This is a genomic window from Natronorubrum halalkaliphilum (genome assembly GCF_009834785.1).
In the GTDB taxonomy this organism is placed as follows: Archaea; Halobacteriota; Halobacteria; order Halobacteriales; family Natrialbaceae; genus Natronorubrum; species Natronorubrum halalkaliphilum.
Genome location: NZ_WUYX01000071.1, coordinates 1 through 56,122 on the forward strand (window position 1 = coordinate 1; position 56,122 = coordinate 56,122).

Annotated in this window: 57 protein-coding genes (1 of these 57 cut by a window edge); 24 read left to right on the top strand and 33 right to left on the bottom strand. The window is 57.7% G+C overall.

Annotated elements, in window-relative coordinates:
* Positions 1-188: 188 nt before the first annotated feature.
* Both GS429_RS22005 and GS429_RS20610 read right to left on the bottom strand, forming a co-directional pair.
* Entirely contained in the window at positions 189-896 is a 708-nt protein-coding gene (locus GS429_RS22005; RefSeq protein WP_201294062.1) for a DUF6884 domain-containing protein, read from the bottom strand.
* Positions 896-3,100, bottom strand: a complete 2,205-nt coding sequence (locus GS429_RS20610) for a queuine tRNA-ribosyltransferase tRNA-guanine transglycosylase (protein WP_201294063.1) — start codon at positions 3,098-3,100, stop codon at positions 896-898. Before GS429_RS20610 ends, GS429_RS22005 begins: the two co-directional genes overlap by 1 nt.
* Before the next feature lie 97 nt (positions 3,101-3,197).
* Here GS429_RS20610 and GS429_RS22735 point away from each other — a divergent pair, with 97 nt between their 5' ends.
* Entirely contained in the window at positions 3,198-3,908 is a 711-nt protein-coding gene (locus GS429_RS22735) for a GIY-YIG domain-containing protein (protein WP_160067745.1), read from the top strand.
* Positions 3,909-4,025: 117 nt separating this feature from the next.
* Here GS429_RS22735 and GS429_RS20620 read toward each other — a convergent pair whose 3' ends face one another.
* Together GS429_RS20620 and GS429_RS20625 are read right to left on the bottom strand one after the other, a co-directional pair.
* Entirely contained in the window at positions 4,026-5,753 is a 1,728-nt protein-coding gene (locus GS429_RS20620) for a pentapeptide repeat-containing protein (protein ID WP_160067747.1), read from the bottom strand.
* 11 nt (positions 5,754-5,764) lie between these two features.
* Positions 5,765-6,190, bottom strand: coding sequence for a hypothetical protein (locus GS429_RS20625; RefSeq protein WP_160067749.1), 426 nt, complete (start codon positions 6,188-6,190; stop codon positions 5,765-5,767).
* Positions 6,191-6,399: 209 nt separating this feature from the next.
* On the opposite strand from GS429_RS20625, the gene GS429_RS20630 reads away from it, so the two are divergent.
* From GS429_RS20630 to GS429_RS20660, 7 genes are all read left to right on the top strand, one after another.
* Complete coding sequence (locus GS429_RS20630) at positions 6,400-6,909, top strand: hypothetical protein (RefSeq protein ID WP_160067751.1); 510 nt, start codon at positions 6,400-6,402, stop codon at positions 6,907-6,909.
* A 1-nt stretch (position 6,910) separates the two neighbouring features.
* On the top strand, positions 6,911-7,846 hold the full coding sequence (locus GS429_RS20635) for a tyrosine-type recombinase/integrase (protein WP_160067753.1): 936 nt from the start codon (positions 6,911-6,913) through the stop codon (positions 7,844-7,846).
* A 5-nt stretch (positions 7,847-7,851) separates the two neighbouring features.
* On the top strand, positions 7,852-8,100 hold the full coding sequence (locus GS429_RS20640) for a hypothetical protein (RefSeq protein ID WP_160067755.1): 249 nt from the start codon (positions 7,852-7,854) through the stop codon (positions 8,098-8,100).
* A 4-nt stretch (positions 8,101-8,104) separates the two neighbouring features.
* Positions 8,105-8,419 (top strand): hypothetical protein, encoded by a 315-nt coding sequence (locus GS429_RS20645; protein WP_160067757.1) that lies wholly within the window; start codon positions 8,105-8,107, stop codon positions 8,417-8,419.
* 392 nt (positions 8,420-8,811) lie between these two features.
* On the top strand, positions 8,812-9,027 hold the full coding sequence (locus GS429_RS20650) for a hypothetical protein (protein WP_160068103.1): 216 nt from the start codon (positions 8,812-8,814) through the stop codon (positions 9,025-9,027).
* Positions 9,024-9,233, top strand: a complete 210-nt coding sequence (locus tag GS429_RS20655; protein ID WP_160067759.1) for a hypothetical protein — start codon at positions 9,024-9,026, stop codon at positions 9,231-9,233. The genes GS429_RS20650 and GS429_RS20655 overlap by 4 nt, the downstream gene beginning before the upstream one ends.
* Before the next feature lie 217 nt (positions 9,234-9,450).
* The gene (locus GS429_RS20660) at positions 9,451-11,862 is read left to right on the top strand and encodes a helix-turn-helix domain-containing protein (protein ID WP_160067761.1); all 2,412 of its coding nucleotides are present in this window, start codon (positions 9,451-9,453) and stop codon (positions 11,860-11,862) included.
* Positions 11,863-12,138: 276 nt separating this feature from the next.
* Here GS429_RS20660 and GS429_RS20665 read toward each other — a convergent pair whose 3' ends face one another.
* The 8 genes from GS429_RS20665 to dndC are packed head-to-tail and all read right to left on the bottom strand — an operon-like array spanning position 12,139 to position 22,234.
* Positions 12,139-12,642: a hypothetical protein gene (locus GS429_RS20665; RefSeq protein WP_160067763.1), complete on the bottom strand. Its 504-nt coding sequence runs from the start codon at positions 12,640-12,642 to the stop codon at positions 12,139-12,141.
* Entirely contained in the window at positions 12,639-14,732 is a 2,094-nt protein-coding gene (locus GS429_RS20670; RefSeq protein ID WP_160067765.1) for an AAA family ATPase, read from the bottom strand. The genes GS429_RS20665 and GS429_RS20670 overlap by 4 nt, the downstream gene beginning before the upstream one ends.
* A 2-nt stretch (positions 14,733-14,734) precedes the next feature.
* On the bottom strand, positions 14,735-14,941 hold the full coding sequence (locus GS429_RS20675) for a hypothetical protein (protein WP_160067767.1): 207 nt from the start codon (positions 14,939-14,941) through the stop codon (positions 14,735-14,737).
* Entirely contained in the window at positions 14,938-17,097 is a 2,160-nt protein-coding gene (locus GS429_RS20680) for a DEAD/DEAH box helicase family protein (protein WP_160067769.1), read from the bottom strand. Before GS429_RS20680 ends, GS429_RS20675 begins: the two co-directional genes overlap by 4 nt.
* A gap of 25 nt (positions 17,098-17,122) precedes the next feature.
* Entirely contained in the window at positions 17,123-18,304 is a 1,182-nt protein-coding gene (locus GS429_RS20685) for a cysteine desulfurase family protein (protein WP_160067771.1), read from the bottom strand.
* On the bottom strand, positions 18,301-18,714 hold the full coding sequence (dndE, locus tag GS429_RS20690; RefSeq protein ID WP_160067773.1) for a DNA sulfur modification protein DndE: 414 nt from the start codon (positions 18,712-18,714) through the stop codon (positions 18,301-18,303). The genes GS429_RS20685 and dndE overlap by 4 nt, the downstream gene beginning before the upstream one ends.
* On the bottom strand, positions 18,711-20,738 hold the full coding sequence (gene dndD, locus GS429_RS20695) for a DNA sulfur modification protein DndD (RefSeq protein WP_160067775.1): 2,028 nt from the start codon (positions 20,736-20,738) through the stop codon (positions 18,711-18,713). Before dndD ends, dndE begins: the two co-directional genes overlap by 4 nt.
* A 14-nt stretch (positions 20,739-20,752) precedes the next feature.
* Positions 20,753-22,234 (bottom strand): DNA phosphorothioation system sulfurtransferase DndC, encoded by a 1,482-nt coding sequence (dndC, locus tag GS429_RS20700; protein WP_160067777.1) that lies wholly within the window; start codon positions 22,232-22,234, stop codon positions 20,753-20,755.
* Between the two features lie 707 nt (positions 22,235-22,941).
* Here dndC and GS429_RS20705 point away from each other — a divergent pair.
* From GS429_RS20705 to GS429_RS20715, 3 genes are all read left to right on the top strand, one after another.
* On the top strand, positions 22,942-23,148 hold the full coding sequence (locus GS429_RS20705; RefSeq protein ID WP_160067779.1) for a hypothetical protein: 207 nt from the start codon (positions 22,942-22,944) through the stop codon (positions 23,146-23,148).
* Positions 23,149-23,862: 714 nt separating this feature from the next.
* Positions 23,863-24,240 carry a glycosyltransferase family 2 protein gene (locus GS429_RS20710; RefSeq protein ID WP_160067781.1) on the top strand — a complete coding sequence of 126 codons (378 nt, stop codon included), beginning with the start codon at positions 23,863-23,865 and terminating at the stop codon, positions 24,238-24,240.
* Between the two features lie 13 nt (positions 24,241-24,253).
* Complete coding sequence (locus tag GS429_RS20715; RefSeq protein WP_328821517.1) at positions 24,254-24,646, top strand: pyridoxamine 5'-phosphate oxidase family protein; 393 nt, start codon at positions 24,254-24,256, stop codon at positions 24,644-24,646.
* Positions 24,647-24,661: 15 nt separating this feature from the next.
* Here the strand turns inward: GS429_RS20715 and GS429_RS20720 are convergent, their stop codons facing one another.
* The 3 genes from GS429_RS20720 to GS429_RS20730 form a co-directional block, all read right to left on the bottom strand.
* A complete protein-coding gene (locus GS429_RS20720) occupies positions 24,662-25,264 on the bottom strand; it encodes an HAD family hydrolase (protein WP_328821518.1) in 603 nt (200 codons plus the stop codon).
* Positions 25,265-25,310: 46 nt separating this feature from the next.
* Complete coding sequence (locus GS429_RS20725; RefSeq protein ID WP_160067787.1) at positions 25,311-26,522, bottom strand: NAD(P)/FAD-dependent oxidoreductase; 1,212 nt, start codon at positions 26,520-26,522, stop codon at positions 25,311-25,313.
* Between the two features lie 161 nt (positions 26,523-26,683).
* The gene (locus GS429_RS20730; RefSeq protein ID WP_160067789.1) at positions 26,684-27,451 is read right to left on the bottom strand and encodes a Nif3-like dinuclear metal center hexameric protein; all 768 of its coding nucleotides are present in this window, start codon (positions 27,449-27,451) and stop codon (positions 26,684-26,686) included.
* Between the two features lie 186 nt (positions 27,452-27,637).
* Here GS429_RS20730 and GS429_RS20735 point away from each other — a divergent pair, with 186 nt between their 5' ends.
* Positions 27,638-28,549, top strand: a complete 912-nt coding sequence (locus tag GS429_RS20735) for an acetamidase/formamidase family protein (RefSeq protein ID WP_160067791.1) — start codon at positions 27,638-27,640, stop codon at positions 28,547-28,549.
* 76 nt (positions 28,550-28,625) lie between these two features.
* On the opposite strand, the gene GS429_RS20740 is transcribed toward GS429_RS20735, so the two are convergent.
* From GS429_RS20740 to GS429_RS20750, 3 genes are all read right to left on the bottom strand, one after another.
* A complete protein-coding gene (locus tag GS429_RS20740; protein ID WP_160067793.1) occupies positions 28,626-30,074 on the bottom strand; it encodes a PAS domain-containing sensor histidine kinase in 1,449 nt (482 codons plus the stop codon).
* 190 nt (positions 30,075-30,264) lie between these two features.
* Positions 30,265-31,170: an agmatinase gene (gene speB / locus GS429_RS20745; RefSeq protein ID WP_160067795.1), complete on the bottom strand. Its 906-nt coding sequence runs from the start codon at positions 31,168-31,170 to the stop codon at positions 30,265-30,267.
* The gene (locus tag GS429_RS20750) at positions 31,170-31,544 is read right to left on the bottom strand and encodes a translation initiation factor IF-5A (RefSeq protein WP_160067797.1); all 375 of its coding nucleotides are present in this window, start codon (positions 31,542-31,544) and stop codon (positions 31,170-31,172) included. The genes speB and GS429_RS20750 overlap by 1 nt, the downstream gene beginning before the upstream one ends.
* Before the next feature lie 360 nt (positions 31,545-31,904).
* On the opposite strand from GS429_RS20750, the gene GS429_RS20755 reads away from it, so the two are divergent.
* Positions 31,905-32,489, top strand: coding sequence for a hypothetical protein (locus GS429_RS20755; RefSeq protein WP_160067798.1), 585 nt, complete (start codon positions 31,905-31,907; stop codon positions 32,487-32,489).
* A gap of 231 nt (positions 32,490-32,720) precedes the next feature.
* Here the strand turns inward: GS429_RS20755 and GS429_RS20760 are convergent, their stop codons facing one another.
* From GS429_RS20760 to GS429_RS20770, 3 genes are all read right to left on the bottom strand, one after another.
* Complete coding sequence (locus GS429_RS20760; protein ID WP_160067799.1) at positions 32,721-33,794, bottom strand: enolase-like domain-containing protein; 1,074 nt, start codon at positions 33,792-33,794, stop codon at positions 32,721-32,723.
* A gap of 322 nt (positions 33,795-34,116) precedes the next feature.
* On the bottom strand, positions 34,117-35,769 hold the full coding sequence (locus GS429_RS20765; protein ID WP_160067800.1) for an ABC1 kinase family protein: 1,653 nt from the start codon (positions 35,767-35,769) through the stop codon (positions 34,117-34,119).
* A gap of 76 nt (positions 35,770-35,845) precedes the next feature.
* Positions 35,846-36,211 carry an Hsp20/alpha crystallin family protein gene (locus GS429_RS20770; RefSeq protein ID WP_160067801.1) on the bottom strand — a complete coding sequence of 122 codons (366 nt, stop codon included), beginning with the start codon at positions 36,209-36,211 and terminating at the stop codon, positions 35,846-35,848.
* A 286-nt stretch (positions 36,212-36,497) separates the two neighbouring features.
* Here GS429_RS20770 and GS429_RS20775 point away from each other — a divergent pair, with 286 nt between their 5' ends.
* On the top strand, positions 36,498-37,862 hold the full coding sequence (locus GS429_RS20775; protein WP_160067802.1) for a molybdopterin molybdotransferase MoeA: 1,365 nt from the start codon (positions 36,498-36,500) through the stop codon (positions 37,860-37,862).
* Positions 37,863-37,981: 119 nt separating this feature from the next.
* The gene (locus tag GS429_RS22010; protein WP_201294064.1) at positions 37,982-38,122 is read left to right on the top strand and encodes a hypothetical protein; all 141 of its coding nucleotides are present in this window, start codon (positions 37,982-37,984) and stop codon (positions 38,120-38,122) included.
* 61 nt (positions 38,123-38,183) lie between these two features.
* Here the strand turns inward: GS429_RS22010 and GS429_RS20780 are convergent, their stop codons facing one another.
* Both GS429_RS20780 and GS429_RS20785 read right to left on the bottom strand, forming a co-directional pair.
* The gene (locus GS429_RS20780) at positions 38,184-39,332 is read right to left on the bottom strand and encodes a serine hydrolase domain-containing protein (RefSeq protein WP_160067803.1); all 1,149 of its coding nucleotides are present in this window, start codon (positions 39,330-39,332) and stop codon (positions 38,184-38,186) included.
* A 200-nt stretch (positions 39,333-39,532) separates the two neighbouring features.
* Positions 39,533-41,011: an MATE family efflux transporter gene (locus tag GS429_RS20785; protein WP_328821519.1), complete on the bottom strand. Its 1,479-nt coding sequence runs from the start codon at positions 41,009-41,011 to the stop codon at positions 39,533-39,535.
* Positions 41,012-41,219: 208 nt separating this feature from the next.
* Between GS429_RS20785 and GS429_RS20790 the strand changes: the two genes are divergently transcribed.
* From GS429_RS20790 to GS429_RS20800, 3 genes are all read left to right on the top strand, one after another.
* Positions 41,220-43,082: a molybdopterin biosynthesis protein gene (locus GS429_RS20790; protein WP_160067805.1), complete on the top strand. Its 1,863-nt coding sequence runs from the start codon at positions 41,220-41,222 to the stop codon at positions 43,080-43,082.
* A gap of 169 nt (positions 43,083-43,251) precedes the next feature.
* Complete coding sequence (locus tag GS429_RS20795) at positions 43,252-43,905, top strand: helix-turn-helix domain-containing protein (protein WP_160067806.1); 654 nt, start codon at positions 43,252-43,254, stop codon at positions 43,903-43,905.
* Positions 43,906-43,967: 62 nt separating this feature from the next.
* Positions 43,968-44,231, top strand: a complete 264-nt coding sequence (locus GS429_RS20800) for a glutathione S-transferase N-terminal domain-containing protein (RefSeq protein WP_160067807.1) — start codon at positions 43,968-43,970, stop codon at positions 44,229-44,231.
* 26 nt (positions 44,232-44,257) lie between these two features.
* Here the strand turns inward: GS429_RS20800 and GS429_RS20805 are convergent, their stop codons facing one another.
* The 4 genes from GS429_RS20805 to GS429_RS20820 all read right to left on the bottom strand — a co-directional run bounded on the left by GS429_RS20805 (position 44,258) and on the right by GS429_RS20820 (position 46,000).
* A complete protein-coding gene (locus GS429_RS20805; RefSeq protein ID WP_160067808.1) occupies positions 44,258-44,470 on the bottom strand; it encodes a hypothetical protein in 213 nt (70 codons plus the stop codon).
* 150 nt (positions 44,471-44,620) lie between these two features.
* Positions 44,621-45,250, bottom strand: coding sequence for an HAD family hydrolase (locus tag GS429_RS20810; protein WP_160067809.1), 630 nt, complete (start codon positions 45,248-45,250; stop codon positions 44,621-44,623).
* 75 nt (positions 45,251-45,325) lie between these two features.
* Positions 45,326-45,709, bottom strand: a complete 384-nt coding sequence (gene lwrS, locus GS429_RS20815; protein WP_160067810.1) for an LWR-salt protein — start codon at positions 45,707-45,709, stop codon at positions 45,326-45,328.
* Between the two features lie 9 nt (positions 45,710-45,718).
* The gene (locus tag GS429_RS20820; protein WP_160067811.1) at positions 45,719-46,000 is read right to left on the bottom strand and encodes a 4a-hydroxytetrahydrobiopterin dehydratase; all 282 of its coding nucleotides are present in this window, start codon (positions 45,998-46,000) and stop codon (positions 45,719-45,721) included.
* Positions 46,001-46,190: 190 nt separating this feature from the next.
* On the opposite strand from GS429_RS20820, the gene GS429_RS20825 reads away from it, so the two are divergent.
* Positions 46,191-46,370, top strand: coding sequence for a hypothetical protein (locus GS429_RS20825; protein ID WP_160067812.1), 180 nt, complete (start codon positions 46,191-46,193; stop codon positions 46,368-46,370).
* A 227-nt stretch (positions 46,371-46,597) separates the two neighbouring features.
* Here the strand turns inward: GS429_RS20825 and hemA are convergent, their stop codons facing one another.
* Genes hemA through GS429_RS20840 form a run of 3 tightly spaced genes read right to left on the bottom strand, consistent with a single transcriptional unit; the run spans position 46,598 to position 49,104 of the window.
* The gene (hemA, locus tag GS429_RS20830; RefSeq protein WP_328821520.1) at positions 46,598-48,001 is read right to left on the bottom strand and encodes a glutamyl-tRNA reductase; all 1,404 of its coding nucleotides are present in this window, start codon (positions 47,999-48,001) and stop codon (positions 46,598-46,600) included.
* Positions 47,998-48,654, bottom strand: coding sequence for a precorrin-2 dehydrogenase/sirohydrochlorin ferrochelatase family protein (locus GS429_RS20835; protein WP_160067813.1), 657 nt, complete (start codon positions 48,652-48,654; stop codon positions 47,998-48,000). Before GS429_RS20835 ends, hemA begins: the two co-directional genes overlap by 4 nt.
* Before the next feature lie 45 nt (positions 48,655-48,699).
* Positions 48,700-49,104, bottom strand: a complete 405-nt coding sequence (locus GS429_RS20840) for a DUF5778 family protein (RefSeq protein ID WP_160067814.1) — start codon at positions 49,102-49,104, stop codon at positions 48,700-48,702.
* A gap of 127 nt (positions 49,105-49,231) precedes the next feature.
* Between GS429_RS20840 and uppS the strand changes: the two genes are divergently transcribed.
* The gene (gene uppS / locus GS429_RS20845; RefSeq protein ID WP_160067815.1) at positions 49,232-50,185 is read left to right on the top strand and encodes a polyprenyl diphosphate synthase; all 954 of its coding nucleotides are present in this window, start codon (positions 49,232-49,234) and stop codon (positions 50,183-50,185) included.
* Positions 50,186-50,296: 111 nt separating this feature from the next.
* On the top strand, positions 50,297-50,713 hold the full coding sequence (locus GS429_RS20850) for a DUF7344 domain-containing protein (RefSeq protein ID WP_160067816.1): 417 nt from the start codon (positions 50,297-50,299) through the stop codon (positions 50,711-50,713).
* A 1-nt stretch (position 50,714) separates the two neighbouring features.
* Here GS429_RS20850 and GS429_RS20855 read toward each other — a convergent pair whose 3' ends face one another.
* A complete protein-coding gene (locus GS429_RS20855) occupies positions 50,715-51,320 on the bottom strand; it encodes an undecaprenyl diphosphate synthase family protein (protein ID WP_328821521.1) in 606 nt (201 codons plus the stop codon).
* A gap of 207 nt (positions 51,321-51,527) precedes the next feature.
* Between GS429_RS20855 and GS429_RS20860 the strand changes: the two genes are divergently transcribed.
* Positions 51,528-52,874, top strand: coding sequence for a DUF92 domain-containing protein (locus GS429_RS20860; RefSeq protein ID WP_328821522.1), 1,347 nt, complete (start codon positions 51,528-51,530; stop codon positions 52,872-52,874).
* Positions 52,875-53,043: 169 nt separating this feature from the next.
* Here GS429_RS20860 and dnaG read toward each other — a convergent pair whose 3' ends face one another.
* The gene (gene dnaG, locus GS429_RS20865; protein ID WP_160067818.1) at positions 53,044-54,483 is read right to left on the bottom strand and encodes a DNA primase DnaG; all 1,440 of its coding nucleotides are present in this window, start codon (positions 54,481-54,483) and stop codon (positions 53,044-53,046) included.
* 114 nt (positions 54,484-54,597) lie between these two features.
* The gene (locus GS429_RS20870) at positions 54,598-55,437 is read right to left on the bottom strand and encodes an ArsR/SmtB family transcription factor (protein ID WP_160067820.1); all 840 of its coding nucleotides are present in this window, start codon (positions 55,435-55,437) and stop codon (positions 54,598-54,600) included.
* A 333-nt stretch (positions 55,438-55,770) separates the two neighbouring features.
* On the opposite strand from GS429_RS20870, the gene GS429_RS20875 reads away from it, so the two are divergent.
* Positions 55,771-56,034, top strand: a complete 264-nt coding sequence (locus GS429_RS20875; RefSeq protein WP_160067822.1) for a DUF3311 domain-containing protein — start codon at positions 55,771-55,773, stop codon at positions 56,032-56,034.
* Positions 56,031-56,122 carry the start of a sodium:solute symporter family protein gene (locus GS429_RS20880; protein ID WP_328821523.1) on the top strand. The gene runs 1,384 nt beyond the window's last position, so the window shows 92 of its 1,476 coding nt (coding positions 1-92); it begins with the start codon at positions 56,031-56,033; its stop codon lies beyond the right edge, outside the window. The genes GS429_RS20875 and GS429_RS20880 overlap by 4 nt, the downstream gene beginning before the upstream one ends.

Here is a 56,122-nt window from a genome sequence, read left to right on the forward strand (position 1 = left end):
TGACCCCTGCCGACAAAGCATATCTCCACCGTAGATCGCCCCCTACGAGATACTAACGAAATCAGCTGGGGCTAAACACGTACTTCTGGTTTATGTAACCAAAACCGCTCCAGCCACCATCCCTGATATAAATACTATTCTTGTCTATTAGTAAGATTTGGAAAATAAAGCGGACATAGGCCTTCTTCTCAAAGGAACTCTCCAAGATTTCTCTGGGTCGTAAGTTCTGTAGTACAGAAGCCGGCAATATCGTCTATCGATTCTATGCTCGTCTTATTTGCAACCTGACCAGCAAAATTCTCGAGATAGAGCCCTTTCAAAGCGACGACAATCGTTCCATGTTCCTTTGCCTGCTCAGTACGAGCTGGGATCGAAATGACGTTGGCGTACTGATCAGCGACTTCCTCTTGATTGAACGTCACACCGATCGTCTCTGTGGGGAGAACAGAGAGAGTTTCTGGGAGATCTATGGCTCGGTAGTAGTCGCTCCCAAGCGAGAAAAAGACGATATCGTACGACTCAGACGAAACCATGTTGCGAATTTGCTCTACTATCCCGAGAGACTCAGCTCGAGACTCGATTTCAGCTGCAGCCATATCCGCGAACGTAACGTTGTACGGCGGGAGTTCCTCGTTCTCTGCGACGAGACCGAATCCTGCGCTGATGAAGTGCCGATCCACACTATGTTCGTTGGCACGGAGTGAATCAACTGCGTTACTGACGTATTGCTGTTGTCGGCCAGCGTAGAGTTTGCGTGCTGGAACGCTAACTACATCTTCTCGACTTCGAAGCGCATCAAGGCTGGTATCATCGATCTCAGGTGCATCGAAAACGACGCTATCTCTGGGAGAGGATTTGCTGTTCGAACACTGGTCAATGATGAGCACCCTCATCATTAGAACTCCGACAGCCCCTTTTGAACCATGAACTTGGGCAAGAACTCGCTTTCATATCCGAGTCGCTCGAGAACGGCTGCTCGAAGCTCTGATGAATCCCGATACGATTCTATGGCACATCCTTTCTCTTCAACGGCTTCGATGATCTCCTGGTCAACGGTTCCATCAGGATCGTACAGGAACAGGTTTTGATAGCGCGTGCAGAATTCGCTAATAGATGTCGCCATCTCGTCTTCGTCGAGCGACACCGATGTTGGTGATTCGGACCACCACTCGTGCACGCCGTCAGCACTCACAGTGCCGATTTCTGCTACGGGTAGATCATGGACTTGCGACCAGAAGTCCGTCCGTTCCGTCAGGAGATATCCCTCCACAGTACTCCACGACTCGAGGGACTCAGAGTCTGGCGCAGCAACGAGCGTCTTCGGGAGTGCCTCTCGGAACTGATCGTAGAATCGTTTTGTGTTATGGAACCCGCGTCGCCGATTCCGGTTGTTCGCACGGAAGATTGCGACTTCGATTCCGTGCTCTTCGCAGATTCGACAGTCACACTCTCGCCACGGTTTCTCTCGAAGAAGCTTCCTGTACTCCTCGAGCAAGTTTTCGTCACCGATCCACGATGCATAATCTTCTACGAGGAGCCAGATCTGATTGAACGTAGCGACAGAACCTGACTCGTTCTCGAGCCGTTCGATCGATTCTGCCATTCTGGGGAACATCCCCTCGAAATGGTTGCAAGCAGTATCGATTAGCGATTGGTATTCATCAAAATCGAGCGGAGACTCGGGATCGTCGTCTCGAAGCAATTTGATTATTTTCTTTCGGAACGGGCGGCTGAAACTCGCCCGAAGTTCGCGACCGTGTTCGTAGTGATCTCGGAAATGTTCCTCGACGTCGCGTAGCAGATGGCGATTGTACTCTTCGTCGTGCCTGTGTTTTCTCAAATATGGAGCTAACTCATTGAGTGCTCGCTCCGCCTGAGCAGCCCACTCTCGAACCGCTTGTGAGATGGATTCACCCACATCGTATGCGCGAAGCGAGTGGAGGAGTTCTTGCCCACGAAGGGCAGTCTGGATCCGTTTCTCGAGTGGATCTCGATTAGATCCGAACCGAACACGAAGGGCATCATAGCGACGTTCACTATTGAGATGATAGTTGTCGCCGCCTGTCCAGGCTGATCGGAGCATACTCGCACTGTCGAAGCTTGTCATCCCTGTTCGGCCGACTGTTTCAAACGCATCAGTTTTTGCGAACCCGAAAACGTGGGTATCGACTCGCGTCTTGCAATCTCGTTCGTGTTCTTTTATGGAATTCCCGACGCCAGTGACGATATCTCGAATTCGGCTCGCATTGCTTCCGGCGACGCCACCGATCCCGACGTACTGGTATCCAAGGTCGAGCACCTGATTCGCTGCTCGAGCGTACGACATCGGATCCCACCCCTGGATCGCAGCCATCAGTCGGAAGGAGTAGTCGTTATCATCGTACAACTTCTTCATCTCCGTGGCATTGTCGAGAGTCAACTGATAACGGAACTCCGTATCGTCCTCTCGATAGACGGCTCGGGGATCGTCGCGGAGCCGCTCAATGATCGTTGCTGGCTTGCCTTCGAAGTCTTCCCGACTGAATGGTTCGACGGAAGAAATGTCGGTGATCGTCGAGTTGTAGTCCAAGACGTATTCCGGCCAGTCCGTTGGCCACTCATCAACCATGATATCGACATCGTCGGTTAACTCCTCAGGGAGGTCACTCGGTGTGAGCGGAGAGTCAGAGAACGCACGTTTATCGAGATAGAGGCGAGTTTCATGTCCGGATCCGAGGACGAGATGGTCGATTGTCACGCCGACGGAAACATCGAGGTCCTCGTAGAAAGCCAGCATCTCGTCGTTGTCATAGGGGGGAAATGGGAGTGATTTGTAGCCCCAGGCACCACAGTCACTGATCGTCGGGAGCCAGTTAGGAACGTCGAGCCCTGACTGTTCGCCGTACACACCGTAGGATGTGAGGCGATCAAACTTCGTTGGACTCTCTTCGACCTGTTCTCGAGAAATTAGGACACCGTCTATCGGTATCGTTTCGTAGTCGAAGATATCCCAGATATACTGTAGCTCACGCTCGTTTTTCCCGAGCTCGGAATGCTCGTCGTGCTCAAAATCATAGTGAGCGTCGACGTTGTCATCCCATTCAGGAACGTAGAATTTCATTCTAACACTTCAGGTATACTACTTCAGAGATGTATATCTATCCGAATACTGGCCGGAGGTTTTTATATCAAAATAGCACAAAGAGTAGACACCTCAAATGACTCGAAGTGAGGACATCAATCGATTCTATGGTCTGCTCGAGGACTTAGAACAGAACGTAGGAGGGAAACAGAAGCTCAAGGACTGCACTGGTTATATGGACTGGCCCGATCGTGGAGTCTACTTCTTTTTAGCTCCGAATGAAACCCGAGACTCGAGTGATCAGCGTCGAATTACCCGTATCGGAACTCACGCAGTCTCTGAGGGAAGCAAGGCATCACTCTGGAATCGGCTTCGAACACATCGAGGGGCAATGAGTGGGACGTACGAAGGGGGTGGAAATCATCGAGGCTCCGTCTTCCGAAAACGAGTTGGTGAGGCAATTATCGACCGCGATGGATATCAAGAGGAATATCCTGAATGGGGGAATGGCTCGAGCGCTGACCGAGAACTTCGACTCGAAGAACTCGAGATGGAACAGCAGGTAAGTGAGTATGTCCGAGAGCTGCCGTTTCTTTGGGTCAAGGTAGATGACGAGCCAGGTCCCGAGAGTGAACGAGTCTATCTCGAACGAAACGCGATCGCACTGCTCAGTAACTACCAGAAGACAGCGATCGACGCCCGTTCTGAGAGTTGGCTCGGAAAATACAGTCGAAGTGAGGAAATCCGTCGATCGGGACTCTGGAACATAAACCACGTTGAGGAGAACTATGATTCAGATTTCCTTGATCTATTTGAGCAGAAAATCGAAGAAACCAATTCTATCTAAGGCAATGGCCAAAGACCTCCCACTTGTTCTTCGAGGATTACGTAAACATAGGCCAACGATCTACCTGCAGCTGCTAAAAGTCAATCTTAGTTCCTAAATGATCGAGTCGGCTATAATCTAACGGTCAACATTTCTTCCAAGGGTGAAAATGAAGAGTGCAACAAGTAATGTGCCTAATAATGCCTGAAGACTTGCTAAATATTTCGGGTAGAGCCCAATTGCTGTGTAAGTGTTACTTCCTAATGTAGTGAAATTTGAAATACTGAAATATATGCTATGGAGAAATATTTCCAGTGTTTCTGGATCAAAACAGGTGCAGAACTGTAATTTATAGATATCTCCATCTTCACCCTCGATTCCGCCGGCAAAAGGATAAATAATCGCCCATCCGAGAATTACAATGGCAGAAGCTATGAGGATATTGCTCAGCCCTTCACCATGGCGAGTAAGCCACCTGTTTATTGTCGATATTATAAATTTTAAATGATTGTCGGCTTCTCTATAGTAGCTACGTTTAGACTCCTCCTTTCGTATATGATATTGGTGTGCCTGATCAGCTAGTGAGTTTGCCGAATAAAGGGATTCCAGTTGTCTATATGTCCAAGCAGCAGCTTGCAATCGATTAACATCTTCTTCGAAGTGTATCTTAGTATTCGGGTCGATTTCATATTTACATTTGAGACCAAAATTTGTTTCATTATTTATCCGTGAGTTGTCTAATATTACTTGATATAACAAAGAGAAACGTAAATTACTACCTCTAAGATCAGCCTGCCCTAAGTTCGCGTTCTCTAAATTCGCATTTTTAAATGTGGCATTTCTTGCATTGCATTTGGTTAAATTAGCAAATGGGAACTCTGCCTCCTCTAATTCGGCTGATTGGAGGTTTGCATTTTTGAGAACTGCTTCTTCAAAATCAACCCTTTGAAGTTTTGCTCGCTCAAAGCAGCATGCATCAAAAATAGTTCTTTTAAATGACGAATCATTTGCATTTACATCCTTCAAATTAGATCGGGTTGCGTCACCGTCCGTGAAACTAACGTTAGAAAGATCCGCATCTTCAAAATTTGTATCAACACAATTTGCTTTCGATAAAGTTGCCTCTGAGAAAGAAGCCTGTGTAACATCAGCATTATGTAAATTCGCATCCTCGAGATTAGAATGTGAAAGATTCGCTCCGGTTAGGTTAGTGTCAGTTAAATTCGTATATCGTAATTTGGCTCCAGAGAGATCTACCTCAGCCATATTATTCTTGGACAGGTTCCGATGAGTAAGACTCGAATTTGATAAATTCGCTTTTTCTAATCTAGCTCCAGAAAGATCTGTGTTTGATAGATTTAGACTAGATAAATTCGACCGTCTTAAATTAGAGTTAGAAATGTCTGCGTACTCAAGATTTCCACCTCTGAAATCAGTATCGTTTAATGTCGAATCAGATAGTTGTGATCTTGATAGGTTGGAATCTCTAAAATCTGCTTGGAGAAGATTCGCCGAAGAAAAATCAGATTCCTTTAAATTAGCATTACGGAAATCAACTCTTTGATGAACACTCTCAGAAAAAGTAGCTCCTACCGCTTGTGCATTTATAAAACTACAATCGGAGAATGAAATTTCATTTTCAAAATTCACTCCGTTTATGATTGCCCCATCAAGCCGTTCACCAGTTTCTGCTCGAGCATCTTTTAACTCATCAAGCGGCTTATCAGAAACGTCTGCATGCCAAATACAATATTCAGTCTCCTTCCATTCTGGTCTTTTACAATTGTATCCATCTACTTCTCCGGGTAGTTCTTCTTCTGTAATAGAATACGAACATTCATCGCAGCCGTTATTTTCTTCTAACATAGGGGAAAATCTTATTCTATGATTTCGAGGGTCTCCTTCACAGGTTTATGAAGATGATTTTCAATTATTACCTCAGCCACAATTTCGTTTGCCCGGGGATCATCTCGCTGGCGATTTTGTTCAATACCTTCTTCTAACTCATCTCTATCTAATAGAAGGACAATTTCAGTATGGTTTTTGGATATTATATACATTTGCCTTCTTAGTTCCTGATTGGCATTAGCTGGGGCGTGTATTGCTAACCGGTGGAATCGTTCTGCAAATTCAGGTGTTTTATTTTCTAGTCTAATATCGGTCATATCATCAAGGGTGTTTCTGTCATAAAACCCGTCTGCTTCTTCGATAGTTTGACTAACCTCTTGGTTCCAAGAATCCAAACTATAGTTAGGGCTATCCGATCTGTCTGTACTAACTATAGATTTTATTAGATCTTTCATTGTCACTCTATTTTTACCGGATCTGTGATAGAGGTTATGTTCCTGTATTTGGATATGTATCGTAGCTACAGAGACAGGTGCTAATCATCCGATTCGATTTTTGAATGTGATTTCCCATTTGGATGGGCTTAGTCCTACGGCCACAGACCCTAATGAATTACCAGTAGTTATAATATCAGGGCAACCATCTATCCTATTGGAGTTACACAATGAGTGACAAGTACGAAGAGGGCCGACAAGCCAGCCAAGAATGGGCGAGATTAGGCGAAGACACCGAGCGAGCGGACGTCTATTGCCACGAAGATCACAAAACAGAATGGAAGAAAGAAGCCAAACACGAGGGACAAAGCCTCAGTCGATACCTCTACGATCTCGTCCAAGAGGCTCGTGCTTATCGGGAAGGTGGTCTCCCTCTGATCGCATCAAAAGACGAGCGGGTCGAAGAACTGCAATCCCGCATCGAAGAGCTACAGGACGAACTCTCTCGAGCTCAAAAAGAACAATCCGGTGGAACACGGATCACAGTTGATGATCTCACAGAGGAAGTTCTAACCGACCAGTATCAAACACTCGACGAACTCCTAGAGGACGTCAAGGCAACTGAGGAGGTCTCTGATCACCTTCGTCGACGACTCGAGGAACGACTCTATTCTCTCGCAGAGGATGAGGAAGTCGAATTCCAGCGAGGACATGGCTGGCGGTTTTCAGAGGGTGAGTAAGATGTCTGCCGAACCCAACGAATCCAAGATCTACGAAAACAAGCATGGTGAGATCAACCGATTCATCAAACGAAAACGAGCCACCGGACGAAGCGAGAAAACGCTCAACTCGTATAGCCGCGTACTCCGTGAGTTCTTCCATGATCAATTTCCAGACCTCGAGCCCCAGGACGTCGAAGTTATTCATATTGAGGATTACGTCATGGCCCTCAATGAGCGTGACCTCACCCAGAACTCAGTAAAGAAATATCTCGAGGTCCTTTCGAGCTTCTACAGCTATGCGATGAAACGGCCGCACTTCGAGGGGATCACTGGTAACCCCGCTGCGGTGGTCATGGAAGAGATTCCACGAACATACCGCGACCGTCCCGACTGTGCGACGTGGCAGAGTGCCTGCAAAATCATCCAACATATGCCAGATCCTCGCGACAAGACCGTCGCGATCGTTCTTGCAAAGACTGGCTGTCGTCTTCTCGAAGGACTCTCGATTCGAGAAGAGGATCTGATGTTCGAAGAGGGGTTCATCAGGCTCCGGAATCGAAAAGGAGGGGGACAAACGGTAGTTCCCGTCGACGACGAGACGATCAACGCAATTAATCGGTACCAGTATATGATTCTCGATTCCGATTCTCCGTATCTTTTCACAAGCAACCAAGGGAATCGGATCTGCAAGGAGCGTATTCGTCGTGAGGTGAAACAAGCTGCAGACCGAGCTGGTGTGGCTCCTCTTGGGGAAACCAGATTTGAGAAGAAATTCACTCCACACACGTTCCGGACAGTATTCACGACCCTCATGCGGAACCAGGGGATGAAACAGCACATTCTAAAATACCTCCGAGGGGACGCCAAGACCGAGACAATGGACATCTATACCCGAGTCGATCGGGACCAGGCTCGAGAGGAATACATGAGCTGTATCAAGCGGATTGGGGTGTGAGATCTATGTCTGGAGCAGATAGCTTCCTCTCTTGGAGCTTCAGGATAATCGGTCAAGGAGTAAAAGCCGCTGTACTAGTCGTTGCACTGGTTGTTATCGGTATTCCCGTTCTGATGATAGCGGCACATACGATCATTCCCGTTCTCGTACTTCTCTTTCCAGTTTGGCTTGTCCGAAAGTATGGTCCCTTGCTAGTGATAAAATTTGTAAGAGTCTGTAGATCAATCACCCCAAATAGAGAGAATAGTGGGTGACAGAATGATTTCCGTTATCATTTACACTGATCCCTTTGATGGCCCTACCGAAGTTGCTCGAGTGACGATAGAAGGCGAGGTAATTAGAGATGGCCCAACTGCTGATAGAATACGAACTCGTCTCAAGGACGACTTAGACCCAATCAATAGGCATTGTACGGATGGACGAGATCTACTTCGGTACATCAAAGGCTCCTACTCAAGCGGCTACAAGATCGCACTCTACGATAGCGAGGACTCAGCAGAGATCATTGAGGGATTCTCTGATGAAGAGTACGAGGAATGGAACGAGTCAACTGAGTACGACACTTCCCTTTGAGATCTATAATTAGTAGCTGCTACTCCTCATTAGAACTCTAAGCGGGTTCTCGAGTTGATCGATTGATTGTATTCATCCATCTGGAAAAGCGTTCTCTGATTCAGTCAGTAGGACTCAACGGTAACTATTGATCCTCTCTTGCGGGAACTATGATTAAATCGAATACTCGAGCAGGATCAGACCGAGTTAGGGGGTTAACTCTCTGTTGTTACTGCCCGGAACTCTCACGCATTTTTAGATTTGAGATGATCCAATCTATTCGGCAAGCTTTCGGCTAACTCACTACGCCAAAGATTACGAGTGAGCCGTAACTGCGGACTCTTCGAGCCCAGGTCTGTTCCTCCTCGGGAGTATTATGATGGAATAGGCCAATTAGACAATTGGTGAGTCCGATGGCGCTCGTTTTCTTAGGACTGAACGATGAGCGGGAAGGATGGGAACGAATTGGTAAGGTCAACGACGGTGAGATAATTGAGGATCCTACTGGCGAACTCGAGGCAACTATCCAGGGTGTATACGATCTCGAGGACGAGGAGCGATTGAAGCGGATTTTCAATAACCACTACATCAATGCAGTCCCTGTCACTGAGGACGGTGGCAAAGAATGATCATTCTCTTCCAGATCTTTGATGGCGAGAACCGATATGATCTCGGAAAGATAGAAAATGGAAAAGTCACCGAAGAGATCGAAGACGGCTTCGAGGAATGGATTCGTTTTGAAACCAGCCTTCCTACTACACCAGATCTTGAAGACGAAGCGGGACTACTTCGAGCTTATGAAGGCCCTCATATTGTCGCTCAGATTGTAGACTAGAAGTGAGATCCAGTCTCCGATACAATAAATAATATAAATAAGGGGAATAGACAGCCGATAATTGAAGAATCACCTCACAAGCGTTCCTTTGTGTTCTCCCACCAATTTGAGATTTTGAAAGACTCTTAATCATCCACACCTACCGCCTATAAAAACAGATCACACACTCGTCATAGCCATAGAGACTATATTCAGAGTATTTGAATACTCATATCACATGAATCTTGATCACTACGACCAATACTGGAATGCGGTATCTTCCTCACCTAATAAGGAACGAGACCATCTAAAAAACAAGGGGTCAGGCGAGGCACTTGGGGCACAAACTGCGATGATCCAAAACAATCACTTAGGAAATCTGAAACGGTTATTTGATAAAGCAGGCGTTGATGATTGGACTGCCCATATTGATCATACCGCTACCTACAATTCTAATAAACAAAATATAATTGATACATATTCGGTTGACGGATTTGAAAAAGATAGGGAGAAGAAACTTGATCGCCTCGAAGCAGAGGAAGAGAAATTACGCGAAGAAGCACCTGACGACGTCCCAACAACATTAGATGAACAGCTCAGAAGAGGACAGAAAACCGAGATCAATGATGACGTTGAGGTGGAACATATTGGTAGTAGCATCAATAATAACTCAAATTCTAATGGTGAAGAAAAGAATGGTGTGTCAGTTGGCAATAATTATTCTGAGAAGGGAAACGATAAAATACAGTCTCAAGAAAACTCGAGTACTAAAGCTATCTCATTGTCAAAGGCCCGCTCTCGATGTCTCCAGGCGGTTGAAAAAGCGTATAACAGTGATCGTGTAATGCTGCTTGACGCCCTCCCTGGAATTGGTAAATCTTATTCAGCGATAGAAGCGGTATCAACAACCGATACGCCGATCACTATACTCACGTCTCGAGGCCGAAAGGGCAGATATGCTGAAATAAGATCTTGGTGTCAGAAGCATGGATTATCATCTAAAGTCCTACCCCGGGTTGACGACAAGTGTCCCTCATTCGCTGGAAAACATGGTCCCCCATTAGAACAGAAGCTTAAGGACTATCGGAATTTAGGGGTAACAGCATCAGACTTACACACTCATTGGGACCTTCCTTGCCAGAAGGGAAGCGGCTGTCCATACGAGTCCGAATGGGATTTCGAACCAGACGACTACGAAGTTATCATTGGACACTATACCCACGCATATGTCGAGATAATCGTCGAAAATAGAGTGGTTGTTATTGATGAAGCGCCATCAGACGCCTTCCTTACCGAATTTACAGACCCTCACACCACCATAACGAATTTTTTACAGCAAACAAGCAATATACCCTTCTCAAACTATCATAGACTACTTACCAACAGCGATAGCAAAAAGAAGGAATTAGCACTTAATTGGTTTAATCAAAAGGGTATAGGTCTGGGAAATTCTAAGCAAATTCTTGACAAAGACTCCGATAATTACCATATCCACACGCCACTACTGGTCTTAGGAACTCTCAAAGCTAATGATCTTGGTAATAACTGGAGTACCTCACCATTAGGGGGTGGGCAAGTGTTTTCCCACAACCAAAATTTAAATAAAATGTATGTTCTCGACCCACCTACTTTAGTTAATGCAAAAAACGTGGTCGCGCTGGATGGAGCACCTACACCACGTCTCTATGATCTAATGCTTGGGCTCAATTTTAATCATAAACAGCTACTCACGGATACTGAAAGAGAGAGATACATACGTCATACCCAAAATATAAAAATTATTCAGACAGAACTCAAAAGCATATACCCATATTCAAGTGGGAATCACGCTAATCTCGACCGTGATGAGGCACTTCTTCGAGAAGTAGCCAAAAGACACAGTTGCCAACCAGCTGTAATTACGTCGGACCGTGTTCTAAACAAGTTAAAAAGCAAAAATATCCCGATATCAGCGAACAGCACCTACTACGGAAATCTCAAAGGGTCGAATAAACTGGCTAACGAGGATGTCGGTGTGATTCTTGGTAGTCCTCACTATGGTGACCCATTTATCGAACGCTGGGCTGCTCTATTCGGTACAGAAGCTACGGGGAATGGTCAAGGCTTGACAAAATCATACGGAGCGTTTGGCGACGAAATCCTCCAACATATGCGAGAAAACGAGGTTCTGCAAGCAATCTTCCGGTTCGCTCGTGATGGCTCAGGATCCACTGTCTATGTGAATACTGCAGCAATTCCTTCTTGGCTTCCGAGAGAGATTGCTCTCGGTGTAGTACGAAAGCGGTCTACTATAGAACGAGACATCATTGAGGCGCTTTCAGATCTATGTGTTGCTTCTGGAGCAGATATCGCTAGGGAAACAGGACATAACAAGAATACTGTCCGATCTAATCTACGTAAGATCCAACAAGAAGGGCTAGTCCGTAAAACCGGGAAGAAGAAAGGGACTCAATGGCATGATGATGGCCTATCAGGTGCAAATACATGCGGTTTGGTCGACCTCAACAGCCTCACCGATCAGACCCATAATATATCTATAGGGGATATTGGCGATAAAATCGAGCATCAGCTAGAGCAGTACGGAGTTGACCAGCATGAACGAGACCGCCTATTAGGCGATGGAACGATGACCAACTGGCGAACTAATTGAAATTGATCCATCGAGAACCAATGAGAAGTATAGTGCTATGTCTCTATCATTCATCTTCTAATGCTGTTCTTGAGGCACATAACTGATCTACTCTTGGCTCGGGATCAAATCGATCTCTGTTCCGCTGATTACCATTTCCTCGTAATCGCTGCTCTCCGAAGAACTAAGCACTGATAGGGTCTCAAGATAGCTTCTTATTAGAACTGTGTATTTATTGACTGATAACTCATAGCTCAAGGTGATAGACAAATCCGTATTTGAAGAGCTCAAAGGAGATTACAGCGTATCGATCTCTGCTTCTTCGAGCTTTTCTTCCTGAAGCAGTTTCTCAAGCGTCTCATCCCACTCTCCCTCAAATATGCTCAGAAGCCCGATCATATCAAACTCACCACGGTACTCCATCTCCCGGTTGATCTTGTCTACACCGGCATCCGCGTACTGCCTGGCATACTCCCAAGCCTCAGTTTCGTCTACATCGTCGTGCCGGATCTTGACGAGTTCCCAGACGAAGTTGATCGCTTCCCTGTACTCGTCATTGCTGATGTTATCAATCTCGATGAAGTCCTGGCTGTAGTTACCCCGCGATTCCTCATTCCGGTTTTCATTTAGGAAACCGATGGCCAATCCTGCAGCGAAAAGCTCGTAGCCATCATCAAACGGGTATTCTGACTCAGGTCGATCAAGATCTTCATCATCATCAAGGGCCAGTCTCGCAGTACGCAGAACCAGATTCCGGTAGATGTTCTGCTTAGCGGTCTTGAAGGTTCGAGTAGTAGTCATTGTACCAACGCCTCCGGTTTATCCTCAATTTCAGGTTCAAACGGTTCCACGACTGAGGACTTGGGATCTCCCTCTCGCTGACGGATCCGCAGGTGTCGGCTTGTTTGGTCCTTCACCTTGTGCAGATCCTCTTTGTGGAACTCATCCGGCTGGTACAGCATAATCACCTGATCCTTGAACTCGGGAAGATAGTTGATCAGGTTGTCCTTGTGAGTCGGGTCAAGTCGGCCGACAGGCGTGTCTATGACAACTGGTGCGTTACGGGCAGTCCATCGGTTAAGACCTGCGATGAATGCGTAGGCAATGATCTGACGGGCACCTTGGCTGGGGTCCTGCTCCTCTAATGGTCGAGTACCTGAAGAGGTGACTACGTCAAGTTCGTAGTTCGCGCTGATTTCCAGACCTTTGTACACTCCTTCCTTGTTCGTCAATCTTCGGAGAACTTCCGTGGCGTAATCCTGCACGTCCTTCCGACGCGACTCTACGTATCCTTCCTTAATCTCCTGCCAGGCATCACGGGATTTGCGGCACAGATTCCGCAGTCGTCTGTACCGTTCTTCTTCCTTGGTAGCCCCACCCATAGAGTCGATTCTATCCTCTTTGCTGTTGATCGCAGATTCAAGCCTGTCGATTTCGTCCTCGATATTGCTTATTGTCGAGTTGGACTCACCGATCTCCTCCTTGATACGCGATTTCTCCTCCCGGAGATCTTCAACATCCGACTTCGACATCGCAGCTTCGTCGATCTCCCCCTCTAAATCAGCCTGCTCCTCTTCCAGGTCCTCAATTCGTTCCTCAAGATCCCGGACCTCGCTGTAGAGCCCGTGGTAATCGGTTTTCAGCTTATCAATCGTCCTCCCGTCACTGCTTTCTTTGAGATGATCTTGGTGTTTAGATGCTAACTGCCGCAGATCGTACTTTGCCTGTTTACTGTCGGACTGGAAACTTTCAAGAGACTGTTCCAAGATGTCCTCCTCTTCTTCCCCGATTTCATTACCGCAGAGACATTTTTCAACAGCTGGCTTCAACAGGTCGTTGATTACTCTCTCTTTTTCAGCCGTCTGTTCGACCTGGATCTTCTCCAAAACTTCGGATGTAGCGACACCTATCAGAATCGATCCGAAGTACGTGTGATAGTCCTGCAGCTCGTCCTTCTTCCTTTCGAGAATGTTGTAGAGGCCTTCTTCTTCCTCGTCAGTATCTGCTTCTTCCTCATCAACGCCGTTCAGCAGGTTATCTATATCGTCAATCCGGTCCTGCTTCTCGACTAACTCGACTGCATCAGCGATCTGGTTTTCGACTTTTTCAAGGGCCTTTTCCTTGTTCTCCAGAACTTGTTGCTCAGTATCCAGTTGCGTCTTCTGAGCACTCAATTCATCTTCCAGCTCACCTTTCTCATCTTTCAATGTGTCCAAGTCTTCTCTGTCAGATTCAGCTTCCAGATATTGCTCGTTGTAGTAACTCGCATTGTTATCCATATCGTCGATCGCTTTCTGGATTTGCTGAATCCCGAGGACAGTCTCGATAGCCTCTCGAATATCCTCTCGACTGTACTCTTCTTCCTCCTGAGTTCCGGCATACCGGTTCCCGACCTCCTCACCGTCGAAAAAGAAGAAGTTGGATGCGCTGGCAGGCAGGATGTTGTTCATGAACTGGTTGTATTCTTTCTCGCCATCCCGCTGAGCGATTATCGTCTCGTCCTCGCCTCCGTCTCCACCTGGAATGGTGACGGTTACTTCGGAGCGTTCAGGCTCTCTTTCGTCAGGGTCATCGACTTGCTCAAACTCGATGAATCGGGAGACACGGTAAACGGTATCGTTGTCGATGAACTCTACTGTGACACGGGTTTCGCCGTCCCCCTCAGTAGCAGCTCGTCGATTTATCGCTCTCCGCCACTTGGTGTTGATTTGTTGAAAGCTGCCGTCGTAACCGTAGAGACAGAACTTGAGGGCTTCTAAAAAAGCGGTCTTGCCTCGGTCATTCTTTCCGATTATGAAGATGAGAGGTTTGTCTTCTTCTATATTCAGAGGGACATTGACCTCATCGTAGAAGGGGCGAAAATTCTTGAGGGTTACTTCTAGTATACGCATTACTATTCATCAGCTCCTTTGACTTCGACGTAGTCTTCGAGGACCCGTCGCAGTCTGTCGTCTATTCCGTGTCGACGTTTCATTCCCACCATCTCGTCCTCGATGTTGTATACCTGTATTAGAAGGTCTTCATCTATGTTTTTGTCATCAGCTTGCTCAGCTATCAGCTCGAGGATTTTCGGATCTATGTCTGATGTGTCAGTACTCATGTTGAGACAAAGGCTAGGTGTCCAAATCCGTAGGGCTCTAGTTCCTCGTTAAGTTTCAACCGTATACTGTCTCTGTTTTCTGCAGCCTCCATAAATACCTTGGCTCGATTAAGCTCTTTCTCGATAAAGTTCCGGGCAGTGTCGTCTTGTTCGTTTGCGGAGAGCCCGGGCAGCGTGATCATATCGTAAACCATAGCTTTGTCTTTCTCTTCACTTTTTCGGAGTACTCGTCCTCTTCGTTGGATGAACTGCCGTTCGTTGCTTGTACTCGAAATAACAATACCGGTCGGGCAGTCAGGAACGTCCACACCTTCATCAAGACATTCAATTGCTAACAGATAATCGACATGTCCCTTATTAAATTGATAGAAAGCACTGCTCTTCTTTTCGGAGTCCATATCGCTGACGTACTCGGCAAACTGCTTATTCTGATTATTCAGTCGCTCCCGGATATCGTCGAGTTGCTCTGTATCCTCGCAGAAGATTATCGAAGGAGTGGGATGGTCAGATTTTAGGAACTCTTCGAAGCGGTCAGGCTTTGCTTCAGCTTTCTTTAATATTTTCGCTCGTTTTCGCTGCCAGTCTTCTTTCTTGTCTTCTAATTTGTTTCGTTCGGTGGGGTCGGCGTCCTCAAGTTGTTCAACAACCTGTGCAATCCACTTACTGTACTCCTTGTAGTCTTCGTACTCTTCTTCGTTCAGTTCACAAATCAGCGGATGGTATTCGTAGTCCGTCAGATATCCTTCTCGGACAGCTTCTTTCGTCCTATACTCGAAGATGATGTCTTCGAAATAGTCCTCTATCCTCTCGTTTCCTTTTTCATCTCGACGTTCAGGAGTCGCAGATAATCCGAGGCGTCGTCCAGCGTCATAGTCGAATAATTGGCTGAAGCTGTCCGCTCCGTACCTGTGGACTTCGTCAGCAACCAGCTGCAAGTGTTGCGGAGGAATGTCCTGGACGAAGGCTTTGAAAGCATCTCCAATAGCGGTGTGGACCGTGGTTACGATAAACTGCTTTGGCTGATCTTGAATTAGATCTGGTGAGGCGATTTTGTACGGGTTGACTACGCTGATAATTCGGTCGTCCCAGCTTGTATTAGAGCTGCAGATCATTACGTCAGCGTCCGGTATCAGGTTCTCAATACTGCTTTTCCATTGGGTGAGGAGAGCATCTTTTGGGACAGCGACAACGGTCAACCGGCTATTTGCGTCGAGGTTTGCAGCCTTGATCGCGGCTCTTGTTTTCCCGGTTCCTGTCGCCATTGCCAGGATGCCAGTGTAATCATTGGCTATCCAGGTATCGACCGCTTCTTTCTGGTGAGGCCAAAGGGAGATTCCATCATCAGATTTGTTTTCAACCTCAGTCTCACCACTGGAGTCGTCTTCGAACATTTCCAGGTCCGGACGCCCATCTACTGTGTCCGGGCTATGTTCTTTCAGGCCTTCTTCAACAGCGTCAGGAAGATCCTTGACGATCACTCGGGGGTCTTCATTGTTCCAGAGCTTCTTGAAATGGCTCTGCTTTTCTGACGCCAACATATCGAGGCCGGGAGTCCAGTTGGGATAGACGTTAAACGATTCGTAGTTATCGGTCCATCCGAGTTCTGTTTCGTTTATAGAGCCTGAAAAAGCAGCTTTGTTGCCGTATTCATCTGTGAAGACCCCGATTTTTTCGTGATAATGACTGAACGGATTGCTCTCGTCTGCATCCCGGAGATAAGCAATCTTGATCTCCAACAGATCCTCCTGGAGCATCCAAGCCATACACTTGAAACGGTCCTGCTTTAGGAAATCCGAGAACTGTTCAGCGGATAAGCCGCGGTGCAGAGCACCTTCGACAATTTCGCTTTCCTGGTCTTCGTCAGCCTCCCCTTCTGCTATTTTTTCTAGAACCTCGATATCGTTAGGGGATAGGCGTGGGGAAGCGATCAACCGCATCTTGCCCTCGTTGATAACGAGCTCTGAGACTCCCTGTGCGGCAATCGTCAGTGATTTGCTGTCGAAATAGCCCGCAGCCCGATCATATCTGTCAGCGTACTCCAAGCAAGGAATATAGAACTCATTCAGGAGGTCGTGTTCTCCAGAATTGTAGCTTACTTCTAGAGAAAGGGAATGGAGTCCTTTCGCCTCTTCTTCGTTTTCAATGCCTTCGGACATTATTGGATTGTACTAGTGATGTTTGTCAGCTTATTTGTAGTTTCCGTAGGCGGGAGACGCTTTGAATCACTTTGTCCGTAGCGGATTCGATCTCTTCCCGGGTATTGTCCTTCCCGAGTCCAAATCTTACTGCGGAGTGCCAGAGATCTTCGTTACCACCGAGTGCTTGAAGAACGTGCGAGGCTTCGACTTTGCCTGTTGTACAGGCAGATCCCGCTGAGACAGCTAGTTCTGGTTGAAGGTTTTGGACCAGAGCTTTGTTTTCAACTCCGAAGAAGCTGACGTTCAGGTTATTGGGAATCCGCTTTTCTGGATGGCCGTTGAGAACAACATCGTCAAGTTCGCTGTCAAAACGATCCCACATGTAGGATGTGAGTTCGTCGACGTGCTGACGACGTTCTTCCATCTCTTTGTCGGCTAATTGTACTGCCTTGCCCAGTCCGACGATGGAAGGTACGTTGAGGGTGCCGGAGCGCCATCCGCGTTCGTGGCCGCCTCCGTGGATGAGTGGATCGAGTTTGACTTTGGGGTTTCGTCGACGGACGTACAGTGCTCCGACACCTTTTGGTCCATAGATTTTGTGAGCAGAGATCGACATTAAGTCGATCCCCATTTCTTCGACGTCAATGGGAACATAGCCGATTGCTTGGACTGCGTCTGTGTGGAAGAAGACCTCGTTGTCTTTAGCGATTTCCCCAATTTCTTTAAGAGGTGCGATAGTGCCAATCTCGTTGTTGGCGGCCATTATGGAGATCAGAAGGGTATCGTCTCGAATGGCGTCTACAATATCGTCGGGGTCGATCAATCCGTTTTCGTCGACGGGGAGGTAGGTGATATCGAAGCCGCGTTCTTCTAACACCTCACAGGCCTCGAGGATAGCTTCGTGCTCTGTTTCCCCGGTGATGATATGATTGCCTTTGTCTTTTCTCTCAGCGTAGTCAGCTACGCCCTTGATTGCCAGATTGTCGGACTCTGTTGCACCACTTGTGAAGATAATCTCTTCCTTCCGGCAGTTGAGGGCCTCTGAGATCTTTTCTCTTGCCTCTTCTACACCTTCCTTTGCCTTGGCTCCGTAGAGATGGTCGTCGCTAGCCGGGTTTCCGAAGCTCTCAGTGAGGTACGGCTTCATGTCGTCGGCTACTCGTTCGTCGACCGGTGTGGTAGCATGATGATCGAGGTAGACCGCGTCGTCAAGACTTGGAGTCATGGTAATCCACTATCCGGTTCCACGTCTGTCTCTTCTTTCAAGCTATTGGGAACCAGCGCCTGGAAGTCGCTGAGGTCGCTGATGTTTCCGTGGACCCTGATTACTCCTCGGTTTAGATGAGCTACGAACTCATCGAATAGATCTTCTTCAGGGTCTTTGTCTTCCTGGATTAGCCGTTCCTTCAGCAAAGCCATGTAGAGGGCGTCGTGTTCTCCGAGCAAGGTGTACCGGTTGAACGTTTGACCTTCGTTATCGTATTCCTCCGGGTTTGGTGGCCGGGGTTCATTCAGTGAGTAGCATAGGCCGATCCTGCAGAGATAGTTCGGTGTGAGACCGGTATTCCCTTTCAGCATTCGTAGCCGGTTCGTAGCGTCTGTACCTATCTGTATCCGGTTGAACTCTTTGCTCATTGTGGAACACCTTCCAGATCGATTTCGTCTCCTTGGTCAGGATTTGACCAGAAGTAGCCTCGGGAAACCGAAGTGTAGCCTTCTTCCTGGTTGTAGTCCAAGTGGTATGCCTGTGTGACGTCGTCGTTCAGCTGGTCGTAGTACTCGTCGTCGATTTCGGTATCAGTGGAGAACACCAGAACTTGGTGTGCTGCTTCTGGGAAGAAGTTTGCGATGAGGTTCTCTCGGTGTGCTCTGTCGAGCCGGCCAAGCGGTGTATCAACGATGAAGGGGAGCGGTCTTCCGGATATCTCTGCCAATGCCCAAAGGAGGGCGGTTGCGAAGATCTGACGTTCACCAGCAGATAGTTCGGACTGTGGTTTGTGATTCCCGTGTTTGGTTTTGACCTGGATGTTCAGGGCGTCTTCGTCGACCTCAATACCTTCGTAGAAGTCGCTTTTGTTGGAGAGAGCGAGGTACCGTTCAGTAAGTGCGTCCTCGAGGTTTCGGAGTTTCTCCTTGGACAGTTCCTCACGGTATTCACTCAGAACGTTCTGGACATTGGATGCGAGGTCAGCCCGCTCTGATACGGTCTCTTCGTCTTCTTTCCGATCAAGTTTGTTGTCGATCTGGTTCTCGAGGCGGGAGGTTTGTGTTTCGAGTTTGCTCAGTTTCTCTTCAATCTCGTTGAGATCGGATTTGAGGGATTCTTTTTCCTCGATCAACCCGTTCAGGTCCTCTATGAGCGGTGAGATATCTTCTTCTTCCGGAGCACGTCCGAGTTGAGATTCGATATCCTGTAGCTCTCGAACCATGCTCTCCAGTTCATTGGACTTGGAGCCGAGGTTTTCAGGTACTTCATTCAGAGCTTTATCGACAACACCGTACATCTCACGGCGTTGGGATTCTGAGAACTGGTGGAGAAGTTTACTGTCCTCATCGTCGACTTGGAACCGATTCCTGATCTCTGACTGAAGCCGAGTTTTTATTTCCTCAGCTTGGTCTTCAGGGACATCAAGGCCGCTGAAGACTTCACCGTCTAAGGCATCGTCAAGCTCATTGTCGAGCCTTTCTTTGGCAGCAGCCGTCTCTTGCTTCTCGCTTTCTTCCTTAAGCCGGTTAACAACGCTCTGACAGAGTCCAGGTGCTAACGCGAAGGGGTATGCGTCGGTAGCGATCTCCCGGATATCTTCTTCGACATTCTCGATTTTAGCGTTGAGTTCTGCTCTTCGCTCTTTCAGGCCCTCACGTTTGTCGGCGTAGGCACCACCCTCTTGGGCGATGTCAGCTTCCTTGCTGTCAATCTCGGATTCTAGTTCAGCAAGTCGCTCCGCCTTGTCTTCTTTTTCATCCTTTAGCTCTTGACGGCGGTTCTCGAGTTCTTCCCTCTCTTCTTGTAGTTCGTTGATTTTCTCGGTGATACCTTCCAGACCGCTTTCGTCGAGTTTTCTGGAGCGGTATATTGAGAGGTCAGCATCAAGTCGGTCAACGAGGTCGAGGCCGAGCAGTGAGAAAAGGGAGTCTTCGAAGCTTTCGTCGTCTTCGATAGCGGTGGCCAGCTCTTGGACTTTTTCTCCGTCGAAGAAGAATAGCTGTGATACTCCTGGCGGGATCAGCTCTTTCAGGAAGTCTTCCCACTGGTCTTTGTCCAGATCTGATGGGAGTTTCCCGTTTCGCCGTACTTCAAGGTTCTCAACGATGCTCTTCCCACGGTCACGCCAAGATCGTTCTACGCTGTAGTGGTCCACCTCGCCCATGTAGGCGTACTCAAATTCGAGTCGGATCGATGCTTCATCAGCGGAGTGGTCTGCGTACTCGTGAAGTTTCCCTCTGATGTGTTCCTTGTAGTCAGTTTCACTGACCCGTCGACCTAATGCGCTTCGTCCGTGTAGACAGATCTGGATTCCTCGGAATAGGGTGGTTTTCCCGGCTCCGTTCGAGCCTCCGAACAAAATGATGGGTGAGTCCTGTGATGTGGAAAGTTGAAACTCGTTTCTGCCGCGATATGGTCCGAAGTCATTGATTACCAGCTTTGTCAGTTTCATTGATTAGAGAGAGTTCAGGTCTGCGACTCTGGCGTGTACTGCCACTTTTCGATATTCTCTTCGCCTTCGATATCAGCTACGATTTCTTCCATAGGACGCCAGTCCTCTCTCATGACTTTGTCAATCTCGTTGTAGATGGAGGCCCGGCGTTTCATTCCGTGGTGCTGGAGTTCGGTGTCCAGTAGCCGCTGCACTAGTTCAGGGGGAACGTCGTGTTCGGAGGCGATCTCTTTGAGAAGCTTGGCTTCGGTTTCTCCGAAGGCTCCGTAGTCGTCTTGGACCCATCCGATGTCTTCCTCCATAGCATCTCTGTAGATCTTGGGAACGGAGTCTTCCCAATCGGCTCTTTCCTCTCGCCAGATCCGGCGGATTTCTCTGAGTTCTTCGTCCCGGATTAGATCCATTTCTTCCTCGTCCGGAAGCTGGCGGTTGACTTCTTTCTGTGTTTCAAGCAGCTTTTTTAACAGGTCTTTGCAGAACTCGAACTTGTGGGCACGAGGGATGATCCCGTTGTCGCCGTTGGTTTTGGTCTTGACGTAGCCGTGTTGTCGGCCTTTCACCTGTCTGTAGGTTGGTTTCTCTTCTGGGTCCTGAGTGGATTTTAGGAAGTCTCGGAACTCCAGAAGAGGTTCCATCCATTCGTCGCCTTCGTCAATCATGTTCTGCATCGCCTTGTCTTCGGAGACAACGGTGCAGGTCCAGCAACCAAATCGGCTGTTACCGCAGGAAGGCGTTTTGGTGTCGATGACCATGGGACATTCGTCGTCGGCTTCTTGGTATAGGGCAGCGAGGTCTCGGTTTTCCTTGCCCCAGGGACAGTCGACTTGGAGGAGGTAGGACCAGATGTCGTCGACGATCCAGTCCTCTATCGGAGTGTAGACGAAAGCGTTGGCGAACTTGTTGTGTCGGGAGAGGATGCTACCGTCAATGCTGTGCAGATCCATGACCTGTTCTCTGGTAGCGCTTTCTGCTTTTCGAACCCCGAGGATTACGATGACTTCGCCGTGCTCGGAGACCTTGTTCTCGATGAATCTGTCAGCAGGGTCGATTTTCAGGCGTTCGGTACACCAGCGGAAGGTCTGGTTGGGTGCTGGGTAGCCTCGACCGATCAGATTTACCCAGAATGAGTCGTCAACCTTCGGAGTAACTTTGTGGGCTTCGAAAGGAAGTCCTTCCTTCTCTGCATATTCATTGATATTTTGAAGAGTACTGGTGATATGGTTTACAATCTTAGGAGTTTCGACAAGAGTATCACTAGAAATAACGTGGATTGGTTTGGTTTGTTGTTTATCTGGAAGATCCTTGATAGCGTACCAAATGAGTTGAAGAGCAGTAGTGGAGTCTTTGCCGCCGCTGTATCCAATTACCCAAGGGCGCTCATCTGCGAGATAGGTTTCACGGATTTCTTCATAGATGCCCTCGAGAGAACGATTGTCGAATACGGACTCACCCTTCTCCTGACCCGTATTTGAAACTTCGAGATTGTCAGTACTCATAATCTAGACCCTTGTTTATCGTAGCCTTGTGGAAGGTACTTGTATCTACCGTTGCATCCCCCGCCGATTCCGCTACGATCCATCGATTTTCCATTGAACACTCTCTTTGTAGGGGTCTACTTTTTGCATTGGAAGCGCTCTTCTTTGTTGCTTTCCGAATTGGTTTTTTTGTTTTCATTTGGAAGATACTGTCCTCTCCTCTACGTTGCTTCCCTACGGAGCTTCTCAGTATGTCTGATGAATCTACCCTCCTTTTGGCCTCTACAGTATTCTAGAGATTGGTCCGTTATCTCCAATTCGTAGAAGGACCCATCTAATATTTTTCTTATATTTCCCCATCTACGAGAGTACACCTCTCGGGACTTTGAACCCATATTTTCAGGATTGTAGTATTTTTTGAGTTACTCGCTAGACTCATCTTTGTCAAAGTCCTGTTTGAATAGGTGAGTCTGGTCGGCTCAAATGCAGTGATTCTACCTGTTCAACATCGAGGGTGGGCATAGTTGGACACGTGACCGTTGTATTTGAACTCTGAACGTCTATGCTCTAATAATTCAGCTAAACGAAGTGAAAGTGAAATTGGCGGAGGGCTCCGGGATAACAAAACTGTATCCTTGGTCTGTTGTACCAGCAATCTCTTCCAATAGAGGAGACTTCAACGAGCAGCCCAGATTATAAATCACAGCACATCATTCAACCTAATATCAATGGCACAGTCAATTGACGACCTTCAGAGCATGATTGTTAACGAACTCCGAGTTCTCGAGGACGATATTCACGTGACAAGCGATGGAGATACACTTACCTTTTATCTTCCCTCTGAGGACTTAGATAAAGCTAGAGATGAGCTGGACTCCGACTTAGAAGTCCTTGAGGAACACGAGTACGAGTATTTAGTGAAGGTAACCCTGTAACTAGGCGGTTCATCTATTATATAGCGACTTTGGAATAGCAAGGTGCGGTACATGTAAATCGATGGCCTCGGCACTCATAGGGCTCGTCACCACCGGGTGCCGAGTCCGGCTCGGAGCGAGTGAATCGTCATCGGCCACGCGAATCTATAGCAGCCGCTCCAAAGACGGTTTGGATTGCTCGAGACGCAGTCGTTCGGTTAGGAACGCCGCTCCGATTCGTCCGTCGCCCTCGCGAATGCGGTGTTGAATTCGTCGATCAGGTTCTCGAGGCGGCCCGTGTGTTGTTGGGAGAAGGTTTGGGGGGCGCGGTCGGTTGCGGTTTGTGTGGGTGTCGTTGCGGTTGCAGTTGTAGTATCAGAAGTATCTGACGTGCCGGCTGGCGTCGTCTGAGGACGGTCTGTCTGGCGGTTCGGCTGGGATTCGGTACGGGTCGTGGAGTGTGGGTGTCGTGTGCTCATGTCGGTCGGGTTCGGATCGCGGAAACGTCGTCGGTGATCGATGCTGGGTTCGTCAAAGAGTGGGGGCAAACTCACGCTACTACGTGTACGACCGACATCTGTACAACCCGGTAGACGCCCCTCCGTTATAAAAGTTAATGATAGACAATAATCGGCGCCGGCGTTTGGTGAAAATTATCGGTGAGAGCGTTCTTGCCTATCTGAAGCAAGCCGTACATTAAGACCGCAGGGGAGTGTGTCCTCGAGTGAGAACTGCATGGGTGGTGACGATGAAGACGGAGACGAAGACGAACGCGCCGACGAAGCCGGGAATACCGAAACCGGCGCCGACGTAAGTTTCGTGATTCCGACGCGAAACGAGGACGAGTATCTCCGGGGAACCCTCGCAAGCATCGCCGGGCTAGATACAAGTTACACGTACGAGGTCGTCGTCGCCGACGGGAACTCGACGGATGATACTCGAGCGATCGCACGCGAGTACGACGCAACCGTGATCGAAGCGGACGGCTCGGGCATCGCCGACGCCAGAAATCTCGATGGGCGACGGCGAGGAAGCGATCTGCCACGCGGACTCGCACGGCCATCGAACACCGGCAACGGCATGGCAGCCGACTTTATCGCTCCCCGTCGGTGACACGGATACGATCGTGTCTACCGTTCCACCTGAAGCAAAGCGTCTTCTCGAGAGCGAGCCGTTGATGGCCCACCTCGGGACCTGCGTCGATGGTCGCCCGCACGTCGCCCCCGTCTGGTACCGATACGATGAGTCGGACGAAGTCGTCGAAATCGTCACGACGGGTCGGAAGCTGGCGAACGTCCGAGAGAACCCGCAGGTCGCCCTCTCGATACAGCAAGACGAGGCGGGCGAGGCGCAGTGGATGGTGTCGCTACTCGGTACCGCGACCGTCGTGGATGACGACGACCGGACGGAACGGGCACGCGAGCGGATCAACGCGAAGTACGACGCGGAGCCGGAGGCCTACGCCGAGAACACGCTCGTCCGGATCGCAGTCGGCTCGGCGTCGTACCGAACCTACTGAACGCGGCGTCGCGATTCAGTGCAGGAACAGGTCGTCGGGAAGCCCGCCGAAGCCGCCGCCGTCGTACCGAAGGGTCTCCCAGCCCGCGTTCTCCGCACCGTCGATATCGCCGTCGCTGTCGCCGACCATACCGTACTGGGTTGCCGGCAGCCGCTTCTCGAGCGCACGGTACGGCGGCGCGTTGGGCTTGTGGGCCCCTACTTCGTAGGAAGCGACGACCGCGTCGACGGCGTCCGCGAGATCGTGGGCTCGAAGCTTCGCCAACTGCCAGTCGCGAACACCGTTCGTGAGCACGCCGAGTTCGTGCGTCTCGCGCAACCGTTCGAGATCCGCACGGGCGTTCGCAGGCGGGGAGAGGGATTCGATCTCTCGCTCCAGAAGCGCCGTCGCGTACGCGTCGGGGTCCGAACAGCCGTCGATCCGAGCGAACGCCCGCCGGACCGGGTCGGGCTCGCAGGCGGAAAACAGCTCGAAAAACGCCTCCTCGTACGTCTCGAGCCACGTTTTGGGCACCGATTTGCTGCCCCGGACGTCCGAGATCGCACCTGCAAGTAACTCCTGATAGGGCTCGTCGGTGTGGAGCAACGTTCCATCGAGGTCGAAGACGATCGCTGTCACGGAAGGCTGTTTGGGCGAACATGTCAAGAAGCTTTTGATAAGGTGATCACTCCCGACCCGGCGACGGCCCCCGCAGCCCCGGATGCGTCCGCAGGTCTCGAACGCGTCGCATCTGAGCGCGGAGATCGGCCGCGCTTCCGGGGGGTGCACTCTCGAGGGCGTCCTCACCGTCGCCGTGATCACCGGTTCCGCTCTCGGGTCCGTCGAGTTCGTCGATCGACTTCGGAAACGTCCGCAGGTCCTTGTGGATCGCCAGTCCGGCGTAGGCGCCGTCGCCGATGGCGATGGTCGTCTGATTCTGGCCGTGGGTGACGTCGCCGACCGCGTAAACGCCGTCGACACTGGCCTCGCGGCGCTCGTCGACGTCGATCGCGCCGTCCTCGCTCAGTTCGCAACCGAGATCCGCAGCCAGATCCGCGTTGTACGCCGAGCCGTACATCGCGAAACCGCCGAGATAATCCGTCTCGGTGCCGTCGGCGAACGCCAACCCGCCGAGCCACGGCGGTTCGTCCTCGTCGAGGCTCTCGTCGTCGTAGGCCGAGACGACGGCCGTGTCGACCAGATCGACCGGATGGGCCTCGAGTTGCGCGTCGGTCTCGTCGCCCCACTCGGGTTCGCGACCGTCCAGCAGGAGGTCGACGTCGGCGGTGAAATTGAGTATCGCCATCGCGACGTGGGCCGCACTCTCCGTGTGGCCGAGGACGAAGACGGGCCCGTCGCCCAACGTGAACGCGTCGCAGTGGAGACAGTAGTGGAGCCCTCGTCCGGTAAAGCGCTCGAGTTCCGGCACGTCCGGGCTCCGATCCCGGAACCCGGTCGCGAAGACGATCCGTTCGGCGTCGATCGTGGCGTGAGTCGACTCGAGTCGAAAGCGGGGGGCATTAGCAGAGTCGGCGCGATCGCTGTCGCCGTCATCGGTGTCACCAGCGTCGCCGCCGTCGTCATCACCGTCGCCGTCGCCGTCGCCCTCGCTGTCGCTGTCATCACCGCCCCACTGCGTTATCGACTCGACGGCGTCGGGATAGAAGTCGCCGCCGTAGTGCTCGAGTTGATCGACCCCGTGGGTCGCGAGTTGCCGTCCAGAAACGTCCTCCGAAACGCCGAGCAGATTGTGGACGTGATTGACCGCCGCGTGGCGGCCGCCTTCCTTCTCGAAGACGGCCGTCCGGTGGCCGAGGCGAGTCGTGTACAGCGCGGTCGTCAAACCCGCGGGACCGCCACCCACGACGACGACCTCGTACTCGATGGGGTCGCTCATGATACGTCCACTCGGTTGCCCAGCGGGTTGAGGCTGGGCCGTGAATATGCGTCCGGGTGCGGTACTGATGGCGCCCGCTCGAGTTCGCCCCCGCTCTCGGCGTTCGATAGTCGGCCCGAAAACGCCGGTTGTGGTCCGCGAATACGACAGATATCCCCCGATTAAAGCCCGGTCGGGACGTCGAAATAGCTCGTCTCGAGACCCCACTCGCCGACCAGTTCCCGGAGCGCGCGGACGCCGAACGTCTCGGTCGCGTAGTGGCCGGCGAGCACGACGTGGATGCCGGCCTCCTGGGCCTCGTGGTAGGCCTTCTGTTTCCCCTCGCCGGTAATCAGCACGTCCGCGCCCGCGGCGACGGCCTCGTCGAGCCAGTCGGTGCCGCTCCCGGTGACGATCGCGATCTCCTCGATCTGGTCGGGACCGAACTCGAGGGTCCGTACCGGTTGGCCGTCGGTATCGAGGGCGTTTTCGAGTTGTTCTCGGAGCGCGTCGACCGTGAGCGACTCAGGGACAGTACCGCGTTGGCCGATGTACTCCGGCCCGAGTTCGCCGAACGGTGCCCGCGCCTCGAGGTCGAGTACGTCGGCGACGCCGGCGGCGTTGCCCAGTTCCTGATGGCCGTCGAGCGGGAGGTGTGAGACGTACAGCGCGAGATCGTGTTCGATCAGGGGGGCGATCCGGTCGTAGGTGCGGCCGGTGACGCGGTCGAACCCGCCCCAGGAAATGCCGTGGTGGGTCACGAGGGCATCAGCGTCGGCGTCGATCGCCCGTTCGAACGTTTCTTGGACGCCGTCGACGGCGAAGGCGACGTGTTCGACCTCGCCGCGGTCGGGGCCGACCTGCAGCCCGTTCGCGCTGGCGTCGAGGTCGGCGTAGTCGTCGGTTCCCAGCTCCTCGTCGATTCGGGTGGCAAAGGTCGCAAGTTCCATGCAGTGTGGTTGCCCGGCGAGGCCCTTGTATTCGACTGATTGGAGCGCTTTCGAAAGCAAGTCTCGACGAGAACTGACAGGCGTGGCCAGCGGAGCAACTGACGAGAACTGCCGGACGGAGACAGACAAACAGGAACTCATCTCCCCTTCAGTAGGAACTATGCGTTCGCCGTCGTAGATCCGAGTATGTCACGCGAGACGGTCACACACGAGACGGGTGCAATCTACGAGTTTACTCCCGACCTCGAGCCGAGCGCGACGGTCGAATCGGGCGCGGAGCTAACGATCGAGACGCGAGACAGCCTCGACGGAGCGATACAGGACGAATCGGACGTGATCGAGTCGGTCCCCGAGGAAGTAAACGCCGCGACGGGACCGATCGCGGTCGCGGGTGCAGACCCCGGCGACGTCCTTCGCGTCGAAATCGAGGAGATACGAATCACGGAGGCCCACGGGCGAGTGATAACCATCGACGGCTTCGGCCTGCTCGACGGGCACGACGATATCGAGGCCCCGCGGACGCGGATGACGCCGGTCGGGGACAACGGCGAGACGATCGCGTTCGACGACCTCGAGGTCCCAATCGACCCCGTTATCGGAACGATCGGCGTCGCGCCCGCGTCGGAGTCGTACACGACGCTCGTCCCCCACGACCACGGCGGCAACCTCGACACGACCGATATGACGGCGGGGAACGCGGCCTACTTCCCCGTCTTTCAGGAGGGCGCGATGCTCGCGATGGGCGACTGCAAGGCCGCTATGGCCGACGGCGAGATGTGCGGCACCGGATCGGAAATCGCCTGCGACATCGACGTTACCGTCGACGTGATCACCGACCCCGAATTCGACCTCGAGCGTCCGCTGATCGAGACGCCCGACGCGTGGAAGCCCGTCGCCAGCGCCGAGACGCTCGAGGCGGCCTGCGAACTGGCGAACGAAGACGCGATCGATCTGCTGGCAGCCGAACACGGGTTCGATACGACGGATGCCTACCTGTTCTCGAGTCTGGCTGGCGGCCTCGAGATCAGTCAGGTGGTCGATCCGCTGGTGACGGTGCGAAACGCGGTGCCCAAGGAGTACCTTTCCGACCCGTTCTGAGCGAACGGAACCGTCGCTGGGGCTTCGCTTGTTCCGGACCCGCTGTTCGAGTCAATCGATCGAAGAGTCTGCGAAACTACCGTCGGCCGTTCCGGTGATCGATAGTCACGGAACGGATCTCGAATCGAGCGCCACCAGCGGCACTTTCGGTGGGCTGAATCTCCCACTCGTGGGCGTCGATGATTCGCTTTACGATAGTGAGCCCTAATCCAGCGGGTTCACCACCCGCCGAAGGTAGCGGAGCAAAGAGATCGGTCCTGACTTCGTCGGGGAGCCCGACCCCATCGTCCTCGACGTAGAATCCCTCGTCGCACGGGCCCACGCAGACGGTCACATCCTCACCGCCGTGTTCGATGGCGTTTCGAAAGAGGTTCTCGAAGAGATGGCGGACGGCTCGCGGATCGGCCTTGATGACGGGAGGGTCACGCAACCGTAGGTCGGCGCCCGCCGTGTCGACCCCCTTCCAACACTGCTCGGCAAGGGAAGCGGTATCTACCGTGTTTTTCTTGCCGATGGTCTCCCCGTGGCGAGCGAGCGACAGAGTCTGATTGACGATCTGATCGATCCGCGTCAGCGCGATCTCTACGTCCTCGAGGTGGTCGCTGTCACACTCCGCGCGAGCAGCCTCCAGGTATCCTTGCGCAATGTTGACCGGGTTTCTGAGATCGTGGCTGACGATGCTCGAGAACTCGCTGAGTCGGTCGTTTTGGCGTCGAAGTTCCTGTTCCCGTTCTTTGCGTTCGGTAATGTCGCGCGTGCTGAGGACGTAGCCGTCTACGGCGGTGTGAGTCTTGTTACAGCCGACCGTTTCGAGCCAGACCCAGTGGCCATCGGCGTGTTCGTACCGATATTCAACGCTGGTCGCTGTGCTATCTGGCTCTTCGATCATCGTCGAGATGTTTTTGCGCACCTTCGCGCGGTCGTCCGGGTGGATGTACTGAAAGTTATCCTCCCCGACCAACTCGTCGGGTTCGTAGCCGAGCATTCGCTTGACGGCTGGACTTTCGTATTTACTTATTCCCTCTTCGTCGATCACACTCAACAGATCCGAAGCGGTCTCAACGTAGGCTTGGAATCGCTCTTTGAGCGCCTCGAATTCTCGTTCACGGTTGGTTCGGTCAGTGATGTCGCGACCAACCGCTACCGACCCTTGCAGTTCTCCGGCAGCATCGGTGATCGCGTGGGAGTTCCACGAGAGGGTCCGACAAGAGCCATCTTTGGTTTCGATCGTCGTTTGGAATTCTTCGACGGCTTTCTCACCCTGTAAAATGGCCGAGACGTTGTTCAGAATGTCGTTTCGGTAGGTTTCGTCGGGATACAGCCACGTCCATATCTCATCTGACCCAACGACTTCCTCGGCCGTATAACCGCTAATCTCTTCGGCAGCCTCGTTCCAGAGCGTGACGGTTCCCGTTTCGTCGAGAGCGTTGATCCAGACGTTCGCGCTCTGAATAATCGCGTCTCGGAATTGACTGAGCTCTCTGAATTCGTCGTCGCGCCGTTTCCGGTTGCTACCCGACTCCATAAGGGGTTCTACGCGGATAACGCGTGTCAAACGAATAAACTAGTCGGTTATTCCAGGTTTGTGTTGTGTAGGAAGTTTCCATTTGGCAGTTGGCGTCCGGGCTGTGTTCGGCACGATCCCGAAAACTTCCACAGGTCGAGAGTTTCAACAGAACCGCGGAGACACGTTCCTCGAGAAACAGCGGTCGAAATTACGAGAGGGACGAGGCGGCACGCTCGAAGACGAACTCGCGGACCAGTTTTCCGGCCAGCGCCGCGGCCTGCCCGTCGTCTCGGTCGTTGACCTCGACCACGTCGAACCCGCTGGCGTGGGGTGCCACCTCGCGGACCACGTCGCGCATCTCGCGGGGCTCGAGCCCGAACGGTTCCGTCGTCCCCGTTCCCGGCGCGTAGCCGGGGTCGGCCGCGTCGATGTCGACGCTCAGGTAGACGTCTCGATCGCCGAGTCGATCTCCGAACGCCCACTCACCGACGTCTTCGGGCGGAACGACGGTCACGTCCTCGGCCGCCGCACGCTCCCACTCCGCCTCGCTGCCCGTTCGGACACCGAGGAGGACGACCTCCTCGACGGAGTCGACGTCGTCCAGAATCCGACGCGTCACGGCGGCGTGGGAGAGCTCGTTGCCGTCGTAGGCGTTGTAGAGGTCGAGATGAGCATCGAGACAGACGAACACCTCGGGTTCGATCGCACGCACGCCCGCGAGCGAGACGGTGTGTTCGCCGCCGAGCGTCAGCGGGACGGCGTCGTCCCAGACGATATCGCGGAGCGTCCCCTCGAGCCACTCGAGATAGGCGTCGACGTCGTCCCACGCACGCACGTCGCCATGGTCTTCGACGCCGAGGTCTGAAAAGTGCTGGTCCGTCCGGTGGTCGTAGTCGTCGAACGGCTCCGCAAAAGTCCGAATCCGCCGGGGGCCGAACCGGGTCCCCGGCTGAAAGGTCGTCGATACGTCCAGGGGCGCACCGACGACCACGAAGTTCGCGCCTCCACGGTCGGACGAACGTCCTCGCGTGTCGGTTTCGCCGCCACGGTCGGAATCAGCCGCCTGATCCGCCGTGTCGGTCTCCTCGCGTTCGTCAGTCGCCCCGGGGAACATTAGACGATCTTTCGCTGGTCTTCCATCTCGAGGTATTCGATGTTCTCGTCGGGCGAGACATCCGTATCCTCGGGGACGCGCATCGTGATCGTCTCGTACGTTTCGAGGTCCATGATCTGCATGTCGTCGCCGTCGACCGAAACGACCTGGCCGTTTTTCCGCTCGATGATCGGAACCCAGATCTTCGCGTCGACGGGCTGGGAGAACGAACGCTTCTTGCCGTCGAAGACGCCGGCGGCCTCGACGCGAGCCTTCGCGCTGCCGTGTTTGCCCGGCTTGGCCGTCGAGTAGGCGTTGATCTTACACGGGGTATCCTCGATCATGACGTAGCTTCCTTCCTGGAGTTCGCGAACTTCGGTCTGCTGTTTCGCCATGTCCCGGCGTAATCAACCGACGGCCATAAACCGTTTGGAATGGCCGCTGGCTCGAGTTCAGTCAGGCAACACGTCCGATTCGGCCGAACGGTCGCCGCCGAACCCGGAGACGGGCGAAAACGGGCGGTGACAGACGGACTGCTGTCCCGAGTGAGCGGCGCGACCGCGGACGGCTGTGGTTGTGCCGGTACTGATACTGCCGGTCAGAAGTCACTGAAGAAGATTGACCGGACGGGAACAGCGAATCTTCTCAAGAGTTCTGTCCGGCAGTATGACGCCTAGTAGGCCGTATCCAACGACGGACACCGCCAACGGTCGCGAGGCGAAATCACTACTGACTGGTCCGCGAATGACGCGGTAATGGTCGACAGTCTCGTCGCCGGACTCGGCGTCGTCGCGGTGCTCCTCTCGGCCGGCAGCGCCGTAATGTTCGTTCGCTACCGCCGGCGGACGCGAGCACGGCGTGCACTCGCGGACGCCCTCGAGGCACGCCTCGCCGACGCGATGGGGCCGGGAACCGGCACCCACCTCGAGCAGGCGCCGACCGTTCGCCGGATCGCCGTCGTAGACGCCGACAGCAAGGGCGACGGTGAGACCGAACGGCCAGCCTTCGTGCCGGTCATCCGCATCAATCTCGAGACCACCGACGCGCCGGGAATGAAGCTCATCTTCGAATACGTTGCGGACGCCCTCGAGACGGTCCATCCCGAACTCGAGGCGCGCAAGGAACGGGTTCATCGCTACGACGTAGAGTTCACGTTCGGTCCCGGTGGCCTCCTCGTTGATGGAGAGTGTCGTCGCGTTTCCGTTACGCCCGAGTTGGCGACACAGCTGCTCGAGGAGGAGGGATTCGGCGCGTTCGAACTCCGGCGGGCGATCGAGCGCGCCGACCGCGACGCCGACGGCGACGGCGATACGCCGACCACGCTATGGGTGGAATGCTAACCCTCCCCGTTCGAAACCCCGACGAGCACCGACCGCGTTACCGATGGCCTCCAGACGCACCGTGCTCGTGACCGGTGGAACCGCGGCGTTCGCCTGCTGCGCCGCGTTCCGCCGCACTCCGGACGTTACCGGGACGTGGGCTCACCGGGGATCCGACGGTGTCCGAACCGGGACTCGAGTCGGCGACGGCCCGAACCCACAGTCCCCTCATCGCGGGACTCGCGGTCCCGATCACCGACGGAATCCGATCGGCTCGGCCGGCGGCTCGAGCGGGCTCGTCGGCAACCCGTCCCCGACTTCGGGGTCGTTGTACGCTCCGGGCGCGACGTCGTTGGGCGAGTCGGGGTAGTACACCGACGCGAGCAACTGCAGGTGGCCGCGGCCGACGCCGAGTTCGAACTGGCCGCCGCCGTACAGCCGAATGTCGCGATCCTCACAGAAACGAATCGTCTCGAGCAGCGACTCGATCGAGCCGAATCGCGACGGTTTGATGTTGAGCCAGTCGGGTTCCCAGGGGAGTTCTTCGACGTCCTCGAGGCCGTGAATGGGCGCATCCCACGACACGCGACTGCGGACCGCCGGGTCCTCGAACAGCGGCTCCGTCTCTGCGGTCAGCGCGGGGTCCTCGATGACGGCGTCGGGAAACGCGTCGAACACTCGCCGATACAGGTCGGGATCGGCTGGGACGTCGACGTCCGTGCCTTCGTACTGCCCCTTCAGGTCGAGAATCCGAACGGCGTCGGTCCCGACGGCCTCGCCGATCGCCGCGACGACGTCGTCGTCCCACGCCGGAATCGGATCCAGCTTGAACTCGAGGGTCGGCACCTGCTCGCGCAACGTCTCGAGACGGTCGGTTGTCGGCGGTTCGCCGAGTCGGGTGCTGGTGACGAACCGAACCGGGTCGAGCGAGCGGTCGACCGCGCTCGCGAGGTCCGTTCCGGCCTGCCGGAGCGCGAGGTCGAGCGCCGCGCTCTCGAGCCCCCACCGCCGGTAGTTCCGGAACACCGACCGGTCGGGTGCCCCCGACGGGAACAGATCGACCGACTCGAGCCGCGCGGAGAAGGAATCGATCGTGTACTCGCCGGTCAGATCGGGCAGTCCCGACTCGGCCAGCGCGTCGTGGTCGGCGGTCTCGTAGGTGACGTCCTCGCCCCGTCCGACCGCGGGTTCGCCGTCCGGCCCGGGTCCGGACAGCGCGAACTCGGTGGTGACGCGGGTAAACTCGCTCGAGGTCTCCCGCTCGAGGCGCTCGCTCGAGACGTCGTCGATCGACAGCGACAGGTCGGCGATCCGGTCGTAGTCCATACCGTCTAGTCGGACGCCACTGGAAAGAACGTTTCACCGATTATCGCCCGCTCAACTGAACGAGCCGGTACTGTTGACACGCGAGAGGTGGTTGTCCCAGCGGCGATCGACGAAGACGACTGCGGTGAAGAGGAGTCCAACGAGTCGTGCGAATCCAACGCCGTTCGCGATCCGCTAGAAATGTGGCGAACCACCGAGCCACCGAGCTACCGGGACCCGGACACCGGTACGCAGCCCGTCTCATACGGTTGATTGTAATCAATGGCCGCCGATCACCAGGGACGGGGTCGGTGATCGGCGATAAATAGTTACAGAATCCGTCTCACTCCTCGCCGCGTCGCTGACGCAGGTTCTGTCGCGTAAACTGTGGCTTCGCCCGGATCGATTTCGGCTTGCGGAACGATCGGTAGAGTTGGATCATCACGACGACCGAAAAGGCCGCTGCGACGACCGACGCCTCGGGAGCCTCGAGCGCGTAGAGCACCCCCATCGAGAACAGCGACATCGTGAGTAACATGCCGTAGACCAGCCGTTTGGCGAGTTTGTCGAAAACGTTTTCGTCGTCTTCGACGCCGATGCGGACGTAGAGGTCGTCCCGATCCAGTCGGTCGAGCGTGCGCTCGGTCTTGGGGGCGAGCCGAGTCAGCGATTCGCCCGTTCGGCGGAGTTGTTGGCCCGTTTCCCGGACGTATTGGCGTGCCGTCTCCTCGCGATACCCCTCTTCGGTAAGGTAGACGGTCGCCGTCGCGATGAAGTCGAAGTCGGGATCGAGCGTGACACAGACCCCTTCGACGACGGTCGCGACCCGCAGGACGAGCGCGAGATTCTTGGGGAGTCGGAACGGGAAGACGTAGATCGAATCCTCGATCTGGCCGACGATCTGGTTGATCCGGTACTGCTCGACGTCCTCGCCGCGGGCGTCCTGGATGGCGATCTCCATCACCTCGGCCATCACGCCCCGGTCGGCGTCGGGGCTGAGCGTCCCGATTTCGACCAAGGCGTCGAGGATGCCATCGATGTCCTGGTTGGCGACGGCGATGTAGAACTCGATGATCTTGTCCTGGATGAACGGCTCGACCCGTCCCGACATGCCGAAGTCGTAGAAGACGATCCGGCCGTCGTCGGTCACCGCCAGGTTCCCCGGGTGCGGGTCGGCGTGGAACACCCCGTCGTCCATGATCATCTGCAGGTACGCCCGCTGTAAGTTCTCCGCGAGGCGCGTCCGGTCGATCCCCTTGCGGTCGAGTTCCTCGACGTCGTTGATCTTCGTCCCCTCGATGTACTCCATCGTGAGCACGCGCTGGCTCGAGTGGCTCTCGACGACGTCGGGGATGACGAGCCGGTCGTCGTCGCTGAAGTTACCGCGGATTTCCCGTAACATCGCGGCCTCGCGCTCGTAGTCCATCTCCTCGCGGATCGTCTTCGAGAACTCGTCGGCCAGGTTCTCGAGTGAGAACGCGCGGGAGTCGTCGACGAAGGTGAGCAGGATCGGCAGCGACCACTTGATCACCCGCAGATCGGCGTTGACGAGCGGTTCGATATCCGGCCGTCGGATCTTGACCGCCACCTCGGGGCCGATATCGTCCGCCCCCTCCCGGTTCGTTCGCGCCGCTTCGGTGTCGGGATCCAGCCGCGCTCGGTACACCTGTCCCAGGCTCGCACCGCTGATCGCTTCGGTCTCGAACTCGGCGAAGCGCTCGTCGACGGGCCCGATTTCGTCCTCGAGCACCCGTTTGGCGGCTGGCCACTCGGCGGGGGGCACGTCGTCCTGAAGCGCCGAGAGCACGTCGATGTACGCCGGCGGCAACACGTCGGGCCGGGTCGAGAGCAGCTGGCCGAGTTTGATGAACGTCGGTCCGAGCGTCAACAGCGAGTCGAGTAACACTTCTGCGCGTTGGCGGTGGGTCTCGTCGTCGACTCGTCGCGAGCGGCCGAACAGGAGGAACCGACGTCGGTCGCGGGCGTAGGCGAGCAACAGCGGGAGAAACTGCCACGCGACGAGGACGAACCGCTTGTACGCGCGGAGGGAGACCAGTCTCGGTCACCTCACGTTAGTCGGCGTCCTCGTCGACGACGTCGATCGTCGTCTCCGTTCCCGGCGCAGACTTGGGAAGGGTCAACTCGAGGACACCGCGTTCGACCGTCGCCGCCGCGTCCGGGCCGACCGCGTCCTGCGGGAGGGGGAGGTCGATTTCGAGAAAGAGCGATCGGTTCTCCTCGAGGTAGCGATAGCTACTGGCGGGCTCTTTTTCGCGGTGGGCGTCGATCGAGATGCGGCCGTCCTCGACCGAGAGATCGAGCGATTCGGCCGAGACGCCCGGCACGTCGAGGACGAGCAGATAGGCGTCTTCGCTCTCGAGCAGATCGAAGAAGACGTCCTCGGAGAGATCTCCCAGTGCGTCACGGAGCGTTGACATAGCTATCGGTTTGAACGCCGATACGAAAAAGGCCGCGGTAGCGGCCGATTCGATGGGAACGACGGGCGCCCGGATACCCGTCCGTCGGATGGAAACGAAAGAACCCGCGAGAGCGCCGACGAGGGGAGTCCCGGAACGGCCACGGAACGGCATCCGATCCGAAGTCGATGGGACGCCAGGTCGACCCCTCGCCGGAATCGTGCGCTTCGACTTCGTATTCGGGGACGAGTTCGGCCCTCAGTTCGGTCCCCCTACGCTTTTGACGCGCGGCGACCCGAGTCAGGGTATGGAAGGAGCCGACAGCGAGCGCAAGGAGGCCGGATTCAAGGTTCGAACCCCGGTCGACGAGGCGCGCCGACTGCTCAGAGAGGCTATCGTGGGGGCCCGCGACGGCGACGACGGCGATGGTGGGGAACGGAGCGACGGCGACGGCGACGGCGATGCTGCAGACAGCGGCGACCGCCCGCGTCTAACCGGCACCGAGACCGTCGACGTCGAGCGCGCGGACGGGCGGGTCCTCGCTGCTCCAGTCACGGCCGCCCGGAACGTGCCCCACTACCGTCGGGCGGCGATGGACGGCTACGCCGTCCGCGCCGAGGACACGTTCGGCGCCAGCGACCGCTCCCCCGAAGTGCTTCGCATCGCCGAAGGTACCGGCACGGACGCCGATATCTCCCCGGGAACGGCCGCTCGCGTCCACACCGGCAGCGCCCTCCCCGACGACGCCACTGCCGTCGTCATGATCGAACAGGTGACCGAACTCGAGTCGGTCGGCGAACTCGAGGTTGCCGACGCGGTCGCGGAGGGCGAAAACGTCGCCCCGATCGGCGAGGACGTCGAGGAGGGCCAGCACCTCTACGATTCGGGTCACCGGCTCCGACCGTCGGATCTCGGTCTCCTGCGGTCCGCCGGCTACGCGAACGTCGCGGTCGCACGGCGGCCGACGGTGGGCGTGATTCCGACCGGCGAGGAGCTCGTCGACAGCGATCCGGCTCCGGGAGAGGTCGTCGAAACCAACGGGCTCACCGTCTCTCGAATGGTCGACCGCTGGGGCGGCCGCGCGACCTACCGGGACATCGTCACCGACGATCCCGACTCCCTTCGCGTCGCTATCCAGCGGGATCTGACGAAGGACGTGGTCGTGACGACCGGCGGCTCTTCGGTCGGCGAGCGCGACCTCCTGCCCGAAGTGATCGACGACCTCGGCGAGGTGGTCGTCCACGGCGTCGGCCTCAAACCCGGCCATCCGGTCTGTTTGGGCATCGTGGAGGACACTCCCGTCCTCGCCCTGCCGGGCTACCCCGTCGCCTGTATCGTCAACGCCGTCCAGTTCCTCCGGCCCGTCCTGCGCTGGCTCGAGGGCACCACGCCCGATCCCCACCCGACGACTCGCGCGCGACTCGAGCGCAAGATTCCAAGCGAACCCGGGACGCGAACGTTCGCCAGGGTGGAACTCGACGAACGAACGGACGGGGCCGCGACTTCCGAGGGCGACGGCCCGCAGTTCGCGGCGACGCCGACCAGAGCGAGCGGTTCGGGCGTGCTCTCGAGCGTCGCACTCGCCGACGGATGGGTGGTCGTCGACGACGACCGCGAGGGCGTTCCGGCGGGCGAGACGGTCGCCGTGCAGGACTGGGAGCCGAACGGATAGTCGAAACCAACAACCGATCCTCGCAGTCGATCCTGTGGCGTTTAGGCCCCTCTCGGGCAGCAGTGTCCGTCGAACACCACCATCGTTTAATACAGACCTGTGTGTACGTCCGTATTACCATGGATATGGACGAATTCCTCGAGGGAGAGTCGCTCACTGGACAGCAGGCCATACTCATTTTCTTCGCCTTCCTGCTATTGGTCATTCTCGCGGGCATACTGCTCGTCATCTTCAGCGATACGTTCCAGGCGATCGTTTAACTGATCAACTCCGGCGATCCGTCGGAACGTGACGCGAACGGTCGGTCCCGCAAGGGCGGCATCATTGACTCCCGTCGCCGTCAGACCGTATCGCGAGCCGAACCGCGTCCGCGAGCGCGTTCACCCGGGCGACGTGTTCGTACGATCCGTCCCGGACCCCGTTCGTAACGTAGGCGAAGCCGATGTTCTTCTCGGGATCCGCCCACCCCACGCTACTGCCGAGTCCGGCGTGGCCGAACACGCGCTCGGGCGAGAGCGTTCCGTAGGGTGCGACCGTCGTGCCACCCTTCCAGAAGCCGAGGGCGAACCGTCCCTCCCGACCGAGGGTTCCGTCCGCGTCCGTCTCGGCCTCGAGTGCCGTCATCCGTTCGACGGTCTCGGGCGAGAGGAATTGCGTGCCCTCGAGTTCCCCGTCGTTGGCGAGACAGGCGTAGAAGCGGGCCATGTCGCCGGCGGTCCCGATGCCGTTGGCGGCGGGGATGACGGCCCGATGAATTTCCTCCAGGTTGAACGGCTCCGCGACTTCGGCGTTCTTCCCGAGTCCTTCGCCCGGATCGCGACAGCGATCGAACGGCTCGAAGCCGACCAGCGTCGCGACGTCGTCGGGTTCGTCCTCCCGTAGCCCGATGCCGGTGTCGGCCATTCCGAGGGGGTCGAACACGCGCTCGCGGGCGGCTTCCTCGATCGGCGTCCCCGACACCCGACGAACGAGTTCGCCGACCAGCCAGCCGAACGTGAGGGCGTGGTAGGCCGGCTGTTCGCCCGGCGGGAAATTCGGCTCCATCGACTCGAGGTGCTCGACCACGGCGTCCCAGTCGCTCCAGCGCTCGGGCCGGTCGTCGAGTTCGCTCTGGTTGAGTCCGGCGGTGTGGCTGAGCACCTGTCGGACGGTGATCTCGGCTTTCTCGGTTCCCTCGTCGGCGAACTCGGGCCAGTGCTCGACGACACGGTCGTCGTACGCGAGTTCGCCTTCGTCGACGAGCGAGTGCAGCGTCGCGGCCGCGTACGGTTTCGTACAGGAAAAGAGGAGGTGACGCTGGTCGGCCGTCTCCTCGTCGCCGTCCGGTCCGGTCGTGCCGCCCGCGAGGTCGAGCACTCGTTCGCCGTCGACGTAGACTGCCAACTGGGCACCGTGGTGGAGGCCGACCGCGAGATGGCGATCGAACAGATCGGCGATCCGTTCTCGAGCAGTATCGTCAATCAGTGGCATACCACACGACTTCAGGGGAAGGACCGTAATCGTTCCGTTCAGAGATTCGTCTGTAGCTGCTGAAACGAATTGTACGCTGATCACAGAGCCATCATGCGATTAGGTGTGCAGTGACTTTCAGCAACGACTATCGCTTTGATCGGGTGAAACGCCGCAGACGGCGAGATACGTTACGTCTCCGGCCGAACCGCCGCTCGAGCCTAATCGCTCGGCTGAGAGTCGGGCCGGTACGACCGACTGACGACCTTCCAGGTTCCGGTCTCGAACCGGTAGTAGGTGACGGCGGCGGGCACGAACGTCTCGAGGATCAAGGCGGCGTACAGCGCCTCGATGCCTAGTGGCGTGATGGCCTCGAGATACGGAATCGGGACCGAGACGGCCCCGAGGAAGGCGATAGGGAGCGCAAAGAGGTACAGACCGAGTACTTGCCCGTAGAACGGCCAGCGGGTGTCGCCGCTGGCGCGGAGCGGACCGGTCGCGCCGCCGCTGATGCCGCGGAAGACGACGCTGACGCAGGCGACGGCGATGAACGTCGTCACGAGCGGCAGGATCGACGGGTCGTCCACGAAGACGCGGCCCACCTGCTCGGCGAAGACGAAGACGAACGTCGCGCTGACGAGGTAGACGCTGGTGCCGAACCAGAGCACTTCCCGGCCGTACGTGTCGGCGTCCCGTTCGTCGCCGGTGCCGAGTTCCTGTCCGACCAGACTGCTCGAGGCGAGCGAGAAGCCCCAACCGGGCGTGTCCATCAGGTCCCGGACGCGGCGGGCGACGACGTAGGCGGCGAGGACGTTCGGGCCGAACAGCGCGACGATCGCGAGCATCGGGAACTGTGCGCCCCGCCGAGCGACGTTCGTAAAGACCAGCGGCGTGCCGATGCTGAGAACGTCGCGGATATCGCTGACCGACGTCAGCGGCCACGCGAGGCTGACCGCGACGGGGAATTCGCCGATCAGCGGCAGACGACCGAACGCGAAGCCGGTGACGAACGCGACCAGCACGAGGACGTTCGCGACGACCGTGCCGATCGCCGCGCCGACGACGCCCATCCCCAGTCCGAAGATAAGCGCCGCGTTGAGTCCGACGTTGACGATTGCACCGCTCGCACGGAGCACCATCGGCGTCCACGCGTCGTCGGCACCGACGAGCGTTCGACTCCCGATGAGATTCAGCGCTGCGAACGGCACGCCGATGGCGACGACCCGGAGGTAGTCCGCGCCGTAGGCGATCGACGCGCTATCGCTCCCGACGAGCGCGATCAGTCCCTCGGGAACCATCCAGTACAGCGCGGCCAGCGGGAGCGTGATCGCGGCGACGACGACCCCGCTCGTCGTTACCGCAAGCGAGAGGCTTTCGGCGGTACCGCCGGTGTAGCGCTGGGAGACTAAGCCGATCGTGGCGCCGGCGATTCCGCCGCCGAAGCCGAACGCCAGCCCCCAGTAGGGCGTCGCGAGTCCGATCCCAGCGATCGCTGCCGGTCCGAGCGCGATCCCGACCATCGCGACGTCCGCCGCGGACTTGGACATCCGGGCGAGGCCCGTCATGATCCGCGGCCAGGCGAGGTCGGTCGTGCGCTCGGCGCGTCGCGGATCGATCACCCCGAACCGCCCGAGGAGGTAGCCGACCGCGAGCAGGAGCCATCGGAACGGATTCGGAAGATCGCTCCATCGAAAAGACACGAACGCGAATTCAGTTTCTGGCAATAAAGGACTTGATATCGGCGAATACACCGAGAGATGTTCGCATTTTCTCGGTATTTTACACCATGATCGTTCATCGGGGTTGCGAGATGTCCGTCCGTGACACACGCTCATCGGTTCATCTCGTGTCTCCGCTTCGTCGGCGGAGTCGACCGACGTTTTTACCCCCGGCGCGCCAACTGCGGGTATGGAACGCAAGGAGTTTCGCGATCTCGCATCCCCCGACGAGGCGCGCGAGGCGATCGACTCGCTCTCGCTCGAGGGCGGCATCGACCGCGTCTCGCTCGAGGCGGCCCGCGGCCGGGTGCTCGTAGCGCGACTGGACGCCGAACTCGACGTCCCGGGGTTCGACCGGGCGAGTTTGGACGGCTACGCCCTCCGAGCGCGGGACACGTTCGGGGCCGACGAAGCCGATCCGGCGCGACTCGAGGTCGTCGGCGAGGTTCACGCGGGCGAGGAGCCGTCGATCGAACTCGAGGACGGCCAAGCCGCCGAAATCTCGACCGGTGCGGTGATGCCGTCCGGCGCGGACGCGATGGTTCCGGTCGAGCGGACCGATACGGACGCTGGCGGCGACGCGGTGCTGATCCGCACCTCGGTCGCCCCCGGCGACAACGTCATGTTCGCCGGCGCCGACGTCGCCGCGGGCGAGCGCGCGCTCGGACCCGGAACGCAGATTACGCCCCGCGATATCGGCCTGCTGTCCGCACTCGGCGTCGACGAGGTGCCCGTTCGCGCGAAGCCTCGAGTCGGCATCGTCTCGACGGGCGACGAACTCGTCCGACCGGGCGGTGACCTCGAGAGCGAACGCGGCGAGATCTACGACGTCAACAGCTACACGATCGCCGCGGGGGTCGAAGACGCCGGCGGCGAGGCGGTGCTCTATCCCCACGCCGGCGACGAACAGGACGAGATGGAAGCGGTACTCAGGACCGCGGCCGACGAGTGCGACCTCGTGCTCTCCTCGGGATCGACCAGCGCGAGCGCGGTCGACGTCATCTACCGGGTCATCGAAGAGCAGGGCGACCTGCTGTTACACGGCGTCAGCGTCAAGCCGGGAAAGCCGATGCTCGTCGGTCGATTGAACGATTCGGCGTACGTCGGCCTCCCCGGCTACCCCGTCTCCGCGATGATGGTCTTTCGAACGTTCGTCGCGCCCGCGATCCGCGCGGCCGCGGGGCTGCCCGAGCCGAAGGCGGCGACGGTTTCCGGAACGCTGGCCAGACAGGAGCGCTACGACGAAGGGCGACTGCGGCTCATGCCCGTCGGGCTGGTTCAGAACGGCGACGGCGAGACGCTCGTGTATCCCGTCGACAAGGGTAGCGGCGCGACGACCAGCCTCGCCGAAGCCGACGGCGTCGTCACCGTCGACCCCGGAACCGACTACCTCGAGGCGGGCGAAGCCGTCACGGTCCAACTCTTTTCGCCGGACGTCCGGCCGCCCACACTGCTCGGCGTCGGCGAGGACGATCCGACGCTGAATCGGTTGCTCGACGGCCTCGAGAACCCCCGGTACCTGTCGGTCGGCACCCGACCCGGACTGCGACGGCTCCGGGAGGAAGTGCCGGACGTGGCCGTTGCAGCGGGGCCGCTCGACCGCGAGGTCGACGCCGACGAACTCGGCCGCTGGAGCCGCGAGTGGGGTCTGATCGTGCAGGCCGGCAACCCCCACGAACTCGAGGATTTGTCCGATCTGGTTGACCGCGACCTGCGCTTTGTCAACCGGACGACCGACTCGGGGCTGCGCTCGAGCCTCGAGGTCGCCGTCGACGATCTCGCGGCCGATCGCGACGCCGGCACGGGCGAGATTCGCGAGGCCATCGAGGGCTTCGACCTCGGACTCCGCGCCCACGAGAGTCCTGCGCGGAAGGTTATCGCAGGCGACGCCGACGTCGGCCTCGGACTCCGCCAGACGGCCGAACGGCTCGACCTCGGCTTCGTCTCTATCGGCGAGCAACCGGTTCGGGTGCTTGCAAATCCCGACCGGACGGCGAAACCCGGCGTTCGGGAACTCGCGACGGCACTCGAAGACGTGGCTGGCGACAGCTGAGAACGACCCATACGGGTCGCTGTCACCGTGTCTCGGGACGACCGCGAGCGGTCTTGCGGTCGCGGCGGAACTGACATACAGCGGTCCGTACGGAACGGCGTATCAGCGTCTCTGACACTCACGCTCGACGGAATAGCGCTTTTTACGCCAGCGCGGTGTATGTGTCACGATGTCAACGATAGCCGAGTTCCGGCTACCAGCCGCGGAGACGACACTGGGAACGGCGGTCGAGCACGCGCCCGACGCCACGTTCGAACTCGAGTCCTCGGTGTCGAAAACACGGCCGTCCCTCTGGGTATCCGGCGTCGACCGCAACACGGTCGAACGCGCCTTCGAGGCTGACTCGTCGGTCGAAGGCTACGATCTGCTCGTCGAAAGCCAGTCGCGACTGCTGTACGACGTGAACTTCGTCGACGATACGGTCCGGCTCCGGGACGAACTGCTGGCAGACGGCGGCTCCCTGCTCGAGATGTGGGGGACCGACGGCTGGTGGCAGGTCCGGGTCCGGTTTCGCAACCGAGAGGCGCTCGTCGAGGCCCACGACCGACTCGAGGACGCCGGAATCTCCGTTGACCTGCGGCGCGTGACCGACGTGACCGACGTTGCGGAGAACGAGACGCGGCTAACGCCCGAACAACAGGAAGCGCTCGAGGCCGCACTCGAACACGGTTACTTCGAGATTCCGCGCGGCATCTCGATGGAGGAATTGGCCGGCGAACTGGGGATTTCCCATCAGGCGCTCTCCGAGCGGTTCCGTCGCGCCTACGAGACGCTAGTCGACGACGAACTCCAACCCGCGGGAGAGCACTCGAACGCCGAGTGAGCGTGCTAAGTGAAACTGCGCGGCCAACGTTTACGACGCGGAGCGTCGTCCGTAGCCGTAGCATGCTCGAACTCTATCAGGCGGAGCACTGTCCGCACAGCGCGGACGTTCGGGAGACGCTCTCCGAACTCGGGGTCTCGTACGTGATTCACAACCCGCGGCTCCCCGGCAGCGAGGGTGGTGACGTACTCAACGAGCAAACACAGCAGATGATGACGACAATCGGCGGCGAGGACTCGATCCCGTTTCTCGTCGACACCGACCGCGAGGAAACGCTCTACGAGAGCGAGGCGATTATCGACTACCTGGAGACGAATTACGAGTAGGCAATTAGTAGCGACGAGCGCGCCGTTCAGTCGCCGGTCGAGGGAGAGGAAGAGGGAACCAGATCCCGAACGAAGATTTCGTCGGGTACGTCCGGAATTCGCGGCGGGACGACCCCGTCGCTCGAGTCGATCGTATGGCCCGTCTCGACGTGGTGCTCGATCGCCCGCCGGGACCGAACGCGGGCCGACGGCTCGTCAGTCGCGCTCGTGTGCCAGTCGCAGTTGAGGCAGTATTTCATCGCGTCTCTGCCGCTATCTCGAACTGGGGCCCTGAATTCCTTTTGGTCTCGGTCACGGCCACAGTCACGATCACGATCCGTTCGCGGGTCACGGACGAGTGCGGAAGACGATCGATTGACGGAAATCGGCGGAAATCCACCGCGAATCGATTAGAACAGCTCGTCGAACGACTGCACGCGATAGTCACCGAGGACGCACTGCCCGCGGCGTTCGTGGCCGACTCGCTCGACGTGGATCGCGTCGAGACCGGCGTTCCAGGCCGCCCCGACGTCGCACGCGCCGTCGCCCGCGAGCACGCCCCGATGGCCGTTGTGGCCGACGCCGAGATCGTCCATGACGGACTGGACGGGGTCGGGATCCGGCTTCCAGCCCGTCTGCTCGGTACAGCACAGGCGCGCGTCGAACCAGTCGTGGATGTCGAGATGGTCGAGGACCGGTTCACAGAGGAACTCCTGACAGTGTGTCACCAACCCGACCGGGAACTCGAGTTCGGCGACGAACTCGGCGTCCTCGTGGAGGTAGGTCTGTTCGGCCCGCACCAGCGGATCCTCCTCGTCGTGGAAGGCCGTCCAGAACTCCTGTGGATCGATACCCCACTCCTCGAGCTGTCGGTCTCGAGAGCCCGAGAGACCGCTCCAGATGATATCCGCCTCCTGGTCGGTAAACTCGCGACCGAGACGGTCGCCGACCCGGTCGAACACGTCTCGAGTGTACGACCACTCGACGTCGACGAGGGTCCCGTCGAGATCGAGCAGCCAGAAATCGTACTCGCCGTTCATCGGACACTGATCTTCGGCCGGCTCGAGTAAAGATGTGTCGCCCGTCTGCTCACGGTACACGACGAACCCTCCCGATCACGATTTGTCGGTCACCCTGATGCTCGAGCCCAGATACTTCGAGAGGACCTCGGAGACGTTCTCGGCGTTGAACGCCTCGAGATCGTCGGCGATCGCGTCTTTGAACGCTGCGAAGTACTCCTGATCGACCTGTAGTTCGCGAAACGAGGCCGACTCGACCGGCTCGCCGAGCCACTCCGCCGCGAGCTGGCAGCCGTACTCCGGGTCGCCCAACTCGCCGCGCCAGAGGGTGTCCCGGAAGAACAACCACCCCTCGCTACCAGGCTCCGGAGCTTCGCGGAAGACGGTTACCGTCGCCTCGGCCGACGACGGCTCGAGCCGAACCGACGGCTGGTCGGGCTCGAGTCGGACGTCGGCGGTGAAGACGTACTGGGCCTCCATCAGCGTGGCTCAGGCGTCTCGCTCGGATTCGATCAGCTCCGCCATTTCGGTGTCAGCCTCCGTAATCCCGCCTTCTTCGTGGGAGGTCAGCCGGATCTCGACTTCCTCGTATCGAATGATGATCTCGGGGTGGTGAAACTGCGACTCCGCGATCTCGCCGACCATCTGTGCGAAGTTGACGCCGCGGAGGTAGTCGTCGAACTCGTAGATCCGGACGATTTCGTCGCCCTCACGCGACCAGTCGTCGGGGAGTTGCGCCTCGATCTCGTCGTCGGAAAGTAGGTCAGCCATAATCGCCCGGACGGAACGCAATCAGATAATGATTGTGCCCTGCAGAGTCGCCACACGGGTACTGTCCGCCTCGATCGGTGCCGTCGCCGATTCTCCACGACTCGTGGCGACTGGGTTCGGAATCGTGCACCGACGATCCGGAACCACCGACAAGGACTTATCGACGAGCGGAGTACGTGCTGGCACTGTAATGTGTGACCGGTCAGGAAATTGCTCGAACGACCAAACGTGCCAGCTCGTTCTCCGACATGAGCATACCGGGATCGAAACGACCGAGTATTACTGCAAGGCACACCTCGTCCTTCGGATCTGGGAAGTCGAAGCCGACGACAAACTCGATATCGTCGACGCGACAAAGCTCTGGCACTGATACGGACCGCTGTACCGAGTTATCGGTGTACTCACGGACGCCCGTGAGTGGGCCGGTACCGACGTACGGGAGACCGTATGACTGGCGTTAGCTCCCGACCCGAGCACGACCCTGGCGCCGACGGCTACCACGCTGATCTCGTTTTACCGCCCGAACAGTACGGCGCTCGCGCTCGCGGAGTACCGGTACAACGCAGAATCGCCGTGCTGCACTACACCCGTTCCTCGCTAATCGTCATCGGCCGTTTCGAGTCGCGTCTCGGAAGCCTGCGCGGCGGCGTTCAGCGGCGGTGCCAGCGGCCCGTCGTCGCCACCGAAGTCGGGATCGAACAGCTGAAGGGCGGTGTTGATGGTGCTCCAGTCGTCTTCCGCCGCCGCTTCGCGTAAGCTCTTGGTCGGCGGCGCGAGCAACTGGTTGACCAGCGCGTCGGCCATCGCCTCGACGACCTCGCGTTGCTCCGCGGAAAACCCGTTGCCCTCGAGCTGTGACAGCGCGGTCTCGAGTTCGCGTTGCTTGATCCGGTCGGCGGATTCGTACATCGCGGCGATCACTTCGTCCGCACGAGCGCGTTTGTACTGCTCACAGAGCAGGTCGAACTCGCGGTCGATCATCCTCTCGACCTCGCGGGCCGCGTCGGCGCGTTGCTCACGGGTTTCCTGGGTGATCGACTCGAGATCGTCCAGATCGTAGACGACGACGGTCGACAACGCGTCGGCGGCTGGCGCAACGTCGCGTGGCTGGCCGAGGTCGACGACGACTCGTTCGGGGTCGTCATCGGACGTGGTGGTTTCCGTCTCTGTCTCCGTCTCCGTCTCCGTCTCTGTCCCCGCCTCTGGACGCGCTTCGCCATCGGCCTCGAGCTGGCGCGGTCCGAGGACCGGTTCGTCGCTGCCGGTTGCCGCGACGACGACGTCCGCCTCGCTCGCTATCGTATCGAGTGCAGACAGCGGTGCGGCGTCGGCGTCGGCGTCCAGTTCGGTCGCGAGATGTTCGGCGTGAGAGACCGTTCGATTAACGATCACCAGTTCGTCGACGCCGGAGTCCGCGAGACTGCGAGCGGCCAGTTGGCCCATCTCGCCGGCACCGACGACGAGCGAGGTCGCCCCCTCGAGGGAGACGTCCCGTGCCGCGAGCTTCGTCGCGGCCGAGCCCAGCGAGACGACGCCTTCGTTGATCTCGGTCTCGGTACGGGCGCGTTCGCCGACGTGAATGGCTTTCGTCACGGCGGCCTCGAGCATCTCGCCGATCCCACCCGCGTTGCGGGCGTCCTCGTAGGCTGTTCGCACCTGCCCGATGATCTGATCTTCGCCCAGGACGACGGACTCGAGTCCCGCCGCAACGGAGAGGAGATGGCGCAGGCTCTCGTCGTGGTCGTTGCGGACGACGGCGTCGTCGTCGACCGATGCGAAAAATTCCTCGAGTGCGGCCCGGCCGACGGCCGCGTCGCTGGCGACCACGTAGGCTTCGACCCGGTTGCACGTCGAGAGCACGTACGCCTCCTCGATGTCCGGGACCGAGAGCAGGTCGGTGACGCCGGCTTGCTGGCTTTCGGGACTGGCAGCGGCGAGATCGTCGACGCTCCCGCTCTCGTGGGTTACGCACGCAGCGGTTACGACTCCGGCTGGAATCACGGCTGACCACTCCCGCTAGATAGGTCCTCACGCAGCACGTCCTCAATCACTTGCCCACAGTTGGAAGTACCCGCACGTAAAGCTGTCCAAACCGCCGGACTATTGACGACATCGGTGACGATCTCGCGACGGCGCTCGGGATCGACCTCCCGCGATTTGAGTTCCCGTCGCAGCGCCGCACAGACCGTCGCCATCTCGCCCGCTCCGTCGAGCGTGTCCTCGAGTTCCCGGCGGAGAAACTTGCTCAGCGCGGGCGCGGTTCCGCCCGTCGCGACCGCGACCACGACGGGATCGTCGCGGACGGTCGCGGGAACGACGACGCTACCGGGATCGCGCTCCCCCGATCGGTCGGCGCGGTTGACCAGAACGCCGCGTTCCCGAGCGGCGTCGGCGACGGCCGCGTTGACCGGTTCGTCGTCCGTCGCCGCGACGACCAGCGCGGGTGTCGTCCGCTCGAGCCAGTCGCCGATGTCGTCGGGCTCTGGTGCGGCCCGAATCAGTTCGCTCCCGCCGAAATCGCGATCCGCGAAGGCGGGGCTGACGACGAGCACCGTTGCTTCGCGAGCGAACCGGCGGGCCTTCCGGGCGCCGACTGGCCCGCCGCCGAAGACGAGCACCGTCGCATCCGTGAAATCGTGCAAGAGCGGAATCATTCTAAGCGGTGGAGTCGAACAAAGACGAGCGCTCGACGAGTGTCTTCAGTCCCCTCTGACGCCGGTAACCTCGTACCCGAGCTCTCGGATGCCCTCGAGGATCGCCTCGTGATCGGCGCTGGCTTCGTAGTAGATGACGATATCGAAACTCCCCTCTCGCAGCAGTTGCTGACACTCCCAGACGAACGCCTCGTCGTCGAGCGTGAGTCCCTGGTGCTGGTTCGAGGAGAAGTCGGAGTCGTCGTTACCCGAGTAGACGTAGCAGTCTTTTGGATCGTGCCCGGAGTGCTCTGCGATGAGGTCGCCGACGTCGATCGTCGCCTGCATCATCTGGACATCCTCGCTGCCGTCGTAGGTCGTGTGGACGACCGCGCCGTTGAGTTCGATCTCGCCGGGTTCGAGCAGTGCTTTGGTTCGGTGATAGAGGTCGTCGTCGATCGCGTCTGCCATTGGTTGGAACCAGCAGGTCCGAACGGATAGCCGTCACGATTTTATGAACGGCTGTTGAGTGTCAGATAGTATCACGATCCCAGATGACACACAAGACACATAGGCGATGATGACCTTTGCCCGGACAATGAAGCGGTGGTTTCGTCAGCGCGTCGATGCAGCCTACGAGAAAGTACTCTCACGGGAAGTTTCCGGCGCGCCGACCCACGTTGCGGTGATCCAAGACGGAAATCGACGATACGCCCGTCGCAAAGGCGGTGACGCTCCCGACGGCCACCGTGCAGGCGCTGAAACGACCGAGGACGTCCTCAACTGGTGTCAGGATATCGGGGTCGAAGAGTTGACGCTGTACGCGTTCTCGACCGAAAACTTCGACCGGCCGGACGAGGAAAACGAAGCGCTGTTCGATCTCCTCGAAACGAAACTCCACGAGTTCGCCGACGCTGACCGCGTCCACGAGAACGAAGTCGGAATCCGGGCGATCGGCGAAATCGAGATGCTTCCCGAGCGAGTCCAAGACGCCGTCGACTACGCCGAACGACGGACACGCGACTACGATCAGTTCGTCCTCAACATCGCGCTCGCGTACGGCGGCCGGTCGCGACTCCTCGAGGCCACCCGCGGAGTCGCCAGCGAGGTCGAGTCCGGGAGCCTCGAACCCGACGAAATCGACGTCGAAACCATCGAGGAGCGACTGTACGACCAGCCGGTTCGCGACGTCGATCTGATCATTCGACCCGGCGGCGAAGAGCGAACGTCGAACTTCCTGCCGTGGCACGCCAACGGCAACGAGGCGGCCGTCTTCTTCTGTACGCCCTACTGGCCGGAGTTCTCGAAGACCGACTTCCTCCGGGGGATTCGAACCTACGAGTCCCGCGAGGAATCCTGGCGACGAACCCGGGCCCGGCGAGCGATCGCCCTGCTCGGCGCTATCAGCGACCCCGAACTCGCCGAAGCGCAGTCGGTCGTCGATCGGTTCCGCGATTCGTTGCCGACGGCCGAACAGCCCGATCCGGAAGAGTTAGAGGCCGACGGCAGTCAGGTCGACGGAGTCGATTCCGGCAGTCGGGTTGCCGACTGATGCCGGCGGCGACAAGAGCGATCCGTTTTGCGGTCCCGCCTACTCTCACAGAGCGAGTCCCCGCCGTACTCACCAAAAGACTTACCACTCAGTAATACAACATTATTAGCCATGGCAGAGGCTCATATTCGCATCGATGTCAGTCGGCTCGCACGGCTGACGGGCCTCGAATTCGAGGCAGCCGCCACACTCCTCGGAACTCGTCGCACCCGGACTACGCTTTACGTCCTCTCGAGGTGTGACTCACCGGTCACCATCGATCGATTGGCGAGAGCAATTGCTCGTCGTAGCACTGGCACTGACACAGACACCGATCCGTCGTCCGCTCGTCTCTCGCTCGTCCACGTTACGCTCCCGAAACTCGAGGATTACGGCGTTATCGAATACGAGTTGGCCCCAGAAACCGTTCGGGTGGACGGGCCAGTCGTCGGCCTTGAGCGACCGCTCGGAGCGGCGCCGGACGAAGCCGATGACTCCGAACCGGGGCGATCGAACCGGTCGACGGACCAACACGACGCATCGAAGTGAGCTAGCGGCCGAACCGTCGCGACCGATTGCAGTACTCCCGAACCGCGCGCAGGAAATCTCGCTTGCGGAAATCACGCCAGTTGACGTCCGTGAAGTACAGTTCCGAGTAGACCGACTGCCAGATCATAAAGTCCGAAAGCCGCTCCGCGCCGGTCTTGATGACGAGATCAGGCTCGGACGGGAAGACGAGATGGTCTTCGACCCGTTCGTCGTCGATCTCCTCCGGTTCGAGGTCGCCGTCGGCGACGCTCTCGGCGAGCGTCTGCACCGCGCTGGTGAACTCGTGCTTTCCGCCGAGGCCGATCCCGATTCGGATCGGCGCATCCGCTCGCGCCCGGTCTTCAGGGCCGCGAACGGCTACGTCTCGAGGAGCGTCGATCGTCTCGAGTTCGCGTCGCAGAGCCGGAACCGCCGCCGCGTCGAGGACGCTCACGTAGACGGTGACCTGCGACGCGTACTCGAACGCCCACGCGAAGAAGTCCGTCAGCGTCTCGTAGGCTCCGCGCTCGAGGAGATCCCGTTCGGTAATCACGAGGGCGACGTGATCGGGCGTCTCGGCGTCGTAGCGGCGAATCCGGAGCGCAAGATACCGTTCGTACAGTCCCACGCGCTTGAGTTTCCCGGTCCGGTGTGATACGGGTTACGGGTTCGATCCGTTCGCGGGAGGCCACCTCCGTCGTCACGGTCGCTCGACCGTCGGTCGACGAACGATCTGAACGATCTGTATCCTATCCAGCGCCGTTGAGAGCAGTGAGAACGGCCGCGGCGCGGTTCACGAACCTTCAAGTGAACGCCACAGAAAGGACTCGGTATCGTGACAGCACCCGTCCGGCGAGCCGGCGTGTTTGCGCTCCTCTGTACGCTCGCACTCGCCGTGCCACTCGGTGGCCCCTGGACCGGGGCTGCGATCGCCGCCGTCGTGTTCCTCGGCGCGTTCCTCGTGACCGACGGTCCCATCTTCGATCTCCTCGCGTATCCGAGCGACTACGAGGGCGGGCGTCTCTACGGCCTCATCACGTTCGTCCTTGCGGCGGTCACCCTCGGACTTATCGCGGTAACGGCGTCGCTGTCGATCGCGGTCTTCGTCGGCACCGTCCTCCTCATCGGATACGGCAACGTCGCGGAGCAACTCGCTCGCCGCCGAACCGACCACGACGTCGCGCTCGTTGCCGTCTTCTGTCTCGTCGCGACCGCCGCCGCCGTCTTCGGGCAGGGGGTGACACACTGGCTCACCGAGCGCCCCGCCCCCCTCGAGCCGATCGGGTCCGCGCTCCCGACGATGCTCTTTCTCGGCGCGAGCGGCGCGTTGCTCGCCGCCTTGCTCCGTGACGTCCTGTTATCCCACGACGACCCGATCGTCATGCTCTCGGTCGGCCTGCTCTGTTGGCTGCTCGCCGAACTCGAGCCGGCGATCGGCGCAGCCGGTATCCTCGCCGCACTCGTCGTCACGGTCGTGCTGGGCTACGTCTCCTACGCGCTCGAGACGGCCTCGATCGCGGGGATGCTCACGGGGATCCTGCTCGGCCTGCTGACGATCGTCCTCGGCGGCTACGGCTGGTTCGTCGTCCTCATCTCGTTTTTTGCCATCGGCGGCCTCTCCTCGAAGTTCCGGTACGAACAGAAGGAATCGATGGGCGTCGCCGAGGACAACAACGGCGCCCGCGGCAGCGGTAACGTACTCGGCAACGCCGCCGTCGCGATCGTCGCCGTGCTGGGCTACGCGGCAAGTTCCGCAACCCTGCTCCCGGGCGATCCCGACCCCAGCCTGTTTCTCTTCGCCTTTACCGGCTCCGTCGCCACCGCGATGAGCGACACGCTCTCGAGCGAGATCGGGAGCGTCTTCGAAACGCCGCGGCTGATCACCACCTTAGAGCCCGTCGAACCCGGAACCGACGGTGGGGTGACCTGGCAGGGCGAGGTCGCCGGCATCGCCGGTGCAATCGTCGTCGCCGGCATTTCCTACGTCCTCTTTCCGGAAGTCGCCGTCGTCGGCGCGGGGATCATCGTCGCCGCCGGCGTCGTCGGCATGACCGTCGATAGCATTCTCGGGGCGACCCTCGAAGGGACCGTCCTCGGCAATCAGGGCGTGAACTTCCTCGCGACGCTCTCCGGCGCGCTGGTCTGTGCGTTGCTGGTGCTGTCGTTTGCAGTGCTCGGGTGACCGTCCCCAGATAGCGATCTCGAGTGGCGCCGTCACCGGCCGACCGTTACGTTCTCTGTGACTGATCGGAGCCAGTTACGTTCGCCGCGGCAAGCAGCATGCGGAGGCAGGCGCCGAGAAAACTGATTCTATTCGATGAAAATACCAGATTCGTATGAGCGGACGAGGATCAGCCGGAGTCCGGCGCCGTCTCGGCGATGTCGTCGATCGCGTGAATCCGAACGTCGGTCGGCCGCTTCGTGAACTGGCCGAGCGAACGCGCAATGATCAGATCGACGCCGCGATCCGCCGCCAGGTCGAGCAGTCGCTGTGAGAGGATCTCGTCGAGCACGACTGTCTTCGGTGCCGGCTCGAGGGACTCGAGGGCGTCGTAAGCGTTGGCCACGTCGGTTTCGTCGATCGTCTCAGTATCGGCGTCGAGAAAACGGACGCGTTCGGTTCGGTCGCGGATGACGACCGAGGCGTGGCCGTAGACTGTTTCCGGCGCTGGGGAGACGGCGGACTCGCTCGTTTCCGCGGTCTCTAGTTCGGCGGTCTCGGCGGCTGCTGACTGGGCGTTCGACTGTACGACGGAGTCGCTTTCGCTCTCGGAGACCGCTTGGTCGGGGTCGGGGACGGTAGCATCGGGAACTGGGGTCGCCGGACTGGTCTTGGGTGTCGAATCGGAAGCACCGTCGGCCGTAGGGGAGTCGACATCGGCGTTTCGGTTGTGACTGTGATCACGATCACGATCGCTGTCGGTCGGTGCCGGTGCCGGCGTCGAACTACCGTCGGTCGCGGCGACGGCCTCGCGCGGCTCGTTCATCCCCGAAACGGTGTCGTAGGGGACCTTGTTCCGCAGCGCGGCGAACAGTTCGTGGTGGTCGAGTTCTTCGACGGAGGTGTCCGACGGCGCAAAGGCGACGTAATCGATCTCGCCGACCTGCGAGAGTTCCTCGAAGATGAGGTCGCCGCCGCGGTCGCCGTCGAGGAAGGCCGTGACGGTGCGGTGGCGAGTGAGTTCGGCGACGGCGTCGGGAACGTTCGTCCCTTCGACCGCGATGGCGTTTTTGACGCCGTACTTGAGGAGCGTGAGCACGTCCGAACGACCTTCGACGACGATGATCGCGTCGCTGTCCGTGACCCGCGGGCCGGCCGGAAGCCCCTCGTACTCGGTGATATCCTCGACGCGGACGTGCTGGCGAACCTCCGCGAGGATCTCCTCGGAACTCATCACGGAGTCGTCGAACCCCGTCCGGAGCAGTTCCGTCGCCCGATCGACGACCTCCTTTCGTTTCGCCGCCCGGACGTCCTCGATCTCGCGGACCTCGAGGGTAGCCCGACAGGGACCGACCCGGTCGATCGTCTCGAGGGAAGCCGCAAGCGTCGCGGTCTCGACCTTGTCGAGGCTGGTCGCGATGGTGACGTGACCGTGTGACTGGCCTTTGGTGCTGGTTATTTCGACGTCGATGCGGCCGACTTTGCCCGACTGACGGAGGTCGCGGAGATCGAGTTCGTCACCGAGTAGCCCTTCGGTCTGGCCGAAGATAGCGCCGACGACGTCGCTCCGCTCGACGACTCCGTCAGCCGTGGCGTTCGCGTGGATGAGGTATTTCGAGGTGTCTTCCATGGGAGATCAGTCCCCGTGAGAGGCGGTCCCACAAACGAGGGACCGAAACGGTTTATGTAGATTTTGGATCGTGACGGGGAAATAGCTGTTGACCTGTCGGCAAACGCGGGGCGATCAGTACGCCGGTCGGTACCAGTACCAGTAGAGCGTGGCGAGAGTCAGGACGACCAGTCCGCCGAAGAAGAACAGGAGGCCGGGTGGGATCGTTGCGAAGACGGCCTCGGCCGCTTCGACGCTTCCGTCAGTCGCGTGCTCGGTCGAGTCCGCGCCGGTAGCCGAGGGGTCGCTATCGAGGGCCACATCGTCGGCGGCGTCGGCGTCGGCGTCAGCGTCAGCGTCCTCGGCAGTTTCGGCTTCGTCTTCCGCTTCGTCGGAATCGGTCGTTTCCGTCTCGAAACCGCTGGCCTCGTCCTCGTCGGCGGACGAGTCGTCCACATCGTCGGGCTCACCCGCATCGTCCCCATCCTCCACACCGGCCGGAGCCGCCTCCGCCGCCGACGAGTCCGTCGCCGACTCCGCCCATCGTGTGAGTCCGTGCTGTACCAGCAGGCTTCCGCCAGCAAGCGCACCGAGGCCGCCGACGAACCGCGAGAGCGCCTCGCGGAGGCGACTCGCCGTCGAGTCGTCGCTCGTGACGATCAGTGGCCCGTCCGTCGCCGCGTAGACGCTCATCTCGTTGCCCCGCGAGGAGTACCACGTGTCGACCACCTCGATGAGGCCGGCTTCCTCGAGGTTCTCCAGATGATAGCGGACGTTCTGGATCGAGGAATCGATCGCGTCGGCGACGTCGCTCGGCGTCCCGGGTTCGTTCTCGAGTCGCGCGTAGATCTGTCGGGCGGTCGTCGACGAGAGGGCGCTGAAGACCGCGTCGGCGTCCTCGCCCTCGAGGTCGACGATGCGCGGGTGGCCCTCGTTTTCGGCGGGCTCGGAACGGAACGGGAACAGCCGGGCCATGTCAGTTCAAGTTGCATTCGCCTGCGAATACCTATACGCTTTTTCCTCCCTGAAAGAGCCATTTTACCTTTCGAAACCGCTGACTTCGATCGCTCTCTGTCGGGCGAATTCGATCGGTTGGGCCCGGTACACGAGCGAAGACGACATCACGGTGACATCGACGAGAACGAACGGCGACTCGAGCAGTCCGGTAAGTGCTTGCGGCGAGAACGGAACGACTGAAAACCCCCGACAGCGGGAGACCGGATCGCACCAAGCCAACCGATAACAGAATCTCTTCAATAGCCATCGTTGAAGGGAAACGGTTACCAACGTCGCGCCGAACCACCGGATATGCGCCGTCTGGAACTCGCAGGCTGGATCGTGGTCGCGATCGTCGTAAGCGGGCTCGCGATCCCGTGGTTTCTCTGGGGTGACGCGACGCTCGTCGCCGGCCTGCCGCTGTGGCTCTGGTGGCACATCGGCTGGATGGGACTGACGTCGATCGTCTTCTGGCTCTTCGCACGGCGAGCCTGGGGGATCGGTATCGAAACCAACTCGGGAGACTCGAGCCCCGAACAACCCCCACAATCGACCACTGGAGGTGAGCGGCCGTGACCCTCACGCTCCAGCTCGGGATCATCGTCGGCTACCTGATTCTGGCGCTGCTCATCGGGCTAGTCGCTTACCGGCTGACCGACCGCAC

Coding starts and splice junctions, on each gene's coding strand:
- GS429_RS20660 (WP_160067761.1), top strand. CDS start 9,451: ATGAATCTTGATCACTACGACCAATACTGGAATGCGGTATCTTCCTCA.
- GS429_RS20780 (WP_160067803.1), bottom strand. CDS start 39,332: ATGCCACTGATTGACGATACTGCTCGAGAACGGATCGCCGATCTGTTC.
- GS429_RS20740 (WP_160067793.1), bottom strand. CDS start 30,074: ATGGAGTCGGGTAGCAACCGGAAACGGCGCGACGACGAATTCAGAGAG.
- GS429_RS22010 (WP_201294064.1), top strand. CDS start 37,982: ATGGATATGGACGAATTCCTCGAGGGAGAGTCGCTCACTGGACAGCAG.
- GS429_RS20650 (WP_160068103.1), top strand. CDS start 8,812: ATGGCGCTCGTTTTCTTAGGACTGAACGATGAGCGGGAAGGATGGGAA.
- speB (WP_160067795.1), bottom strand. CDS start 31,170: ATGTTCCCCGGGGCGACTGACGAACGCGAGGAGACCGACACGGCGGAT.
- GS429_RS20820 (WP_160067811.1), bottom strand. CDS start 46,000: ATGGCTGACCTACTTTCCGACGACGAGATCGAGGCGCAACTCCCCGAC.
- GS429_RS22735 (WP_160067745.1), top strand. CDS start 3,198: ATGACTCGAAGTGAGGACATCAATCGATTCTATGGTCTGCTCGAGGAC.
- GS429_RS20625 (WP_160067749.1), bottom strand. CDS start 6,190: ATGAAAGATCTAATAAAATCTATAGTTAGTACAGACAGATCGGATAGC.
- GS429_RS20875 (WP_160067822.1), top strand. CDS start 55,771: ATGCGCCGTCTGGAACTCGCAGGCTGGATCGTGGTCGCGATCGTCGTA.
- GS429_RS20665 (WP_160067763.1), bottom strand. CDS start 12,642: ATGACTACTACTCGAACCTTCAAGACCGCTAAGCAGAACATCTACCGG.
- GS429_RS20760 (WP_160067799.1), bottom strand. CDS start 33,794: ATGGACTACGACCGGATCGCCGACCTGTCGCTGTCGATCGACGACGTC.
- GS429_RS20635 (WP_160067753.1), top strand. CDS start 6,911: ATGTCTGCCGAACCCAACGAATCCAAGATCTACGAAAACAAGCATGGT.
- GS429_RS20610 (WP_201294063.1), bottom strand. CDS start 3,100: ATGAAATTCTACGTTCCTGAATGGGATGACAACGTCGACGCTCACTAT.
- lwrS (WP_160067810.1), bottom strand. CDS start 45,709: ATGGAGGCCCAGTACGTCTTCACCGCCGACGTCCGACTCGAGCCCGAC.
- GS429_RS20810 (WP_160067809.1), bottom strand. CDS start 45,250: ATGAACGGCGAGTACGATTTCTGGCTGCTCGATCTCGACGGGACCCTC.
- GS429_RS20850 (WP_160067816.1), top strand. CDS start 50,297: ATGGCAGAGGCTCATATTCGCATCGATGTCAGTCGGCTCGCACGGCTG.
- GS429_RS20675 (WP_160067767.1), bottom strand. CDS start 14,941: ATGAGTACTGACACATCAGACATAGATCCGAAAATCCTCGAGCTGATA.
- GS429_RS20770 (WP_160067801.1), bottom strand. CDS start 36,211: ATGTCAACGCTCCGTGACGCACTGGGAGATCTCTCCGAGGACGTCTTC.
- GS429_RS20680 (WP_160067769.1), bottom strand. CDS start 17,097: ATGTCCGAAGGCATTGAAAACGAAGAAGAGGCGAAAGGACTCCATTCC.
- uppS (WP_160067815.1), top strand. CDS start 49,232: ATGAAGCGGTGGTTTCGTCAGCGCGTCGATGCAGCCTACGAGAAAGTA.
- GS429_RS20795 (WP_160067806.1), top strand. CDS start 43,252: ATGTCAACGATAGCCGAGTTCCGGCTACCAGCCGCGGAGACGACACTG.
- GS429_RS20670 (WP_160067765.1), bottom strand. CDS start 14,732: ATGCGTATACTAGAAGTAACCCTCAAGAATTTTCGCCCCTTCTACGAT.
- GS429_RS20800 (WP_160067807.1), top strand. CDS start 43,968: ATGCTCGAACTCTATCAGGCGGAGCACTGTCCGCACAGCGCGGACGTT.
- GS429_RS20730 (WP_160067789.1), bottom strand. CDS start 27,451: ATGGAACTTGCGACCTTTGCCACCCGAATCGACGAGGAGCTGGGAACC.
- GS429_RS20870 (WP_160067820.1), bottom strand. CDS start 55,437: ATGGCCCGGCTGTTCCCGTTCCGTTCCGAGCCCGCCGAAAACGAGGGC.
- GS429_RS20620 (WP_160067747.1), bottom strand. CDS start 5,753: ATGTTAGAAGAAAATAACGGCTGCGATGAATGTTCGTATTCTATTACA.
- GS429_RS20835 (WP_160067813.1), bottom strand. CDS start 48,654: ATGATTCCGCTCTTGCACGATTTCACGGATGCGACGGTGCTCGTCTTC.
- GS429_RS20640 (WP_160067755.1), top strand. CDS start 7,852: ATGTCTGGAGCAGATAGCTTCCTCTCTTGGAGCTTCAGGATAATCGGT.
- GS429_RS20805 (WP_160067808.1), bottom strand. CDS start 44,470: ATGAAATACTGCCTCAACTGCGACTGGCACACGAGCGCGACTGACGAG.
- GS429_RS20710 (WP_160067781.1), top strand. CDS start 23,863: ATGGGTGGTGACGATGAAGACGGAGACGAAGACGAACGCGCCGACGAA.
- GS429_RS20790 (WP_160067805.1), top strand. CDS start 41,220: ATGGAACGCAAGGAGTTTCGCGATCTCGCATCCCCCGACGAGGCGCGC.
- GS429_RS20775 (WP_160067802.1), top strand. CDS start 36,498: ATGGAAGGAGCCGACAGCGAGCGCAAGGAGGCCGGATTCAAGGTTCGA.
- GS429_RS20750 (WP_160067797.1), bottom strand. CDS start 31,544: ATGGCGAAACAGCAGACCGAAGTTCGCGAACTCCAGGAAGGAAGCTAC.
- dndD (WP_160067775.1), bottom strand. CDS start 20,738: ATGAAACTGACAAAGCTGGTAATCAATGACTTCGGACCATATCGCGGC.
- dndC (WP_160067777.1), bottom strand. CDS start 22,234: ATGAGTACTGACAATCTCGAAGTTTCAAATACGGGTCAGGAGAAGGGT.
- GS429_RS20825 (WP_160067812.1), top strand. CDS start 46,191: ATGTGTGACCGGTCAGGAAATTGCTCGAACGACCAAACGTGCCAGCTC.
- dnaG (WP_160067818.1), bottom strand. CDS start 54,483: ATGGAAGACACCTCGAAATACCTCATCCACGCGAACGCCACGGCTGAC.
- GS429_RS20630 (WP_160067751.1), top strand. CDS start 6,400: ATGAGTGACAAGTACGAAGAGGGCCGACAAGCCAGCCAAGAATGGGCG.
- GS429_RS20655 (WP_160067759.1), top strand. CDS start 9,024: ATGATCATTCTCTTCCAGATCTTTGATGGCGAGAACCGATATGATCTC.
- GS429_RS20705 (WP_160067779.1), top strand. CDS start 22,942: ATGGCACAGTCAATTGACGACCTTCAGAGCATGATTGTTAACGAACTC.
- GS429_RS20735 (WP_160067791.1), top strand. CDS start 27,638: ATGTCACGCGAGACGGTCACACACGAGACGGGTGCAATCTACGAGTTT.
- dndE (WP_160067773.1), bottom strand. CDS start 18,714: ATGAGCAAAGAGTTCAACCGGATACAGATAGGTACAGACGCTACGAAC.
- GS429_RS20725 (WP_160067787.1), bottom strand. CDS start 26,522: ATGAGCGACCCCATCGAGTACGAGGTCGTCGTCGTGGGTGGCGGTCCC.
- GS429_RS20755 (WP_160067798.1), top strand. CDS start 31,905: ATGGTCGACAGTCTCGTCGCCGGACTCGGCGTCGTCGCGGTGCTCCTC.
- GS429_RS20645 (WP_160067757.1), top strand. CDS start 8,105: ATGATTTCCGTTATCATTTACACTGATCCCTTTGATGGCCCTACCGAA.
- GS429_RS22005 (WP_201294062.1), bottom strand. CDS start 896: ATGATGAGGGTGCTCATCATTGACCAGTGTTCGAACAGCAAATCCTCT.
- GS429_RS20840 (WP_160067814.1), bottom strand. CDS start 49,104: ATGGCAGACGCGATCGACGACGACCTCTATCACCGAACCAAAGCACTG.
- GS429_RS20685 (WP_160067771.1), bottom strand. CDS start 18,304: ATGACTCCAAGTCTTGACGACGCGGTCTACCTCGATCATCATGCTACC.